Raw genomic sequence first — 44708 nt, 5'->3', positions numbered from 1 at the left:
GCCTCCGGGTGCCTTCCCGGGCGCAGCCGGCTCGCCCCGGGGGCCCGGGGGCCCGGGGGCCCGGGGGCCCGGGGGCCCGGGGGCCCGGGGGCCCGGGGGCCCGGGGGCCCGGGGGTGGGCCGCGTACGACTTCCCCCGCGAGGACTCAGCGGCACCACCTCTCCGGACAGCCCGCCGGCTCCCCCACACCCCGAACGTGGCTGTAATTGACCCGCGACTGCGGGTGAGGACACATGGCCGGAGCGGGACACCCGTGGGAGCCCTGGCGTCACATCCGCCCCCGAAGGGATGGACGGGACGAAGGGCAAGGCACAGGTTCCCGACACCCCGGGAGCGGGCGCCGGCGGAGGCGAGGGGGTGGTGCGGGAGCTTTTTGGGGATGCTCTGGAGCACCGGGCGTGAAAACAGCTCGCGGTGAACTGCCCGCACGCCCCGGAACATGACGGGAGGACCCCCGGCACTCCCCGGCACTCCACCCGGTATCGGGGCAAAGCTCTGGCCCTGTCCCTCGGAAGGGCAGGGGCGCGGGGCCGAAGACACGCCTGTGCGCACGCCGTTCACCACCGGCCCTGTCCCGCACGCCGACCACTGCCCCTGTGCGCTGGTACGGCTGATTCTGTACTCCGGACGCGCCGCTCGGCTGAGTCCGCTTCCGGCCAGGTCTATGCCGTATCGGTTCTTCACCTAGTGCCGGATGTCCCACCTGTGTACGCCTGAGACGGCTTGTTGTCGCCCGATGTCCATCCGGCGGAAATCCCATGGCCGTTGGCATGTGGCACACAGTTGCCCGGAGGGAATGCCGTACGGCAGAACCCGAGGTGGTCCGGCCTCGCGGTACGGGGGACCACTGTCGACGCACCACCTGCTCGAACAATCGCCCGAGCAGGCGTATCACAGAGGAAGGCTCGCGATGGACGGGTACTTCACCAACCGGCGCCACCAGCAGCTGCGCGGCCGTGTAAGGGACTTCGCCGAAAGGGAGGTGCGACCGATGATCCCCGCCATGGAGGCATCGAGATCCGCGCACCGCGAGCTGTCCCGGCTGATAGCCCGACAGGGCTGGCTCGGTGCGACGATCAGTCGCGATCACGGGGGTATGGGGGCGGGGCATCTCGCCAAGACGATCATCATTGAGGAACTGTCCAGGGTCAGCGGGGCCATGGGCGCCATGGTTCAGGCGTCCCAGTTGGGCGCCGCCAAGATCGTCCACTTCGGCAGTGAGGAGCAGAAGAAGACCTGGCTGCCGCTGATCGCGGCCGGCGGCTGCCTGCCGACCATCGCCGTGACCGAGCCCGAGTCCGGCGGCCATGTGCTGGGCATGGCCGCCACCGCCGTCCGGGACGGCGACGAGTACGTCCTCAACGGGCGGAAGGTGTACGTCGGCAACAGCCACGTCGGCGACCTGCACGGCGTGGTGGTCCGCACCGGACCCGGCTCCGGAGGGCTGACGGCGTTCCTGGTCGAGTCCGACCGGCCCGGCTTCAGCACCGGGGAGCAGCTTCCCGCCATGGGGCTGCACGGCTTCAGCTTCGGCGAGCTGTACTTCCGCGACTGCCGGGTCCCGGCGTCCAACCGGCTCGGCGCGGAGGGCGACGGCCTTGCCGTGGCGTACTCCTCCAGCGTGCTGTACGGGCGGGCCAATCTCACCGCCGTGTCGCTCGGCATCCACCAGGCGATCCTGGACGAGACGACCCGCTTCTGCGCCCAGCGGCACCGCTACGGCAAGCCGCTGCACGATCTGCCCTCGATCAAGCTGAAGCTGGGGAAGCTCCAGTCACGTCTGATGACCGCGCGGCTGGCCGCGTACCACGCCGTCCATCTGCTCGATCAGGGCCTGCCCTGTGACGCGGAGCTGATGAACGCCAAACTGATCAATGTGGAGTCGGCGATCGACTCCGCGCGCAGCGCCATGGAGATCCACGCGGCGGCCGGGCTCTTCACCGACCGGCCCATCGAGCGCTATCTGCGCGACGCGCTGCACATGTTCGCCCCCGCGGGCACCTCCGACATTCAGCTGCTGCGCCTCGCGGAGGTGGCTCTCGGTACGGCGAAGGGAGAATGGTCGCAGCGGCTGTCCGAGGCCGTGCGGCTGGAGCCGGCGCTCTGACGGGACGGGCGCGGACGGCCGCAGGGCACCGGCCGCGCCCGCATACGCGGAAGACATCCCGGGGAGCACCCGGACCCGGGCGGCGCCAGGCGACCGCCCCGACAGGCTCCGACGGCCGAGCCTCGCTCTCGTCCTCGTCCTCGTCCTCAGATGGTCCCGTCCTCACGCCGGTGGATCTGTTCGATCAGCTCGGCCGCCAGGGACTTGATGGTCTCCAAACCCGCGCGCCCCCAGGGCCTCGGTTCGGTGTCCACGACACAGATCGTGCCCAGCGCGATACCGGTGCGGTCGATCAGCGGGGCGCCGAGATAGGAGCGGATGCCGATCTCGTCCACGACGGGGTTCCCGGCGAACCTCGGGTAGTCGCAGACGTCCTCCAGCACCAGCGCCTTCCGCCGGACCACCACATGGGGACAGTAGCCGTGGTCCCGGGCCATGAAACGGCTGACCTCGCCGCCCGCCGCGGCAGCCGCCGACAGGTCGCCGCCGTTGTGCGCGCCGGACGGTGTGTGCAGCCCGGCGAAGTACTGCCGGTTCTCGTCAATGAAGTTGACCATGGAGTAGGGCGCTCCGGTCACCTCGGCGAGATGGTCCGCGAACTGGTCGAAGGCGGGGTCGGGACGGTCCCCGAAGCCGAGCTGCCGCAGCCGGCGCACCCGTACCGGCGCCTCCCGGTCGATGGGGGTCAGCAGCAGATGACCGGTGGGGTGGTATGTCATGACGGTGCTCCATAGCTCGGTGCCGGGGCCGGCGCCGCGGGGGTGGTGAGAAGGTGCCGCACAAGGGTGACCAGGGTCCCGATCCCCGAGCTGGCGATCCGGGCGTCACACATCACGACCGGCACCTGGGGCCGCAGATCGAGTGCGCTGCGCACCTCGTCGGCGTCGTAGCGGTAGGCACCGTCGAACTCGTTGACGGCGACGACGAAGCCGATGCCGCGCCCTTCGAAGAAGTCCACGGCGGAGAAGGAGTCCTGGAGCCGGCGGGTGTCGGCGAGGACGACCGCGCCGAGGGCGCCGTCCGACAGTTCGTCCCACATGAACCAGAACCGCTGCTGGCCGGGCGTTCCGAAGAGATAGAGCACATGGCGGTCGTCGAGGGTGATCCGGCCGAAGTCCATGGCGACGGTGGTCGTGGTCTTGGACTCCACCCCGTACAGATGGTCGGTCGCCATGCTGACCTGGGACAGCAGCTCCTCCGTGCTGAGCGGTTCGATCTCGCTGACCGCGCCGACGAAGGTGGTCTTGCCGACGCCGAAGCCCCCGGCGACCAGAATCTTCAGCGCGGTGGGGAAACCGGCTCCGGCAGGCGCGGGGCCGCCGGCCCCGATGCGCTGGTGGTGCGGACGCCCCGGGTCGGGGGTGAGGAGATCCGGTCGGTCGGCGTGGGCGGGGCGACGGTCGGCCTGAGAACTGCCGAGGTCGGAGCCGTCGCCTTCAGAGCCGTCGTCGTAGGCCATCGAGCACTGCCTCCAGCAGGGAACGGTCGGTCGGGGTGTGGTGGCAGCGGGGCGCCCGCGCGGTGATCGCGCCGCAGTCCACCAGGTCGGAGAGGAGGACTTTGGTGACCACCGCGGGCAGCCCCAGATGGGCGGAGATCTCGGCGACCGAGATCGGGCCGCCGCAGAGGCCGAGCGCCAGGGCGTGGTCGGGGCCGAGGCCCTCGCCGGGGACGGCCCCGGTGGCCATCACCAGCGAGAGCAGGTCCAGTGCCGCCGTGGGGCGGGTACGGCCGCCGCTCACCGTGTACGGCCGTACCAGCCGGCCGGCCTCGTCGTCGAGCAGCGGCCGGTCCTGCGGGGTGGGCACCGTCAGCGGCCCGCAATGCTCGGCGCCCCGGTCGACTGTCTGGCCGGAGTGGTGAGGTACGGCCGGACGCTCTTGACCAGCATCGCCATCTCATAGCCGAGTACGGCCGCGTCGGCCTCGCGGTCGGCGAGTACGGCCAGACAGGTGCCGGAGCCCGCGGTGGAGACGAACAGCAGGGTGGAGTCGAGCTCCACCACCACCTGGCGGACCACCCCGCTGTCCCCGAAGCGCGCTCCGGCGCTGCGGCCGAGGGAGTAGAGCCCGGAGGCCAGCGCCGCGAGGTGATCGGCGCTGTCGGAGTCCAGGCCGTGCACGGACTTCACCAGACCGTCGGAGGAGAGCAGGACCGCGTTGCGGGTGTAGGGCACGCGCTGGACCAGACCGCTGAGCAGCCAGTCGAGGTCCGATGGCTGGCCGTTCGGCGCATCACTCGCCATGGTGGATCTACTCCTTGGAGGTGTGGTCGTAACACTGGGGTTCGGGGTGGTGCGGCGCAGGGGCGGCCGACGGGGCCGGCGGGGGCTGTTCCTCCGCGCGTTCGATGCCTCGCTGGAAGGCCGCCATCAGGCCCGGGTCGTGCACCACGTGGTCCTCGGCACCGCGCTGCGGCGGGCCGGTCCTGAGCTGAGGCGCGATGTGCTGCTGGCTGCGGCGTCTGGGCAGTGGGGGGCGGCCCTGGCTGCCCTGCACGGCGCCGATGGGCACGACCGGGAGGCTCGGCCGCGCGGCGGCGGGCTGTCCGTCGCCACGGGGCCGGTGATGGGCACCGGGGCGGGCCGCGGCCGGGTTGGGGCGGTCGATGTGCTCGGCGCGCACGGGGAGAGGGGCGAGGGTGCGGGGGGTGGTGTGCACCGGCGGGGGCTGTTGCCCGGACCGGGGCTGTGACGGCGGACGGGCCTGGGTCTGCTGCTGGGGCCGGGGCTGGGGATTGGCCTTGGCCTGCGGCTCGGTCTGCGGCTGGGTATGCGGCTGGGCGCGGCGCGGTGGGGGTTGCTGATGCGGTGGCCGCTGTTGCGGTGGTTGGCTCTGTGGCTGAAGCTCGGGCCGGGGGCGGCCGCGGGGGATCTCGGGCGACGGCGCGGGGGCCGGCCGGGTGGTGAGGGCGGGCTGTGGCGCGCGGTGGTGGCACGCCGACTCGTCGTCCGCGTTGGTGTCGATGTGCTGGAGCCCGGTGGACTCGGCGCCCAGCAGCCCCTGCGGCACCACCAGGATGGCCTGGATGCCGCCGTAGATATTGGACTGGAGCCGGACCGCGATGCCGTGTCTTCGGGCCAGGGCGGAGACGACGAAGAGGCCGATGCGCCCGTCCTGGAGCAGCCGGGCGACATTCACCTGATCGGGGTCGGCCAGAAGGGCGTTCATCCGGTTCTGCTCGTCCATGGGCATGCCGAGGCCGCGGTCCTCGACCTCGATGGCGATCCCGGCGGTGACGTGCTGGGCGCGCAGCAGGACCTGGGTGTTGGGGGCGGAGAAGGCGGAGGCGTTCTCGACCAGTTCGGCGAGGAGATGGATCACGTCGGCGACGGCGTGGCCGCGCAGGGTGCCGTCGATGGGCGGCACCAGCTTGACCCTCGGGTACTGCTCGACCTCGGCGATGGCGGAGCGGAGCACCTCGGTCATGGTGACCGGGTTGGACCACTGCCGGCGGGAGATCGCACCGCCGAGCACGGCGAGGTTCTCCGCGTGGCGGCGGATGCGGGTGGCCAGGTGGTCGACGTGGAAGAGGCCCTTGAGCAGCTCGGGGTCCTCCACCTCGTTCTCCAGCTCGTCGAGGAGCTGGATCTCCCGCTGGACCAGTGACTGGAGCCGCCGGGCGAGGTTGACGAAGACCTCCAGCTTCTGTTCGTTGCCGACGCTGCTGGAGAGCTTGGACGCCTGGACCACGGCGGCCACCGCGGTCTCGTGCGACCGGCCCAGCTCGATCGCGAGCCGGTCCAGCTCGTCGCCGCAGGGCGGGGGCGGCTGCGGGGTGCGGGCGGGGGGCGGTCCCTCTCCGCGCCGGAGCCGTTCGACGACGGTGCGCAGGTCCGCCTGGCGGCGTTCGGTGGAGCGGCGCAGCGAGGCACAGCGGTGGAGCAGGGAGCCGGCCATGCGGTCGGCGCCCGTGGCGGCGGCGGCGACCGACGCCATGGCGAGGGCCGCGGTGGTGGTCAGTACGGCCCACAGGGCGGCGGACGGCCGGGGGGCCGCGGTGTGCACGGTGAAGCTCACGGCGGTCGCGCCGCTGAGCGCCGCGACGAGGGCGGGCAGCACCGCCGTACGGAACAGGCGCGGGCGAATGCGGTGTTCCGGCGAGGGCGGCAGGGGACGCGGTCTGCCCGCCGGGGAGGCGTGGCGGGTGCCTGACAGGCCGTGGCGCCCGCCGTCACGGCGGTCCGGCCGCGTGGCGGGTGCGCGTAATGGAGACATCGGCGTCCTTGGTACGTGGGGGTCCCAGGATTCGGCGTACTGCGTGGGGATTGGCTGTGCCGGGTGTGTGGTCCGCACGGACAACGGTGTACCGGCACAGGCGAGATGAGCCCACCGTTGATCGCTGGCCACACACGGTAGTCGTCCAACGAGCGGGGAAGGTGAGGAGTTGACAAAGTTCCCCGCTATTCACCCCGCTCTGGTATGAGGCACCGCACTCCGGTACGAAAAAGGATGAGTCGATCCCATGAGCGAATAGGCGGGATGAGGGAGGGAGCGGGCGCGGGGTGGGGGCGGGGTCGGGGCCGGGCGTACGCGGCACGGCACGGCGCGTACCGGCACCCGGCCCCGGGTGGAGGGCAGGGGGCGGGACGCGTGTGCCGGAGGTCGTGGGACGGCGGGCGGGCGGGCGCTGGTCCGGGCGCAGAGCGGCTACGGACACGCGACCGGGAGTCCCAGGGCGGCGGACAGCCGGGAGCAGCTGGCCCCCCGGCCCCGGGTGGAGGGCAGGGGGCGGGACGCGTGTGCCCGGAGGTCGTGGGACGGCGGGCGGGCGCTGGTCCGGGCGCAGAGCGGGCTACGGGACACGCGGACCGGGAATCCCAGGGCGGTGGACAGCCGGGAGCAGTCCGGCCCCCCGGCCCCGGGTGGAGGGCAGGGGGCGGGACGCGTGTGCCCGGAGGTCGTGGGACGGCGGGCGGGCGCTGGTCCGGGCGCAGAGCGGCTACGGACACGCGACCGGGAGCCCCAGGGCGGCGGACAGCCGGGAGCAGCTGGCCCCCCGGCCCCGGGTGGAGGGCAGGAGGAGCGGTCGGGCGCCGGGAGGGGAGTTGGGCTCCGGGGGCGTCGGCGGGCGGGGCAGTCGGGTCAGGCGGTGGGTGCCACTTCCGGACTGCCGGGGCCGGCGCCCGCGCCTCCGCCCGGCTCGGCGGCCGTCTCCGCCCGGGGCACGGCGGAGCCCTGGGTGCCGGCCGGTGTCAGCGCGCTCCCCCCGGCGGGCACCGCCTCGCGCGGGGCCGCCGCCCCGGCCCCCGGGGACACGGCGGCCACCGGGCGCCACCACGGCTCGGCGGGGACGGCCGGTCCGGTGGGTTCGAAGGGCTCGCCGGGGCGCGGCAGCGCGACCCGCGCGCCCGCTTCCCCGGCCGCCGTGAGCGTGCCCTCCGCCGGCTCGGACCAGGGGTGCGGGGCGAGGTTGAACGTCGCCCAGTGGATGGGGAGCATCACCCCGGCGGGGCCGCCCTGGAGGTCCAGGTGGGCGCGCATGCCCTCGGCGGGGGTCATGTGGATGTCCGGCCAGTACTCGGAGTAGGCGCCGATCTGGATCATGGTGGCGTCGAAGGGGCCGTGCTCGGCGCCGATGTCCCGGAAGCCGGGGAAGTATCCCGTGTCCCCGCTGTGGTAGATCCGGTGCTCGGGGCCCGCGACCGCCCAGGAGGCCCAGAGCGTGTGCTGCTGGTTGCGCAGGCCGCGCCCGCAGAAGTGGCGCGCGGGGGTGGCGGTCAGCCGGAGGCCGCCCACCTCCGCCGTCTCGTTCCAGTCGAGCTCGTGGAGCCGCTCGGGGGACACCCCCCACCGTTCGAGATGGGCGCCGACGCCGAGCGGGACGGCGAAGACCGTGCCGCTGGAGACCAGGGCCCTGATGGTGGGCAGATCCAGGTGGTCGTAGTGGTCGTGGGAGATCACCACCACATCCACGGGCCCGAGCCCGGCGAGCGGGGCGGGCACGGGGTGGAGCCGCTTGGGCCCGGCGAAGGAGAAAGGAGAGCAGCGGTCGCCCCAGACGGGGTCGAACAGCACCCTCCGCCCGTCGATCTCGGCGAGCACGGTGGAGTGCCCCATCCAGGTGAGCCGCAGTCCGGACGCGGGGGGCTCGGCCAGATCGGTGAGGGTGGCGGGGTGCAGGGGCACCGGGCCGGTGGGTGCCCGGCGGGCCCGGGCCTCCTTCTGGAAGTAGATCCTGGCGAACTCGGCCATGGAGGCGCCGGACGGCCGGGTCCTGGCACCGACGGGGTTCTGGAAGACGCCGTCCGCGTAGTTGGGCGAGCGCCGGATGCGCTCCAGCCGGGCTCCGGCGGGGTCGGCGCCGAAGGCCGCGGGCCGGAGTGAGCGCAGCCGGGATCTCAGCGGGTGGGGGGAGCCAGCGCCGGTCACGGCACCTCCAGGTGTCGGGTCTTCTCATTATGTGCGTGGTGGGTGGCAGTGCGGCGAGGAAATCCGCCGCACGGGAATCCCGCCGTCCGGCCGGGGCTCCCGCCCGGGGCCCGCGCGCCGGGCGGGCGGGGCCGCCCGGGCGTCACGGTCAGGAGAACGCGCGGAGCGGTGCGGGTGTTCCTCGGATTCCCTTGTTTCCGGGGGGGGCGGGGTCATGCGGCCGGAATCGGCCATGGGGTTCCCGAGGGCGGGGGCCGGGAGCCGGGAGCCGGGAGGCCGGGGCAGGGGCTGGGAGCGGAGGAGGGGCCCGCCGGCGTGTCGGGCGTCCGAGGAGGGGGCCTGTGCGACAGGTCCCCGCACGGTGCGGGCCACGGTCGGGGGCCGGCCCCGAACCCCCGCGCCTCCAACGCCGTCGGGGCTGGAACTGAGGACCGGCGGCCCCGGACCCGTGGCCCCGGACCCGCGACCCCGGCGGAAGCGGATGGAGGGCTCCGGGAAGGGAGCCCCGGAACGTATTGACGATCATGTTGACAAGGGGGCACCCGCTCCGAATACTGAACCGCTATTCAGTTGTCTTGATTCAGCCGTCCCGTGTCCCCCTCTGGAGGCAGCATGTCCGGGCCCCCCGCCGGCTCCCCCGCGCCCGCCGGCACCGCTCCCCTGCTGTCGCTGGACTGGACGGACCATGTCACCGGGGTCCGGGGCCATCTGGTGGTGGACCGGCTGGTGCGCGGGGTCTCCAGCGGTGGTCTGCGGATGCGTGCGGGGTGCACATCCGCCGAAGTGGCCGGGCTCGCCCGGGGCATGACCCTGAAGGAGGCGCTGCACTACAACCCCGGCGGGAAGTACATACCGCTGGGCGGCGCGAAGGGCGGGATCGACTGCGACCCCCGCGATCCGCGCGCCTACGGAGTCCTGGTCCGCTACCTCCGCGCGATGCGCCCCTACATCGAGACCGTCTGGACGCTGGGCGAGGACCTCGGCCTGACCCAGGACACCGTGGACCGGGCCGCCGCCGAGGCCGGGCTCGTCTCCTGCGTCCAGGCCGTCTATCCACTGCTGGACGACGAGGCCGCGGCGCGGCGCCGGCTGGCCGACGCCTTCGCCACCGAGGTCGACGGCCTCGGCCTGGACGAGCTGGCCGGTGGCTGCGGGGTCGCCGAGTCGGTGCTCACCGCGCTGGACCGGGCCGGGGTCGCCCACCGCGGCACCCGCGTCTCCCTCCAGGGGCTCGGCACCATGGGCGGCGCGACGGCCAGGTTCCTCTCCCGCGCCGGGCTGCTGATCGTCGCCGTCGCCGACATCAAGGGCACCGTCGCCAATCCCGAGGGCCTGGACGTCGAGGCGCTGCTCGCCGCGCGGGACGCCTTCGGGACGGTCGACCGGGCCGTCCTGCGGCCCGGGGACCGGGAGCTGCCCGGTGACGCGTGGCTCTCGGCCGACGCCGATGTGCTGGTGCCCGCCGCGGTCTCGTACGCCGTCGACACCGCCAACCAGGCCCGGGTCCGGGCCCGCTGGATCGTGGAGGCGGCGAACATGCCCGTACTGCCGGAGGCGGAGGAGGCGCTCGCCCGGCGCGGGGTGACCGTGCTGCCGGACGTGGTGGTCAACTCCGGTACGAACGCGTGGTGGTGGTGGACCCTGTTCGGGGACATCGGGGCGGACGCCGAGGAGGCGCTCGCCCATGTGCGCCGCTCGATGCGCGCGCTGGTGACGCTGATGCTGGCACGGGCCGAGTCGGACGGCGTCACCCCGCGCGCGGCGGCGCACGCCATCGCCGCCGGCCGGCTGCCGGTGATCGCCGACCGCTTCGGCTGGTACGGGCCGCCGTGAACCTGTCCCCCGCGAAGATCCGCTGTGTAGGGTGACGGAGTGGCAAGAGTCCGGTTGAGCGTGGCGGAGCGGCGTGCGGAACTTCTCGGCGCGGCCGTGGAGCAGATCGAGCGGCGCGGGGTGGCGGCGCTGCGGATCGCCGATGTGGCCGCGGCGCTGGGAGTGAGCAACGCGCTGGTCCTGTACCACTTCTCGACCAAGGAGAAGCTGGTCGCGGCGGCCTTCACCCATGCCGCCGACGCGGACCTCGCCCATCTGCGCAAACTGCTGGGCCGCCGCACCACCGCGGTGCGCAGGCTCCGCGCCGCGGTCCGCTGGTACGCGCCGACGGGCACGGCCAAGGGCTGGCGGCTGTGGATCGAGGGCTGGGCGGTCGCCCTGCGCGAGCCCGCGCTGCGGGAGGTCGCCCGCGATCTCGACCAGCAGTGGAAGGCGGCTCTGACCGAGGTGATCACCGAGGGTGCCGCCGCAGGTGAGTTCCCCTGCCCCGATCCCGCGTCGGCGGCCTGGCGGCTCACCGCCTTCCTCGACGGGCTGGCCGTGCAGATGACCTCGTACGCCGGTTCGCTCTCCCGCGCCGCGATGCTGGAGTGGACCGATGAGGCGCTCGCCCGGGAACTGGGGCTCGACCGCGAGGCGCTGACCGCCGCCATCCGCTGAACCCGCGGATGGCGGCTCCCGGCCGGGCCGGAGCGGCGGCAGCGGGTCAGAGCGGGAGCAGATCCGGCCGCTTCGCCGCCACGTGGTCGCCGGAGCTGACACCGCGCAGTCTGCGCCCGATCCAGGGCACCAGGTACTCGCGCGCCCACTGGATGTCGTCGCGCCGCACTTCCAGGGTGCCCCTCGGCGGGAGCACCGGCCAGGCCTGGTCGGGGTCGGCGGGCACCGGGAGCCCCAGCACCTGCCCGGCGCGCAGGGCGACCCTCGTGTGCCCCTCCGGGGAGAGGTGCAGCCGGTCGCTGTCCCAGGCCCGCCGGTCCTGCACCGACCTGAGGGACCACAGGTCGAGCACCGGACAGCCGTAGCGGTCGGCGATGGACCGCACGTGCGCGGTGTAGGTGGCGACCTTGCCGCGCAGATGGCGCAGCACGGGTACGTCACGGGTGTCGAAGCCGGTGGTCACCATCACGGTGCCGACGGCGCCGGTGAGGTCGGCGACCGCGCGCTCGAAGCGCTCGGCCACGTCGTCCGGGTCGCTGCCCGGCCGGATGATGTCATTGCCCCCGGCGCAGAACGACACCAGGTCCGGGGCGAGTTGTCTGGCCCTCGGCACCTGCTCCGCGACGATCTGGTCGAGGAGACGGCCGCGTACCGCCAGGTTGGCGTAGCGAAAGGTGTGTTCGGGCCTGCGGTCGGCGAGCAGCACCGCGAAGCGGTCCGCCCAGCCGACGAAGGACCCGTCCGGTCCGGGGTCTCCGACTCCCTCGGTGAAGCTGTCACCGATAGCCGCGTACGACCCGATTCCGCCCTGGTTGTCTGTGCTCGAATCGTCTGCCACAAGAACTCATCTTGAACCCGTGGATGTGACCTACGCGACCGTAAGGAGGGGTTGACGGCGGGTGATCTTTACCACCGGGGAATATCACGCGGTGGGGAATAGCGCCGAATCCCCCCGCACCGTCGGGCGGTACGGGGGGATTCGAGCGTTCTGGGCGGTTTGCCGTTCGCCTCAGAGGGAGACGCCGTGCTGGCGGAGATACGCCACCGGGTCGATGTCCGAGCCGTAGGAGGCGGTGGTGCGGATCTCGAAGTGCAGGTGCGGGCCGCTGGAGTTGCCGGTGGAGCCCGAGAGGCCGAGCTGGGTGCCGCCGCTCACGCTCTGCCCCGCGGAGACGGAGAGGGAGGAGAGGTGGGCGTACTGCCCGTAGGTGCCGTCGGTGTGCTGGACGATGACCTCGTTGCCGTACGCGCCGCTCCAGCCGGCGGAGACGACGGTGCCCGGACCGACGGAGCGGACGGAGGTGCCGGTGGGCGCCGCGAAGTCGACACCGGTGTGGTAGCCGCTGGACCACATCGAGCCGGTCGCGCGGTAGGAGGTGGTGACACCGCCGGACGCGACCGGGCTGGTGTAGCCGGAGGAGGAGCCCTGGGCCTCCCCGGCGGGCTGCTCCGGGGCCGGCTGCTCGGCGGCGGGGGCGGGCTCCGGCTCCGGCTGGGGGGCCGCGGCACCGGCCGGGCCCTTGCCGCCGGAGCCGGTGCCCGGGGTCTTCTCCGGGGCGGCGGCCGGGCCGGACTCCCGGCCTCCGGAGCGGTCGGCGCGCGCCTCGGACGCGCCGCCGATGGCGAGTTCGAGACCCGGGTGGATCATCGAGGGATCGTCGCCGATGGTGTCGCGGTTCTTCTCGTACAGCCCCTGCCAGCCGCCGTCGACCCGGTGCTCGTCGGCGATCGCGGTCAGATGGTCGCCGGCGACGACGCGGTACGTGGCGGAGGCGGGGGCCGCCGGGGCCTGAGCCTGGGTCTGGGTCTGGGCCTGGGCGGCCTTCACCGGGGCCACGGCGGGGGCGGCGGCCGGGGCCGACCGCTCGGCCGCGTGGGCGCCGGTCGCCCCCATCAGCGGGAGGGCCAAGGCGGCCCCGCCGGTGCCGGCGGCGACGAAACCACGGGTGAGCGGGTTGTTCCTGGGGCGGCGGTGCTTACCCTTTGCGGGCATGGCGCATTCCTCTCCGGCGCCTGCGAGGTGAGCTGTCGGGTTCGGGCTGGAGATGCCCGGCCGCGCTCTGCGCGGCTTCACCCCGAGCCGTCCGGCGAGCCGGAACGGCGTACTGCCTGGGTCCCCCGCTCCTGCCACGAATCGACGTCCGATGGGAGTCCGGCCGGCGGCAGGATTAGGCGGTCCGCCCGGATGGCCGTGACCGTAGATGAGCCGAGCGGACCGGAACAAGCTGCTCCGCTTCACGGCCGGGGGTCCTGCGGCCCCGCTCCCGGGGATTCCGGTCACCCTGCGTGGAGCGCGCTCCCCCAACTCCCGCCCCGGCGTCGGCGTTGTCCTCCGCCGCACCGGCACGGACCGTCACCACTATGATCCTGCTCACCGACCGCACCCCATCTCCGCCGCAGCCGGGGCAGGTTATGGCGAAACAGCTAAATGGGCCATAACGACCCAGATGTGCTGATTAGAGACGGTGGAGCCGGAAGACCGCGGCGTCGAGGTCACCCGAGAGCCCGGTGTGCAGCCCGTGGTGCAGCAGCACCGCCCCCCGGTGCACGGCGCCGGTGTCCCGGCACTCGTACCGGCCGGCCGGATCGAGGCCGCGCAGCCGGAGCCTCGGCGGCCGTTCGCCGTAGTGCTGCGACGGGAGCCAGGCGAGGACGGCGGTCTCGTCGCCGCGCAGATACTGCACCGCGCTCAGTCCGCCGCCGGGCGGGCGGAGCCGGTGGAGGTCGCCGTGCTGCACCAGTGGCCGTATCTCCTTGTAGAGAGCGATCCAGCCGCGCGCCTCGGCGAGTTCCTCCTCGCTCCACTCGGTGAGGTCGCCGCCGATGCCCAGCACCCCGGCCATGGCACTGACGAAGCGGAAGCGGAGCGAGCTGCGCCGGCCGTTGAGCTGGGTGTTCGGACTGTCGGTGACCCAGGCGGCCATCACCCGCGCCGGATGGAGCTGGCTCAGGCCGTGCTGGATGGCGAGCCGGTCCAGCGGATCGGTGTTGTCGGAGGTCCACACCTGATCCGTACGGGAGAGAATCCCGAGGTCGATCCGGCCGCCGCCGCCCGAGCAGGACTCGAAGTCCACCCCGGGGTGGGCGGCCCGCAGCCGGTCCAGGAGTCCGTACAGCCCCTGGACGTGCTCCACCCACAGCCGCTGCGGATAGGGGTCGCCCGGCCAGCCGGGGTCGGTGAAGCAGCGGTTGAAGTCCCACTTCACGTAGTCGATCGGCGCGCTGTCGAGCAGCGCGTGCAGCCGCTCCCACAGATGCTCCCGGACATCGCGGCGGGCGACATTGAGGACGAGCTGATGGCGGTACTCGGTACGGGTCCGGCCGGGCCGGTGCTGCACCCAGTCGGGGTGGGCGCGGTGGAGATCGCTGTCGGGGTTGACCATCTCCGGCTCGACCCAGATCCCGAAGCGCATCCCCCGCGCGCGCACCTCGTCGGCGAGCGGCTTGAGACCGCCGGGGAAGCGGTCGGGGTTGGGGGTCCAGTCGCCGAGCCCGGCGCGGTCGCTGGTGCGCCGCCCGAACCAGGCGTCGTCGACCACGAAGAGCTCGACCCCGAGGGCGGCGGCCCGCCGGGCGAGGGCGCGCTGCTGCGGCTCGGAGATGTCGAAGCCGGTGGCCTCCCAGGAGTTGTAGAGGACGGGCCGCTCGGCCGCCGCGTCCGGGATCACCCGGGCGAGCTGCCAGCGGTGCCAGGCCCTGCTGGCCCCGCCGAAGCCCTCCCGGCTCCAGAGCCCGGCGAAGACGGGCGAGACATAGGACTCGCCGGGGGCGAGCCGCACCAGTCCGGAGTCGTCGTGGCCCGCGCCCCCGGTGATCTGGACCAGTCCGTCGGGCAGCCGGTGGACGGCGATCCGCCAGGAGCCGGACCAGCCGAGCGCACAGCCGTACACCTCGCCGTGCTCCTCGGTCGCCGCGCCGCCGGCGTCCAGGGCGACCCAGGGCAGATGCTGGTGTCCGGTGTGGCCCCGGCGGCTCCCGATGATGTGCTCGCCGTACGTCAGCGGGGAGCGCACCAGCCGGGACTCGGCCGCCCAGCGGCCGTGGAGCTGGCTCAGCCGCCAGGTGTCGCGCGGGGGCAGGGTCCAGGTGGCGGCGTCGGCGCGGAGCAGCTCCAGGGCGGGTCCCGTGCCCTCGTGCGCGGCGGTGGTCCAGCGCTCGACGACATCGCTGTCGTCGCGCATCCGGTGGTGCAGGGTGAGTCCGAGGCCGTGCACGGGGTCGGTGAAGCGCAGCCGCAGTTCGTCGCCGTCCACCGTGGCGCCGGCGAAGGCCCACTCGGTGCCGCGCACCTCGGGGGTGCGGACGCTGAGCGCGGGGCGGACGAAGCGGGGGCCGCCCTCGACCGGGTACTCCTCATGGCCGTCGAGCGGGGATTCGAAGGGGCGGTGGGGCGGTGGGGCCTCGGCGGCGAGCGCCTCGGCGTCCGCGCCGGTGATCCGGGGGCCCCAGTGGAGGTGGAGCAGCGCGTCGTCGTCCGACAGCCGAAACGCATAGCTGCTCGACGCCCCGGAGAGCACCCAGACACGGCCCCTGCCGACACTTTCGATCATCCCGACCCCCGGATTGCAACAGATCCGAACAGGCCCGCACATCATCCGACGGTTTCCCCCGTCGGTGCAATGCCCCCGTAACAGCCGGAATAAATGATTGCCCGAGGAATCGATGTCGTATCGTCAAGAACACGCCATCGTCGGCGACGAGCGCCGGCGTCCGTGACCTCAGGAGCCTCCGTGACGCAGCAGTTGCCACAGGTCCCGTCGACCGAGCCCGAGCTGGCCGGGGTGCGCAATTTCCGGGATGTCGGCGGGCTGCCGACCGTGGACGGCGGCCGGGTGCGGTACGGCAGGCTCTACCGCAGCGGTCACCTCGCCAACGCCACCGCGGAGGATGTGTCGTTCCTGGCCGGCCTGGGGCTGCGCACGATCTTCGACTTCCGGAACTCGGCGGACCTGCTGCTGGACGGGCACGACGCCGAGGTGCCCGGAGTGCTCCATGTGAACATGCCGCTGAGCGACCCCGCCGACGGCACCGAGTTCTGGCGGATGGTCCGGGACGGCGATCTCGTCCAGCTGCGCGCGGTCCTGGGCGACGGCCGGGCCTCGGCCCGGATGACCGATTCGTACCGCACGATGATCCGGGAACGGACCGGGGAGCACCGCCGGCTGCTGCTCGCGCTCGCCGACGACAGCCTGCCCGCGCTGATGCACTGCGCGGCGGGCAAGGACCGGGCGGGGCTCTCCATAGCGGTGTCGCTGCTCGCGGTCGGCGTGGAGCGGGAGGCGATCGAGGCGGACTATCTCCAGTCCAACGATCCGCGGCGGCGCTACCTGGTGCGGCGCGGCGACAGTTCGCCCGAGGGGATGTCGGCGGAGGTGATGGAGCTGCTGAGCCCGCTCTTCGACGCGCGCGCGGAGTATCTGCGGGCCGCGCTGGAGACGATCGAGGAGACCTGGGGCTCCACCGAGCGCTATCTCGGCGAGGGGCTGGGGCTCGGCGCCCCGGTCCGCGAGCGGCTGCGGGAGCGGCTCGTCACCACCGGGGTCTGAGCGCCGGGGCGGGGGGCGGGGGTTCGAGCGCGGGGTTCCGGAGGGCGGGGCCGTGGTTCGAGCGCCGGGCTCCGGAGGGCGGGGCCGGGCGCCCGGGCCGCCCGGGGCGGGGGCGGCCACGCTCGCGGCTGCTACTTGCCCATCTCGAAGAGCAGGTACAGGAACCCGGCGAAGACATGGCCGGCGATCAGATAGGCGAAGAGGCGGATCACCGCGCCCCTGGGGAACTTGCTCTCCTGGCTGCTCTTGGGCTTCTCGGGCACGGGCGCCGCGGTGTTCTCGGACATGTCGGTCCTCGCTTTCAGGCGTGCGGGTGGAGATCGGGGCTCTGGAGCAGGGTGTGGACGAAGAGCATCTCGGCTCCGTCGCGGGTGGCCGCGGCGAGGCGGTGCGGGGTGAGCGAGTCGTAGTGCGCGCTGTCCCCGGGGCCCAGCTCGTGGACGGTCTCGCCGAGGGTGAGCCTCAGCCGTCCGTCGAGGACGTAGAGCCACTCCTCGCCCGGGTGGGTCCGGACCAGATCGCCCTGGGCCCCGTAGGGGACGACCAGGCGCAGCGACTGCATGGCCCGGCCGGGGGCGCCCACCTGGTGGTAGGTCCAGCCGTCGGCCTGCGACGGCTCACCGCTGCCGGCCCGGATGACCGGGTCCCGCTCCGGCGCCGGCTCGCCGAGCAGCTCGGAGACTGCCGTACCGTAGATCCTGGCGAGCGAGAGCAGCATCGGCAGCGAGGGCTGCCGCCGACCGGTCTCCAGCCGGGAGAGATGGGCCGGTGAGAGGCCCGCGCGATGGGCGGCGCTCTCCAGGGTCAGGCCGCGGAGACGGCGCAGATCGCGCAGCCGGGGTGCCACGTCGGACAGCTCGGCGGCGATGTCTCCCGTGGGAGACCGAAGGTCCGGGGGATGGCCCCCGGGAGGGGTCCGCATGCTCTGCATGACTCCATTGCGCCAGGAAAATGCCTCTGTGGCAAGTTTCTTGCCCCAGAGGCAAATCTCTCCGTCGAGACTGGCGAAAGCGCAGGTCAGAGCGGCAGGAGCCGGAGGCCGAACAGAACAGGCCCCGGGCCGGTCTCAGCGGTGGGCGACCGCCTGACCGACCAGGGTCCGGCCGAAGTCCCAGATCAGACCGCCGCCCGCGTGGGCCTCCTCCATCACCGCCGTGAAGGCCGTCAGAAAGCGGTCCACCTCCGGCTCCCCGATGGTCAGCGGCGGAATCAGCTTGATCACTTCCAGCCGGTCGCCGGAGACCTGGGTGAGGATGCGGTGCCGGGTCAGCAGGGGCACCACCACCATCTGGGCGAAGAGCCCCTTGCGGGCGGCCTGGAGCATCGCCCAGCGGGTCCGCAGCCGGAGCGAGTCCGGCCGGCCGAACTCGATCCCGGTCATCAGCCCCCGGCCGCGCACCTCGCGCAGGAACTCATAGCGGCCCACCAGCTCCGCGAGCCGGGTGCGCAGCAGCTCACCGGTGGCGCGGGCGTTCGCCACAAGTCCCTCGTCCTCGATCACGGAGAGCACCGCGAGACCGGCGGCCATGGCCTGGGCGTTGGCACCGAAGCTCGCCGAGTGGATCAGCACCCGGTCCATGGACGAGTAGACCTCACGGAAGATCCACTCACGGCCCAGGGTGGCACCGACCGGCACATAGCCGCCGGAGAGCGCCTTCGCGACACAGATCAGATCGGGTTCCACCCCGGGCTCGCGCCGGTGGGCCCAGAAGTCACCGGTCCGGCCGAGGCCGGTCTGCACCTCGTCGGCGATCAGGAGCGCCCGGTGCCGGCGGAGCAGCTCCTGGGCGGAGCCGAGGTATCCGGGCGGGCTCTCCAGCACGCCCTTGCCCTGGATCGGCTCCACGATCAGGGCCGCCACATCGCCGCGCCGCAGCTCCCGCTCCAGCGCGCCGAGGTCGCCGAGCGGGACGGCGGTGTCGGGCAGCAGCGGCGCGAAGCCGTCCCGGAAGCAGGACTCGCCGTTGACGGAGAGGGAGCCGGTGGTGAGTCCGTGGAAGGCGTGGTCGCAGTGGAGCACCCTGGGTCGGCCGGTGGCGCGGCGGGCGAACTTCAGGGCGGTCTCCACCGCCTCCGTACCGCTGTTGGAGAAGAACACCCGGTCGAGGTGGGGGCTGTGGGCGAGGAGCCGCTCGGCGAGCAGACCGGGCAGCGGCGGGCAGTCGAAGCGGGTGAGGTCGGCGAGGGAGGCGTCGAGGGCGTCGTGCACGGCCTTCCGTACGACGGGGTGGTGGCGGCCGAGGCCCATCACCCCGAAACCGGAGAGCATGTCCAGGTAGTCGTTGCCCTCGGCGTCCCAGAAGTGGGCGCCCTCGGCCCTGACATAGACCTTGTCGAAGCCGATGGTGCGGAGCATGCGCGGGAGCTGGTGGTTGAGGTGGCGGGTGTGCAGCTCATAGCCCTCGCCGCCGCGCTCGGCGAGCAGCCGTGCCAGATCGAAGCCCGGAGCCGGTGGAGGCGCGGGGGGACCCGGCGGGTCCGGGGGCTGCCCGGTCATCTGTCATCTCTCCCTGGGGGCGGGTCGGGGACGGGCCGGATACGGAACGGTGGCGTGGCGGGCCGCCGGTGCGCGCCGGCGGCCCGGCCTGTCGCGCACCGGCCGGTGTCAGCTCACCCCCGGCCGCCCGCGACGGTCTCCCGGGCCGCCCGCAGCGACTCCTTCAGCGAGCCCATGGTGGCGAGGACCGCGGTCGGCTCATAGCCGCAGTGCGCCATGCAGTTGGCACAGCGCGGGTCCTTGCCCCGGCCGTACTTGCTCCAGTCGGTCTCCTCGACGAGCCGGCGGTACGTGGGGACATAGCCGTCGTTCATCAGATAGCAGGGGCGCTGCCAGCCGAAGAGCGAGTAGTTGGGGATCGCCCACGCCGTGCACGGGAAGTCCGCCTTGCCCTCCAGGAAGTCGAGGAAGAGCGGGGAGTGGTTGAGCCGCCAGCGCCGCCGGTTGCCGCCGGAGAAGGACTTCCTGAACAGCTCCCGGGTCTGTTCCACGCCCAGGAAGTGCTCCTGGTCGGGGGCCTTCTCGTAGGCGTAGGCGGGCGAGATCATCATCTCGTCCACCTGGAGATCGTCGTTGAGGTAGTTCAGCACCTCGATCACGGTCTGCGGGGTGTCGGTGTTGAAGAAGGTCGAATTGGTGGTGACCCGGAAGCCGCGCCTCTTCGCCTCCTTGATGGCCTCCACCGCCTCGTCGAACACCCCTTCCTTGGCCACGGATTCGTCGTGGCGCTCGCGCAGCCCGTCGATGTGGACGGCGAAGGCGAAGTACCGGGACGGGGTGAACTTCTCGATCTTCTTGCGGAGCAGCATGGCGTTGGTGCAGAGAAAGACATACTTCTTCCGCTCCACCAGTTGCCGCACGATCTCGTCGATCTGGGGGTGCATCAGCGGCTCGCCGCCCGCGATGGAGACCATGGGCGCCCCGGATTCCAGCACCGCCCCGACGGCCTGGGCGACCGGCATCCGCTGCTTCAGCACACCCGCCGGATGCTGGATCTTTCCACAGCCCTCGCACGCGAGATTGCAGGCGAAGAGCGGTTCCAGTTCGACGATGAGGGGGAACTTCTCCCGCCTGCGGATTTTCTGTTGGAAGAGGTAGGTCCCGACCCGGATGGTTTGGCGGAGCGGCATGGCCATCTAGCTCACCTCCTGGGGAGCAGCAAAGAACGGTGCCATTCATGGAACGCGGGAAGGACGGCACGGAGAACACGGAAGGCCGATATTCCACCGCGCACCGTGCCGATGCGGACCAGTTCATGCGCCGGGGCGTCCACGACCACCCGGACGGCGGCAACGGGGCGGGGTCCCGAGCGCAGCGCCGCCGCCAGGGTGACCGCCGACTCCATGTCGGCCCCGATCGCCCCGGCGGCGTGGAGCCGGCCGCGCTCGGGACCCCGTACGACATGGTCGGACCCGGTCAGCGGGCCGATGTGGACCCGGTGGCCCGGCAGGGACCGGGAGACCGCGGCCGCCAGCACCTCGCTGCCGGTGCAGGGGGTGGAACCGGTTCCGTGGCGGGTCTCGGCGGCGATCACCACATCCCCGGGGCGCATCCCCGGGGCGAGCCCGGCGCAGAAGCCCGAGGCGATCACCGCGGCGTGCCGCAGCGCCCCGGCCGCGAGCGCCTCGCGCACGGCGCGCTCCGCGCTCGACGGGCCCATGCCGGTGCGCAGCACGGTCACCGCGCCGGGCGAGCGGGCCCGGCCTCGGGCGCCGCCGCGCAGGGCCAGCTTCTCGATGCCCAGGGCACAGGCGATCAGCAGCGGCACCCCGGGGCCGGGCGGTCCCGGCTCCGGTGCGCGCCCCGGAGCCGGGGCGGCGCCGCTCATCAGCCGCCCTGACGGCAGGCGACGGCGGCGGGGGTCCCGTGCACATAGCGCCCGAGCGCGGTGAGCGGGAAGACCTGGCGGTAGAGGTGGTAGTTGATGGAGAAGTCCCAGGGGAAGCCGGTACCGGTGAAGTACGGCTCGTCCCACGAGCCGTCCGGCAGCTGGGTCAGGGCGAGCCGGCGGACGCCCCGTTCGACGGCGGTGGAGTCCCGCTCCCCCGCGGCGAGGAGCGCGAGGAGCGCCCACGCGGTCTGGGAGGCGGTGGAGGCACCCTGTCCGATCCAGCTCTCCTCGCGGTAGGAGCGCAGGTCCTCACCCCATCCGCCGTCGTCGTTCTGCACCGATTCGAGCCAGCGGACCGCGCGCCGGATCGCCGGGTGCGAGGCGGGGAGCCCGGCGGCGGCCAGGGCCGGGACCACCGCCCCGGTGCCGTAGACATGGTTGACGCCCCAGCGGCCGAACCAGGCGCCGCTGGGCTCCTGGTGGGCGAGCAGCCAGTCGATGCCGCGCCGGGCCCGGGGGTGGTGGGCGCGGCCCTCGTGCGCGAGCATCTCCACGACATGCGCGGTGACATCGGCCGAGGGCGGGTCGATCACCTCCCCGAAGTCGCAGAACGGCAGCCGGTTGGCGAGCGAGCTGGTGTTGTCGGCGTCGAAGGCGCCCCAGGCGCCGTCCCTGGACTGCATGCCCAGAGTCCACCGCCCGGCGCGGGCGACGGCCGCGTCGACCCGGGCGGGGTCGGGGTGGCGGACCCGCCGCAGGGCGAGGACCACCTCGGCGGTGTCGTCGATGTCGGGGTAGTTGTCGTTGTGGAACTCGAACGCCCAGCCGCCGGGGGCGAGACGGGGCCGGCGCACGGCCCAGTCCCCGGGGCGCCCGATCTGCTCGCCGAGCATCCAGTCGGCGGCCTTCACCAGCGCCGGGTGGTCGGCGGGCAGCCCGGCGTCGGCGAGGGCGACGGTGGCGAGACAGGTGTCCCAGACGGGTGACTGACAGGCCTCGACCATCCGTGCCCCGTCCTCGCGCCAGACGGCGAACCGGTCCAGGGAGGCGAGGCCGGCCCGCATCACGGGATGGCCGGTGTCGTAGCCGCAGAGGTGCAGGGCGATGAGGGAGTACACGGCGGGCGGCTGGATTCCGCCCCAGCAGCCGTCGTTCTCCTGGCGCTCGACGATCCAGCGCGTGGCGGCCTTCAGCGCGGCGCCGCGCAGGGAGCGCGGGGCGACCCGGCGGTAGCGGCGCAGCACCCGGTCGGCGCGCTGGAAGAAGCCGTCCCAGCTCAGCGCGGGGGCGAGCGGGGCCGGAGGGTTGGGGACGCGGGGGTCGGTGTGCAGCTCGTCGATGGCGAAGGGAGCGGGCCGCACCGGTCGCTTCGCCGAGACGACGGTCAGCGGCACGATGGTCTGCCGGGCCCAGCAGCCGAAGTCGTAGATGTTCAGCGGGAACCAGGAGGGCAGGAAGAGCAGTTCGGGCGGGAGTTCGGGCAGGTCGTCCCAGCGCCACCAGCCGAAGAGGGCGAGCCAGATCCGGGTGAAGACCCGGCTCGCGGCGATTCCGCCGTGCTCCCGCACCCAGGCGGAGGCCCGTTCCATGTGCGGGTCGCCGGGGAGGTCGCCGGCGAGCCGGAGGGCGACATAGGCCTCGACGGTGGCGGAGAGGTCCCCGGGGCCGCCGAAGAAGGTGGCCCAGGAGCCGTCCTCGCCCTGCCCGCCGCGGATGAAGCGGGCGCTGGCCGCGGTGGTGCGGGCGTCCTGGATGCCGAGGAACTCGCGCAGCAGCAGATCCTCGGCGTCCATCGTGACATTGGTCTCCAGGGTGCCCTTCCACCAGCCCTGGGAGTCCTGCCGGCCGAGCAGATGATCGATGGAGCGGGCGGCGGCGCGGCGGGCGGCCGTGTCCGTGTCCCCGTCGGCGAGGTCCGGAAGGCCGGTGGGGTCGGCGGGATCGGCGACGCCGGTCCGGCCGGGGGGACCGGTCCGGCCGGGGGGACCGGTCCGGCCGGCGGTCCCCCCGGGTGCCCCGAGAACCCCGGGAGCGCCGAGGGCCGTGCCGTCGTCGAGGGCGAGATCCACCGGGTCCGCGAAGTCCACAGGGCCCGCCGGGGCCACCGGAGCGGCGGGCTCCGCCGGTGCACCGGGATCGAGGTCGGTCGTCGTCTCACCGGCGGTGGCCGCCCGGACCCCCACGGGCCCGCCGCTTCCATCGGTCGTCGCTGTCATGGCTTCCCCTTTTACCGTGCAGTGGTGCGCGATGCGCTGCTGTGCCGGGGGTGCCGTCGGCCGGTGCCCGGGTTGACCCGGGCACCGGCCGCCGACTGCGATTCATATGGAGGACGGGAGAGGCGGCGTCGCAGGGGCGGGCGCGGGGGTGGGTGTCACCTCTTCCACCAGGATCATCCTTCCGGTCACCTCTGCTCCCTGATCGACTCTTCGGTGCCGTGCCCGCGCGGTGCCGCGCGGGCGGTCACCGCTGGCGCACGACGACGAAGTCCGCGAGGGCGACCAACTGGGCCCTGACCCGGTCGGGCATCCTGACCGCGTCCAGCGCGGCGATGGCCACGGCGTGCTGCCTGCGGGCCTCCTGGGAGGTCCACTCCCGGCCGCCGGCCTCCTCGATCAGCGCCGCCCTCATGGCGAACTCCTCCTCGGAGAAGCTCTCGACATCATTGCTCTTGGCATCGGCGGCGAGCAGCTCGCCGAGGCGCCGGGAGGCCTCTCCGCCCTCGGCGAGGGCGGCCACCACGGGCAGCGACTTCTTGCGCTGGCGCAGATCGCTCCAGGTCTGCTTGCCGGTGGAGTCCGGGTCGCCCCAGATGCCGAGCAGATCGTCGATGGCCTGGAACGCGAGGCCGAGGTGGTAGCCGTACTCCTCCAGGGCGTCGGCCGTGCGGTCGTCCGCGCCACCGAGGACGGCGCCGATGGAGACGGCGCAGGCGAGCAGGGCACCGGTCTTGTTGCCCTCCATCTCCAGGCACTCCTCGACGGTGACCCGCTCACGGTGCTCGTAACTGATGTCCTGGGCCTGGCCGTCGATCAGCTTACGGGTGGCGGCGGTCAGCCGGCGGGTGGCGCGCCCGGCCTCCACGGTCCCCAGTTCCAGCAGGACTTCGTTGGCGAGCGCGAAGAGGGCGTCACCGACGAGGATGGCCTGCGCGGGGCCGTGGACCTTCCAGACCGTGTCACGGTGGCGGCGCTGCTCGTCGCCGTCCATCAGATCGTCGTGGAGCAGGGAGAAGTTGTGCACCAGCTCCACGGCGACGGCGCCGGGGACCCCGGTCTCGGGACCGGCCCCGGCGGCCTCGGCGGAGAGCAGCGCGAGCGCGGGGCGCACCGCCTTGCCGCCGTCGCCGTCGGCCGGGTTCCCCTCGGCGTCGATCCAGCCGAAGTGGTAGGCGGCGACGACGTCCATGGGCGGGGCCAGCCGCTCGACCGCGGCGCGCAGCTCCGGCGCGGACAAGGCCCGGCCGCGCTCCAGCAGCGCGGCGATGTCCACGTCCGCTGCGATGTCGTCAGCCGGGTTCGCCGAAGGCACAGTCGGCACGGTCTCTCCTCTTGTTCCGGTACGCGGACTCACGCCGCCTCCTTGAGCGGATGTTCGTGGGGGCGGCCGAGCGCGCGGAGGGCGGCGGTGGCGGCGGTGAAACCGCTGCGCACGGCGCCCTCCATGGTCGCGGGCCAGCCGGTGGCGGTCCACGCGCCCGCCAGATACAGGCCGGGCGCCCGGGTCTCCGTCCCGGGGCGCAGCCGGCCGACACCCGGAGCGGGCGCGAAGGTCGCGGTGCGCTCCCGGGTCACGAAGAAGTCGAGCACCCCGGCCTTCCGGGCGGGCGGCAGCAGCCGCTCCAGCTCGGGGAGGTAGCGGGCGCGCAGCTCGGCGACGGGCGCGTCGATCTCGTCCTCGGCGGCGGACTGGGAGAGCGCCAGATACTGGCCGCGCTCCAGGCCGGATGCCTCGGTGCGGTCGAACACCCACTGGACGGGGCTGCCGAGCGCGGTGAAGAAGGGGCGGCGCAGCACCGGGCGGTCGTAGATCACATGAATGTTGAGGATGGGCGCGGTGCCGATGTCGAGCAGCCGGTCGGGGTCGGTGAGCGCGCCGTCGGGCAGCAGGGCGTGGGCCTCGCGCTGGGCGACGGCGAGGACGACGGTGTCGGCCTCCAGCGCCTCGCCGTCGGTGGCGACGCTCCACCGCCCTTCACCGGTACGGGACACCTCCCGCACCCGGGTGGCCGTGCGGACGCTCACTCCGGCGCCCTCCAGCGCCTTGCGGGCGAGGGTGTCGTGCAGCTCGCCGAGCGGGACCCGGGCCCAGCCGATGTCGGCGGCGCCGGGGTCGGAGAGCAGACCGGTCTTGAAGACCATCGCGGCGAGCGCCATCGACGCGTGGGGCGCGGTGGCGTTGAGGGTGGCCACGCCGACGAGGTCCCACAGGGCCTCGGTGGCGCGCCGGGACTGGCCGTGGCGGCCGAGCCAGGTGGCGAAGTCGATGCCGTCGAGGGCGGGGTCCTCGGGATCGAGCCGGGAGAGGGCGAGCGCGGCGCGGACCACTTGGGCGCGCTCCACGAGCGAGAGGTGGGGGTAGCGGGCGAGGGCGGCCGCGAGGTGCAGCGGTACGGGGAGTGCGGTGCGGCGCAGCCGGCCCAGGCGCGGGCGGCCGGGGCGGCCGATGTCGAGGACCGGGATGTCCAACCGGTCCTGGACCGGGGCGAGGTGGGCGCCGCCGACGCGCTCCAGGAACCAGCGGTAGGCGGTGCAGCAGCGGAGGTAGACGTGCTGGCCGTTGTCGACGGTGAGGTCGCCGCGCTGGAAGGAGAAGGCGAGTCCGCCGAGGCGGGGACGGCCCTCGACGAGGGTGACCCCGACGCCCGCGTCGGCGAGTCGCAGGGCGGCGGTGACCCCGGCGAGCCCGCCGCCGATCACGACCGCGTGCCGCGACCGCGTGGTGTGGTCCGTCATTGCTGCTCCCCTCGGGCCGTGCGGGCGGGCCGCCGGGATCGGGTGTGTTGGTGGGCACGGGCGGGGGTGGGGGTGGGGTTCATTGGGGGTGGGAGTGGGGGCGAGGGTGGGGGTGGCTGGGTGCGGCCGGTGGTCCCGCGCGGGCTCTCCGGGCGGAGGGCCGTCCTCAAACGCCGGACGGGCTGGGATGCCCCGGCCCGGGCAGAGTCGGGTGCAGCGCCCCGGGCAGGGTCGGCTGCCGCACAGCTCGGGCTCTCCGGGGCACGGTCCGTCCTCAAACGCCGGACGGGCTGGGGTGTCCCGGCCCGGGCGGGCTGAGAGGGCGTGACCCGGGCGGGGTCGGGTGCCGTCACCCGGGTGGGGTGCGGAGAGAGGGTGCCCGGAGCGGGGCAGGCGGTCGTGCGGTCCGGGCCCCCCGCGCGAGGGTCCGTCCTCAAACGCCGGACGGGCTGGGATGTCCCGGCCCGGGCAGCGCCCCGGGTGGGCTGGGGTGCCGCTCCCCGGGCAGGCTGAGGGGGCGTGACCCGGGCGGGGTCGGGTGACGGGTCACGGGTGGGGGTCATGTGCGGCCCCGGGGGGACTGGCGGGTGATGTGGCGGGCGTCCAGGCCCGACAGGCCGCGCACCGCCACGTACGCCTTCTCGTGGCCGGGCAGCGACACCCGGCCGCGCAGCACCGCCTCCGGGTCGCGCTCGATGCGGTCGAGGAGCCGGCGGTAGATCCCGGCCATCGCGGCGACACACGCCCCGCTGCGCCGGTCCAGCATCGGCAGCAGCCGGTACCCCTCGGCGAAGAGGGCGCGCGCCCGCCGCACCTCGAAGTGGACGAGGCCGGTGAAGTCCGCGCCCGCCGGCGGCGTCATCGCGTGGAACCCCGCCGAGCAGCCGAACTTCGCCAGGTCGTCGGCGGGCAGATAGGTCCGCCCGTTGGCCGCGTCCTCGCGGACGTCCCGCAGGATGTTGGTGAGTTGGAGGGCGAGCCCCAGCGTGTCCGCGTACTCCGCGGCCCGCTCGGCCCCGGGCGCCCCCTCCTGGGTGCCGAAGACACCGAGGGAGAGCCGCCCGATGGCCCCCGCGACACACCGGCAGTACGCCCGGAGGTCCTCCCAGGTCTCATAGGTCTCGCCGCGCACATCCATCAGCACGCCATCGATCAGCTCGTCGAGCCCGGCCAGCGGCAGCGGGAAACGGCGCGCCGTGTCGGCGAGGGCGACCGCGACCGGGTCGGTGTCGTCCTCGGCGACCTCCTCGCGGCGGACGCGCTCCAGCAGCCCGCGGGTGGCCTCCAGCCGGGCCAGCTTCTCGGCGGGCGCGAGGACCCCGTCACCGATGTCGTCCACGCGCCGCGAGAACGCGTACAGCGCGGACATGGCCTGGCGCTTCTCGGCCGGCAGCAGCCGGATGCCGTAGGCGAAGTTACGCGCCTGCTGTCCCGTGACGGCCTCGCAGTAGCTGTAGGCGGCCTGCACCGGTGCCGGCGTAGGGGTCGTTCGCTCCATGGTCCGGCTCACCTCTCTTCACGCGCTCTTCGCAGGACTGCCGCCGCTTCACGCAGCACTCGGGTCCGTGCGGGTCTGGGTGGTCCGGGCAGTACGTCGTATCCGGCGGACCTGATCGCGGCGAGGGCCGCGTACCCCCCGCCGACGAATCCGGCGAGCAGCAGTCGCAGCCTGCCGTGGACGCTGCCCACCAGCGGTGCGCCCTCGTCCAGCAGTCCGCGGGCGCGGTCCGCCTGGTAGGCAACGAGGGCGCGGACGGAAGCGTTCCCGGTCGGCGCCGTGAGGTCGGTCTCGCCGACGTGGAAGCGCCGCAGATCCTCGGCGGGCAGATAGACGCGCCCGGCGGCGAGGTCCTCGCTCACGTCCTGGAGGTGCTCGATGATCTGGAGCGCGGTGCACACGGCGTCGGAGCGGCGCAGCCGCTCGGGGCTCATGGCCCCGGAGACCTGGAGGACCAGGTTCCCCACCGGGTTGGCGGAGAGTTCGCAGTACGCGAGCAGCTCCTCGTACGTCTCGTAGCGGCGCACCTCCTGATCGCGCCGGTTGGCCTCGATCAGGGCGAGGAACGGCTCGATGGTGAGCGAGCGGGCGCGCACGGTCGGCGCGAGGGCGCGCAGCAGCGGGTGGCGCGGCTCCCCGGGCCCGCCCTCGGGGTCCCCGGCGGCGGGCAGCCCGAAGACGCGCCGCAGATCGGCCTCGAAGGCGTCGAGCAGGACGGTGCGGTCCTCGGCGCGGGCCTCGTCGACGCCCAGCCACCGGGCGTCCGCGCCGCCCGGCGCGAGATCGCCGTCGCCGATGTCGTCGACGAGGCGCGCGTAGCCGTACAGGGCCATGATGTGGTCGCGCGAGGCGCGCGGCAGGAAGAACGGGGCCACGGGGAAGTTCTCGGCGGTGGCCTTGTCGAGGGTGTGGCGCGCGCCGGTGGCCGCCGGGACGCGCGCGGGTGTCTGCCGGGTCCCGGTCATGCGTGGCTGCCGGGTGCGGGGACGGCGAACGTCTCGCGGGGCTGGAGATATCCGATCATTGCCGTCACGTCTCCCGTTCTACACTGCTGATCCAATCCATCCTATTTCGGACACGCCGCCGGTCGTCCCGACTGCGGGGGGTCCGCTCGCCGACCGCGGCACAGGGGCCGTATCGCCCCACTTGCCGCGTTTCTACGCCGGTCCAGCTTACGTTGTACAACGCCCGGTTATGCGTCGGGGCGTCTTGGGCCTTGCGAGAGCGCCGCACTGGCGTTCAACCTTCCTTCGTGGCACCGGGCTTGACCTCCGCCGGCACGTTCCGGAGCCGGGCGGGCGGGGGCGGGCCGGTGCGGCCGTCATGGGAGAGGACGCGGTGAGGCCCCCGCCCGGATGTCAGAGCGGGGGCCTCGATCGGGGCCGGAGCGCGCTCCGGTCCCTGGGGTCTCGTCGCGGTCGCTACTTGCCGGTTTCCTTCTCGTACGCCTTGAGGACCTCGTCGGTGGGGCCGTCCATCAGCAGCTCCCCCTTCTCCAGCCAGAGCACCCGGTCGCAGGTGTCCCTGATCGACTTGTTGCTGTGGCTGACCAGGAAGACCGTGCCGGCCTCCTTGCGCAGCTCACGGATGCGCTGCTCGGAGCGGATCTGGAACTTGCGGTCACCGGTGGCCAGCGCCTCGTCGATCATCAGGACGTCGTGGTCCTTGGCCGCCGCGATGGAGAACCGCAGCCGCGCTCCCATGCCGGAGGAGTAGGTGCGCATCGGCAGGGTGATGAAGTCGCCCTTCTCGTTGATCCCGGAGAAGTCGACGATGGACTGGTAGCGCTCCCGGATCTGCTCGCGCGACATGCCCATGGCCAGCCCGCCGAGGATCACATTGCGCTCCCCGGTCAGATCGCCCATCAGCGCGGCGTTGACGCCCAGCAGCGAGGGCTGGCCGTCGGTGTAGACATGGCCGCGCTCGGTGGGCAGCAGTCCGGCTATGGCCCGCAGCAGGGTCGACTTGCCGGAGCCGTTGGTGCCGATCAGCCCGATGGCCTCGCCGCGGTAGGCCGTGAAGGAGACCCCGCGCACCGCGTGGACCTCGCGCACACCGCGCTGCTGCTCGCCCTTCTTGCGCCGCAGAATCCGGCTGAGCGCCGCGGTCGCGCTGCCCCGGCCCCCACCGGCGCCATGGACCCGGTAGACGATGTGGACATCGTCGGCGATGACGGTGGGGATGCGTTCGGTGGTGTTCTCAGCCACGGCCATACCGCTCTTCAGCCTTCCAGAAGTACACAAAACCGAGGACGCCGAAGACGACCGCCCAGCCCAGTGCCAGGGCCCAGACGTGGTTCGGCAGGTTCTCGGAACCGTAGCCGTCGATCAGCGCGAAGCGGATCAGGTCCATGTAGACCGCCGCGGGGTTCCACTGGAGCACATCGGCGATCCAGGCCGGCTTGTCCTTGAGCATGATCGGGATGGAGAACATCACACCGGACGCGTACATCCAGGTCCGCATGATGAACGGCATCAGCTGGGCCAGGTCCGGCGTCTTGCTGCCGAGCCGGGCCATGATCAGTGCCAGACCGGTGTTGAAGGCGAACTGGAGCACCAGCGCGGGGAGCACCAGCAGCCAGGACAGCGAGGGGTAGCTGCCGAAGGCCATCACGATCGCCAGCAGCACCACCATCGAGAACAGCAGCTGCTGGAGCTGCTGGAGCGCGAAGGAGATGGGCAGCGAGGCGCGCGGGAAGTGGAGGGCCCGGACCAGTCCCAGGTTGCCCGAGATGGCCCGTACACCCGCCATCACCGAGCTCTGGGTGAAGGTGAAGACGAAGACACCGGTCACCAGGAACGGAACGAAGACATCATTGGACATGTCATCCTTCGTCCCGAGGATGAGTCCGAAGATCAGGTAGTAGACCAGCGCGTTGAGCAGCGGGGTCACCACCTGCCAGAGCTGGCCCAGCTTGGCCTTGCTGTACTGGGCCGTCAGCTTGGCCTGCGAGAAGGCCAGGATGAAGTGGCGCCGGCCCCAGAGCTGCCGGATGTAGTCGGCCAGTCCCGGGCGGGCGCCGCTGACCGAAAGACCGTGCTTGGCGGCGAGCTGCGCCGGGGACAGACCGTCGTCGGCCGATGGCCGGGCGGTCATCGTGATCGCACCGTCATGGGTTGTGTCACTCACAAGGGGATACTTTCGTCTTCGAGATGCGCGGCAGTGGGGGCGCGGCCCCGGACATCGCCGGAAACCCGGAGTGCGCCCGGAGCTCTCAAGGCCCAAGCTTGTCAGATCACCGGAGGACGGCCCAGTCGGGTGAGCCGCCGCACGGTGCGCCACTTCATCGGCCGCCGGGGTCCGCACGGTGTGCGGCGGCCCTCCCGTGCCGCCGGCGCTGCCGGCGGGGGGCGGCGGGCCAGGGTGAGGAGCACCCGGACGCCGGGGCAGCGGGGCACCAGCGGGGCGGGCGGATTGCGGCGCGCGGGCCGGACCCGGTCGCGGGCGGCCGTCCGGTGGTGGACCGCGTGCCGGAACGGGGCCGTCGTGGGACGGGACAGCGGCAGGTCCGAGCGGTGGCCGGGCATCCGGCCCGCGTCCGGCGCCCGCCGGGCGAGGCCGGTCCCCTCGTGGGCGCGGAGGAACTCTCCGGACGGCGGTCCGGCCTCGGCGATCACCGGGGTCCGGGTCCGTGCGGCGCCGGGGAAGGCCGTCACCCGTGAGGAGCGCGTCGGGTCGGCGGCGCGCAGCCTCGGGAGACGGCGGGGCCGGGCGCGGCCGGTGGCCTCGCCGGCGATCCGGAACGGGAGGACTCCCGGCTCCGGGTCGGCGGCGAGGGCCTCGCGCGCCGGCTCCGCGGGGCCGGCGGGGTCCGGCGGCAGTCCGTCGCCGTCCGGGACGAGCGGGGCGCCGGAGCCGGCCGGTCCGGACGCCCCGGTACCGGCGGTGCGCCCGCCGGGGGTGCCCGGGTTCCCGGGCGGCCCGACGGTGCGCGCGCCGGGCGGGAGGCCGCCGGAGCCGGTCACCGGGGTGCCGGCGCCGACGACGGACGCCCCGGCCCGGCCGCCCCTCCGCGCGGCGGCCGGGCCGAGCAGGGCGCGGGGATCATCGGGGCGGTCGCCCTTGGTGATGATCACCGCGCCCAGGGTGAGGGACGCGGTCACTTCAGCCTGCTGGAGGCGAGGATCGACACCAGGTGCAGCAGTGTCTGGACGACCGCGATACCGGCGAGGACCGCGATCCCGAGCCGGGTGAAGAACAGATCGCCCGAGACGGTGTCGAGCACCGCCATCACCAGGATGAACAGGCTCGCCTCGATCCCGCCGACGAGCCGGTGGAACTTGAGCGCGGCGGCGGCACGGCGGGCGAGCGCCAGGCCGGAGGAGCGGGGCACGGAGGCCTCGTCCTTGACCGCGGGCAGCCCGCTGCGCTGCCGGGCGACGTCGACCAGGTCGGTCTCCGCCTTGATCAGGATCGCGCCGAGGGCGGCGAGGGTGCCCAGGAAGGCCCACAGCCACTCGGGGCGGCCGGCGCCGAGGGCGTCGGCGCCGCGGACGCCGAAGCCGATCAGCAGCGCCGCCTCGCAGAGGTAGTGACCGATCCGGTCGAGATAGACCCCGGTGATCGAGGTCTGTCCGCGCCAGCGGGCGACCTCTCCGTCCACGCAGTCCAGCAGCAGATAGACCTGGAACAGCACGACCGCGAGGATCGCGCCGGTCAGCCCGGGGATCAGCAGGGCGGCGCCGCCGGCGACACCCACCACGATCATGAGGTAGGTGAGCTGGTTGGGCGTGATCCTGGTGTTGACCAGATACGGGTCGACGTGGAGCGAGATCTCCCGCATGTACAGGCGCCCGGCCCAGTGCTCGCCGCTGCGCCGGTCCTTCACTCCCTCCGGGTGAACGACCGGGCGGAGTTCAGCTACGGATGGTCTTGGCATAGTCGGCGTACGCGTCCCTGATCTGGTCGGTGGAGAGGTCGAGGTGCTCAAGGATGGTGAAGCGGCCCGGCCGGGTCTGCGGGGCGTACTCCACCGCTGCCACGAACTCGTCGGGGGAGAAACCGATTTCGTCGGGGAGCACCGGCAGTCCGTGCCGGCGCAGCACATCGGCGTAGAGACCGGACTCGTCGGCCGCTCCGCGCAGATGCATCGCGAAGGCCGCCCCCATGCCGACCTGTTCACCGTGGCTGGCGGCGCGCTGCGGGTACAGCAGGTCGAAGGCGTGGCTGATCTCGTGGCAGGCGCCGGACGACGGGCGGGTGTCCCCGCTGATCGACATGGCGATGCCGGTGATGACCAGGGACTCGGCGAGGACGGTGAGGAAGTCGTCATCGGCGATGCCGCCGGGGTGGCGCAGCACGGACTCCCCCGCCGCGCGGGCCATGGCGGCGGCGAGTCCGTCGACGGGCTCGTCGATGACCCGGTGGGAGAGTTCCCAGTCGGCGATGGCGGAGAGGTTGGAGATCGTGTCGCCGATGCCGGAGCGGATGAACCGGGCCGGGGCGTCGCGGATGACATCGAGGTCGATGACCATGGCGATGGGCGTGGGGACGCCGTAGGAGCCGCGGCCGTTGTCGTTGTCGAGGGTGGCGACCGGTGAGCAGATGCCGTCGTGGGCGAGGTTGGTGGCGACCGAGACCATCGGCAGCCCGAGGCGGGCCGCCGCGTACTTGGTCACGTCGATGATCTTGCCACCGCCGAGGCCGACCACCGCGTCGTACCGCTGGCCCTTGATGGCGTCGGCGAGCCGGACGGCGGAGTCGATGGTGCCGTCGGCGACCTCGTACCAGTCGGCGCCGGGCAGCACCGGCGCCAGCTTCTCGCGCAGCGTCCGGCCGGAGCCGCCGCTCATCGCGACGGCGAGCTTGCCGGACGCCGAGATCCGCTGGTCGGCGAGGAGGCCGGCCAGATCGTCCAGCGCGCCCCGGCGGATGTCGACGACGACCGGCGACGGGATGAGCCGGGTCAGTACTGGCACGCGATCTCACGGCCCTTCGCGAGGTCGTCGTGGTTGTCGATCTCCACCCAGGTGACCTCGCCGATGGGGGCCACGTCCACGGTGAAGCCGCGGTTGACCAGCTCCTGGTAGCCGTCCTCGTAGTAGAGGTCGGGGTCGCGCTCGAAGGTGGCCTTGAGCGCGTCGGCCAGTTCCTCGGCGGCCTCGGGCTCGATGAGGGTGACACCGATGTACTCGCCGGTGGCCCCGGCGGGGTCCATGAGCTTGGTGATCCGGCGCACTCCGAGGCCGTCCTCGGTGATCACCTTCATCTCCTCGTCGGCGAGCTGCTTCACCGTGTCGAGGGCGAGGATGATCTTCTTGCCCTCGCCGCGGGCGGCGAGCAGGGTGCGCTCGACGGAGACCGGGTGGACGGTGTCGCCGTTGGCGAGGATGACTCCGCGCTTGAGGACGTCACGGGCGCACCACAGGGAGTAGGCGTTGTTCCACTCCTCCGCCTTGTCGTTCTCCACCAGGGTGAGCTTGAGGCCGTAGGTGGCCTCCAGCTCGGCCTGGCGTGCGTAGACGGCCTCCTTGCGGTAGCCGACGACGATCGCGACCTCGGTGAGGCCGATCTCGGCGAAGTTGGCGAGGGTCAGATCGAGGACGGTCTTCGCGACTCCGTCCTTCTCAGGGCCTACGGGCACGAGGGCCTTCGGGAGCGTGTCGGTGTAGGGGCGAAGACGCCGTCCGGCACCGGCGGCCAGGACAAGGCCGATCATGCGGGTTCTCCTTCGTCATGTACGGCGGGTGCGGAGGAGGACACCCAGAAGCGGATGCTCTCCACCAGCACCACGAGAGCGACGATGACGGCCAGGGCCGTCAGCGCGGTGGTGAAATCGGTGGCGGCCATCAGGGCGGCCAGCAGGGCGACGGCCGTGATCCGGCCCTCGTGTCCGCCGATCACCCGCACCAGCCACTGCGGGGGCGCACCCGTTCCCCCCCGGATGCGGTAGACCGTGTCGTAGTGATGGTAGGCGACGGCCGAGACCAGCCCGAAAGCCGCCGGGAGGGCGCCGGGGGTGTCCGCGCGGACCGCGAGGGCCAGTACGGCTCCGTACTCGGCGGCCCGGAACACCGGCGGGACGAGCCAGTCGAGCGCTCCCTTGAGGGGGCGGGCGACGGCGAGGCCCGAGGTGATCACGTACACCGCGGCGGCGAGCACGGGCCAGGGCGACCCGTACTCGGCGAGGGCGGCGGTCGCCACGAGCGCGCCGCCGCCGATGAGGGCGATGACGGGCGGGGCCATGGCGGGCAGCGGCCGGACCAGCGGGCGCCCGGCGCGGGCGACGGCCTGCGCGAGGGGCCCGGAGTCGGCGAGGTCGGCCAGCGCCCCGGCGGCCCGGTCGGTCCGCCGCGCCCTGCGGGTCAGCGAGCGGAGCAGCCGGCCGGCCGTGGTGTAGCAGGCGGCGAAACCGCAGCCGACGAGGAGTGCCCAGAAGACGATCCTCGGAGTGGTGAGGGCGGTCAGCACGGCGATCATGGCCCAGCGCTCGCCGATGGGGAGCACGATCATCCGGCGCACCCAGACCGTCCAGCCGACGCTGTCGAGCTTGTCGGAGAGGGCGGCGGTGGGGCTGGTGTTGGAGACCGCGTCGTGGTTGGCCTCGTTGAAGGAGAAGTCCACGACATGGCGGCAGGTCTGGAGGACCATCGCGCCGAGCGCCAGGGCCCAGACGTCGTCACCGCCCCGGGCGGCGCCCAGGGCGAGGCCCGCGTAGTAGGCGTACTCCTTGGCGCGGTCGAAGGTGGCGTCCAGCCAGGCGCCCAGCGTGGAGTACTGGAGGGAGTAGCGGGCGAGCTGCCCGTCGGCGCAGTCCAGGACGAAGGAGAGGAGCAGCAGCACGCCGGCCGCGACGAAGCCGCCCCGGGTCCCGGTGGCCGCGGCTCCGGCCGCGATCAGCGCGGTGATCAGGGACGCGGTGGTGACCTGGTTGGGGGTGAAGCCCCGGCGGGCGCACCAGCGGGCGAGATGGCGCGAGTAGGGGCTGACGCAGTGGGTGGTGAAGAAGCCGTCCCGGGCCTTGACCGAGGAGCGCAGCCGTACGGCCTCGTCGTCGACGGCGGCGACGGACTGCCGGGCCTCGTTGCGGGCCTGGGGGTCGCCGGGCACGGTGGCGACGAGCGAGCCCAGCTCGGGCCGGTGCACGGCGGTGCCCTGCTCGCCGAGGGCACCGGCGAGCGCGTCGGGCACCACGGTGTCGTTGCCGGCCGTGGCGTCGAGCGCCCGGGCGAGGGCGGCCCGGGCCTCGGGCCGGGCGGTCACCGCGCCGGGGACGGCCGCAGCGGGGAAGCGGGGGTCGGTCAGCGCGAGCCGGAGCGAGTGGACGTGTCCGACGAAGCGCGCGTCGACGACGGCGACCCGGTCGGCGGCCGGTACGGCGGCGATCAGCTCGGCCGTGCGGCCGGCTCCCGGGGAGACCCGTACGTCGAAGCCCAGCGACCGCAGATCGGCCTCAAGCGACGATCCGGGCACGGGCGGACCGGTGAGGATGGCGGTCGACAGGCGAACTCACTCCTTGGAACCGAGAGGTGTGGGAGCGCGACGGCGCGGCCCGTCGCACGGGCGGCAGCACATCGGCTGAGGCTTCGGCAGAGGCTATCGGATGCCCTCAGAGGGGAGTTCACTGGCCGTTTACGCCCCGATCGGGCACCGATCACCGTGACAGCGCCCCGAGAGAGGGCCCGGCCGGAGATCATCATCGTCGATCGGTGCCCGGCCCACCAAACCGCCCCGGGCCGGGCCCGGGCTCCCGGCCCGGGGGCCGGATCGCGCCGGATGGGCGAGCGGTGCCCGGGAACCCGGGCCCGGCGGATTCCGGAAGGCAGGCTCTAGGGTGGCGGTCATGACTTGGCTGATCACAGGTGGAGCGGGGTACATCGGCGCGCATGTGACGCGGGCGATGGCGGAGGCCGGCGAGCGGGTCGTCGTGCTGGACGACATGTCGTCGGGGGTCGCCGAGCGGCTGCCCGAGGGGATGGCGGTGGTACGGGGGACGGTGCTGGACCGGGAGCTGCTGGACCGTGTCCTCGCGGAGCACGAGGTCACCGGCGTGGTGCATCTCGCGGCGAAGAAGCAGGTCGGGGAGTCGGTGGAGCAGCCGCTGCGCTACTACCGGGAGAATGTGCACGGGCTGACCGTGCTGCTGGACGCGGTCGTCGCCGCGGGGGTGCGCAGCTTCCTCTTCTCGTCGTCGGCGGCGGTGTACGGGGTGCCCGAGCTGGACGTGATCCCGGAGACGGCGCCCTGTGTGCCGATCAACCCCTACGGCGAGACCAAGCTGGCCGGCGAGTGGCTGGTGCGGTCGGCGGGCCGGGCCCACTCCCTGTCCACGGCCTGTCTGCGCTACTTCAACGTGGCGGGCACGGCCGCGCCCGAGCTGGCGGACACCGGGGTGTTCAACATCATTCCGATGTTCTTCGACCGGATCACCCGGGGCGAGGAGCCGAGGATCTTCGGTGACGACTATCCGACCCCGGACGGCACCTGTGTCCGCGACTACATCCATGTCGCGGATCTCGCCGACGCGCATCTCACGGTGGCCCGCAGGCTCGCCGGCCAGGACGGCCCCGGGGACCTCACGGTGAACATCGGCCGGGGCGGCGGGGTCTCGGTGCGCGAGCTGGCGACCCTGGTGGGCGAGGTCACCGGGCGCCCGGTGGAGCCGGTGGTCGAGCCGCGCCGCCCGGGGGACGCGGCGCGGGCGGTCGCGTCGGTGGACCTGATCGCGAAGGAGCTCGGCTGGTCGGCCTCGCGGGGGGTCCGCGAGATGGTCGAGTCGGCCTGGCGGGGGTGGTGCCTGCGCCACCCCGGCGCCGGCGCGCGCTGATCCCCGAACCGCCCTGCGCGATGATCGCACCACGCCTGACCTGCGGATCGTTTCCGCAGGTCAGGCGATATGACAACGGTGTTCAGTGCCGTGTTGCCCATACCCCCCTCCCGTAGTTCACTGAGGTCGCGGAACAGATCGATTTCCGATGACTTCCGACGAGCTGGAGGAGTTCTCGATGGGGGCTGGGCACGATCACGGACACACGCACGGCGGGCCGCCGCCGACCGGTACCGCCGCCGCGGCCTACCGGGGGCGGCTGCGCATAGCGCTGACCATCACACTGAGCGTGATGGTCCTGGAGATAGCCGGCGGGGTCGTCACGGGCTCCCTGGCACTGGTCGCCGACGCGGCCCATATGGCGACGGACGGCATCGGCCTCGCCATGGCGCTGCTCGCGATCCACTTCGCGAACCGGCCGCCCAGCACCAACCGCACCTTCGGCTTCGCCCGGGCGGAGATCCTCGCGGCGCTCGCCAACTGTCTCCTGCTGCTGGGCGTCGGCGGCTATGTGCTGTACGAGGCGGTGCAGCGGTTCATCACCCCGACCGAGACCGAGGGCGGGCTGACGATCGTCTTCGCCCTCGTGGGCCTGATCGCCAATGTGATCTCGCTCTCGCTGCTGATGCGCGGGCAGAAGGACAGCCTGAATGTGCGCGGCGCCTATCTGGAGGTGCTCAACGACGCGCTCGGCTCGGTCGCCGTCCTGATCTCGGCGACGATCATCCTCACCACCGGCTGGCAGGCGGCCGACCCGATCGCCTCGCTGGTCATCGGCCTGATGATCGTGCCGCGCACGGTGAAGCTGCTGAGGGAGACGCTGAACGTGCTCCTGGAGGCGGCTCCCAAGAACGTCGACATGGCCGAGGTGCGGACCCACATCCTGGAGCTGGAGGGAGTGGAGGACGTCCACGATCTGCACGCGTGGACGATCACCTCGGGGATGCCGGTACTTTCCGCTCATGTGGTGGTGAGCCAGAATGTGCTGAACTCCGTCGGCCACGAGAGGATGCTGCACGATCTGCAGGGCTGCCTGGGCTCCCACTTCGACGTGGAGCACTGCACCTTCCAGCTGGAACCCGTCGGCCACGCGGAACACGAGGCCAGCCTCTGCCACTGAGACCGTGGCGGCGGCGCCGGCGGAGTTGCGGATCGGACAAGCAGCTTTTGTACGGCAGACTGGGCAGGGCCCCTCAGGGCGAGGACCACAGCGAAGGATGGTTATGCCGAGCTCACCGACCTCATCGGCCACCGCCAGCGGCGTGTCGAACGGTGCACCACAAGCGATTCTGCTCGAACTGGTCGACGAAGACGGCACCACCATCGGCACCGCGGAGAAGCTCACCGCCCACCAGGCCCCGGGGCAGCTGCACCGGGCGTTCTCGGTGTTCCTCTTCGACGAGCGGGGGCGGCTGCTGCTCCAGCGCCGCGCGCTGGAGAAGTACCACTCCCCCGGTGTCTGGTCGAACACCTGCTGCGGCCACCCCTACCCCGGTGAGGCGCCCTTCGCCGCCGCCGCCCGGCGGACGTACGAGGAGCTGGGTCTTTCGCCCTCGCTGCTCGCGGAGGCGGGCACGGTCCGCTACAACCACCCGGACCCCGCGTCGGGCCTGGTGGAGCAGGAGTACAACCACCTCTTCGTCGGGCTGGTGCAGGCTCCGCTGCGGCCCGATCCGGAGGAGGTCGGCGAGACCGCCTTCGTGACCCCCGACGAGCTGGCCGAGCGGCACGGCTCGGCCCCGTTCTCGGCGTGGTTCATGACGGTGCTGGACGCCGCCCGCCCGGCGATCAGGGAGCTGACGGGACCGGCCGGAGGCTGGTGACGCGCACCGGGGGCGCCACGGGGCTCAGCCGGGCCCCGCGGCACCCCCGGCCCGCGGCCCGGGCAGCAGCGGCAGCTCGGCCCAGACGACCTTCCCGCCCCCCGCCGTGTGCTCGACGTCGTGGGCGCCGCCCGCGCCCCGGGTGATCTCCCGGACGAGGAGCAGCCCCCGGCCGCCGGTCTGCCGCCAGTCCGACTCCAGGGCCCGGGGCCGGCAGGGGTGGTCGTCCTCCACCGAGACGCGGACGGTGCCGGTGCGGACGGCGACTTCGAGGGCCAGCTCCGGCGAGAGCGGGGCGGCGTGTCTCACGGCGTTGGTGACCAGCTCCGAGACGATCAGCAGCAGGCCCTCGACGGTCTCGTCCCCGGCCGGTACGCCCTGGCGGCGCAGCAGGTCCCGGACCGCGTGCCGGGCCCGGGGCACCGAGACCTCGACGGCCGGAGCGGTGAATCTCCACACTCCCTCGTACGACAGTGGCCGGGCGGGCACTCTCCCGCGGCTCTCCATGGCTCCGGCACCCACCCTCGTTCGACTGCCACTGACCTCTGGGTGACGAGTGTTGGCAGTGTCCCGCTCCGGTCCGGGTCAGTGAGCAGAAGTCGGCACCAATCGACATCTTCTGACCGGGTGCGTAGGACAGGGGCAGGACTCCGCGACTGGTCCTGATCTTCTGATGGCCCTATCCGCTGATGGCCGTTCCACGCGCCGCCGGGGCCGGGACGCCCTCGGCCGCCGGGGTCAGGAGCGGTGGCCCGGCGGGGCGGCTCCGGGGTCCGCCGGCCCGGCCGGCTCGGCGACCAGACCGACGATCCGGCGCCCGCCGAGGCCGATGGCGATCAGTCCGAGACCGTCGAAGAGCAGCGCCAGCGAGAAGAAGAGCCCGAGGACATAGCGGCTGCTCTCCGGCCAGTTCCCCAGCACCAGGATGCCCAGCAGCACCCCGAACGCGCCCTGGAAGAGCATCCAGCCGAACTGCGGCCCGCGCACCACCAGGGAGCCCACCAGCCGGAAGAGCCCGCCCGTGAGGAAGAGCAGCGCGGCGAAGAGGGTGAGGGCCTCCGCCGAACCCTCGGGGTGGCGGATGACGACGACGCCCGCGGCGATGTTCAGGGCGGCCACCACCACGGCCAGCCAGAAGAAGTCGCTGCCGCGCGACTGGACGGCGTGGACCAGGCCCACCACCCCGCCGACCAGCAGCAGCCAGCCGAAGAGCAGCATCGAGGTGAGGGTGGCGACCCCGGTGTAGATCAGGCCCACGAGCCCGGCGATCACCAGGATCACACCGAGGGCGGCCAGCAGGCCGAAACCCCGCTTCAGCGCTCTGGGCTCCTGCGTGGGACCGGCCATCGCTTCCTCCTCGCCAGCTCCCCCGCGTACCCCCGCTCCCGATCGTAGGTCCGGCGGCGCCGGATAGCATCCGGCGCATGGAGCAGCCGCAGCCGGTACCTCGCCTGACACACACCGTGACGGACGGTGTCGCCACCGTGGTCATCAGCAATCCCGCCAAGCGGAACGCGATGACCGCCGAGATGTGGGGCGCGCTGCCCGCGCTGCTGGGAGCGCTCGCCGCGGACCCCGCCGTACGGGCCCTGGTGCTCACCGGCGACGGGCCGGTGTTCTGCGCCGGGGCGGACATCTCCTCGCTCGGCCGGCCCGGGGCGGACGGTCTGCTCCCGCAGGATCTCGCGGTCCGTGCCGAGGAGGCGCTCGCGGCGTTCCCCCGGCCGACGGTGGCGGCCGTGCGCGGCTACTGCGTGGGCGGCGGCTGTCAGCTCGCCGCCGCGTGCGATCTGCGGTTCGCGGAGGAGGGCGCGCGGTTCGGTGTGACCCCGGCGAAGCTCGGGATCGTCTATCCGGGCTCCTCCACCCGGCGCCTGGTCGCGCTGACCGGCCCCTCCGCGGCCAAGTATCTGCTGTTCTCCGGGGAGTTGATCGACACCGGGCGGGCGCTGCGCACCGGTCTGGTGGACGAGGTGCTCCCCGCCGGCGAACTGGACGCCCGGGTCGCGGCGTTCACCGCTGTCCTGGTGGCGCGCTCGGGGCTGACCCAGACGGCGGCCAAGGAGTTCGCGTCGGGGCGGCGGGACCGGGACGAGCACTGGGACCGGCAGGCGGCCGGGCAGGGGGCGCCGGGCGGCGACACCGCCGAGGGCATCGCCGCCTTTCTGGAGCGGCGCGCCCCGCGCTTCACCTGGCGGGGGTGAGAAAGGGCGGGGGCGGCGGGCGGGGCGTCCCGCCGCCCGGGCGCCCGTTCCCGGCCGTCTCCCGGGGAATACCCTTCCGGGGACAGCCGAGCCGTTGGAAAGGTGCTGGACCATGATCTCCGAGCCGCTGGACCCCATGGCGCGGGCGGGCCGCCGCTGCCACGACACGCTCAACGCGATGCACGCGACGAGCTACTTCTCGCCCGACCTGGGGAAGGAACTGGCCGGGATCGGGATATCCGACGCCGTCGCACCGCTGATCCTCACCCGGGCCGCGCCGCTGGGACCGGTCGGGCCCGGGGCGGTCGCGGCCGTCTTCTACAACTACAACCCCGCCCGGATCGCGCGGTATCTGCCCGCCGCGTGGGAGACCGCGTCCCCCCAGGAGGTGCTCCGGGCCCGGCTGCGGGCGGTGGACACCACGCTGCGGCGGCTGCTCGGCGACGAGGTCCTCGCCTCCGACGGACTCGCGGAGGCGGCGGAGCTGGCGCTGCGTGCCGCCGAGGGGTGCCGTCCGCACGCCCGCCCGCTGTACGCGGCCCACGCGGAGCTGCCGGTGCCCGGCGAGCCGCACCTCGCGTACTGGCACGCCGCCACGCTGCTCCGGGAACACCGGGGCGACGGGCATGTCGCCGCGCTGCTCGCCCTGGGGCTGGACCCGCTGGAGGCCCTGGTGAGCCACACCGCGACGGGCCGGGGGCTGCCGCCCCGGCTGCTCCTGGCCACCCGGGGCTGGGAGCGGTCCGACTGGGAGGCGGCCCAGGAGCGGCTGCGCGACCGCGGACTGCTGCACCCGGAGGGCGAGCTGACCCGGGACGGCGTCCGTCTCCGGGAGGAGCTGGAGGAGTTGACGGACCGGCTGGGCCGGGAGCCGTACGACCACCTGGGCGCGGAGGGCGTGGCCCGGCTGACGGAGCTGGGCAGGGGGTTCCTGCACCGGGCGGCGGCGGCCGGGGCCTTCCCCGACGAGGTCGCCGCCCGGGCCTGAGAACCGGCCGGGAGGCGGGGGCGCCGAAGCGGGAGCGGGGGCGATCCGGCCCGGGGGCGGTGCGGGGGGACCGGGGTGCGCGACATCGCCCGCGCTCACCCGGCACAATGCAGTCTCCAGCACAGCCAGCAGGAGAAGGCGAGTCGGGGAATCGTGACGACGTCCATCGAAGGCAGGATCGCCGGGGAACTCGGCGTACGGGAGCGGCAGGTCAGGGCGGCCGTCGAGCTGCTCGACGGCGGATCGACGGTGCCGTTCATCGCGCGCTACCGCAAAGAGGCGACCGAGACGCTCGACGACGCGCAGTTGCGCGCGCTGGAGGAGCGGCTGCGCTATCTGCGGGAACTGGAGGAGCGGCGGACCGCGATCCTGGAGTCGGTGCGCGAGCAGGGCAGGCTGGACGACGCGCTGGAGGCGCGGATTCGGGCCGCCGACACCAAGGCGCGGCTGGAGGACATCTATCTGCCCTTCAAGCCCAAGCGGCGCACCAAGGCCCAGATCGCCCGGGAGGCGGGGCTCGAACCGCTGGCCGAGGGGCTCCTCGGCGATCCGTCGGTGGAGCCGCTCGTCGCGGCGGCGGCCTTCGTGGGTCCGGACCGGGGGGTGGCCGATCCGGCCGCGGCCCTGGAGGGGGCGAGGGCGATCCTCACCGAGCGGTTCTCGGAGGACGCCGATCTGATCGGCGAACTGCGCGAGCGGATGTGGACCCGGGGCCGGCTCTCGGCGAGGGTCCGGGACGGCAAGGAGGAGGCGGGCGCGAAGTTCGCCGACTACTTCTCCTTCGCCGAGCCGTTCACCGCGCTCCCCTCCCACCGGGTGCTGGCCATGCTCCGGGGCGAGAAGGAGGATGTGCTCGATCTGGCGCTGGAGCCCGAGGAGGCACCCGCCGAGGGCCCCACCGCCTACGAGTCCATGGTGGCCCGGCGCTTCGGCGTGGCCGCGCGGGGGCGCCCGGCCGATCCCTGGCTCGCGGACACCGTCCGCTGGGCCTGGCGGACCCGGATTCTGGTGCACCTGGGGATCGATCTGCGGATGCGGCTGCGCACCGCGGCGGAGGACGAGGCGGTACGGGTCTTCGCGTCCAACCTCCGGGATCTGCTGCTCGCCGCGCCGGCCGGCACCCGGGCCACCCTGGGCCTGGACCCCGGTTTCCGTACGGGGGTGAAGGTGGCGGTCGTCGACGCGACGGGCAAGGTCGTCGCCACGGACACCATCCATCCCCATGTCCCGGCGAACCGGTGGGACGAGGCGCTGACGAGGCTGGCCCGGCTCGCCCGGGAGCACTCGGTCGACCTGGTCGCCATCGGCAACGGCACGGCGTCGCGCGAGACCGACCGGCTCGCCGCCGAGCTGATCACCCGCCACCCTGAGCTGAACCTCACCAAGGTGATGGTCTCGGAGGCGGGCGCTTCGGTGTACTCGGCGTCCGCGTTCGCCTCGCAGGAGCTGCCCGGTCTCGATGTGTCGCTGCGGGGCGCCGTCTCCATCGCCCGCAGGCTCCAGGACCCGCTGGCGGAGCTGGTGAAGATCGACCCCAAGTCGATCGGCGTCGGCCAGTACCAGCACGATCTGGCGGAGGTGAAGCTCTCGCGCTCGCTCGACGCGGTCGTCGAGGACTGTGTGAACGGCGTGGGGGTGGATGTGAACACCGCGTCCGCGCCACTGCTCTCCCGGGTCTCCGGCATCGGCGCCGGGCTCGCCGAGAACATCGTCGCCCACCGGGACGCCCATGGTCCCTTCCGCTCCCGGCGGGCGCTGAAGGATGTGTCGCGGCTCGGCCCGAAGGCGTACGAGCAGTGCGCGGGCTTTCTCCGCATCCGCGACGGCGACGACCCGCTGGACGCGTCCAGCGTGCACCCGGAGTCGTACCCCGTGGTGCGGCGGATGGCGAAGGCCACGGGGGGCGGTGTCGCGTCGCTGGTGGGGAACACCGGGGTGCTGCGGTCGCTGAGGCCCGGGGACTTCGTGGACGAGAGCTTCGGGCTGCCGACGGTGACCGACATCCTGCGGGAGCTGGAGAAGCCGGGGCGCGACCCGAGGCCCGCCTTCCGGACGGCCACCTTCAAGGAGGGGGTCGAGAAGATCGGCGATCTGGCCTCCGGGATGGTGCTCGAAGGGGTGGTGACCAATGTCGCGGCCTTCGGGGCCTTTGTGGATGTGGGGGTCCACCAGGACGGGCTGGTGCATGTGTCGGCCATGTCCAGGAGCTTTGTGAAGGACCCGCGGGATGTGGTGAAGCCGGGGGATGTGGTGAGGGTGAAGGTGCTGGAGGTGGACATCCCGCGGAAGCGGATTTCGCTGACGCTGCGGCTGGAGGATGAGGTGGCGGGGGCGCCGAAGCGGGAGCGGGAGCGCGAGCGCGGGGGGCGTCCGCAGCAGAGGGTCCGGGGTGGGGGTGGGGGTGGCGCCCGGCAGGCCCCTCCGCAGGGAGGCGGCGCGATGGCGGACGCCCTCCGCCGCGCGGGCCTGACCAACCCCCGCCCCTGAGCCCACGAAAGCCTCCACCCAGCCCACCCGGCGCTTGAGGACGGACCCTGGTCCACAGGACCCCGCACCCTGCGGGCCACGGTCGGGGGGGGGCCCCCGCCCCCCCCCCCCCGGCGGGCGGGGGGGTGGGGAGCAGGGGTCGTTG

General features: G+C 73.2%; 38 protein-coding genes and 1 riboswitch. Of the genes, 10 read left to right on the top strand and 28 right to left on the bottom strand.

The window, feature by feature from the left end; translation table 11 throughout:
- Window positions 1-910: 910 nt before the first annotated feature.
- Window positions 911-2107: an acyl-CoA dehydrogenase family protein gene (locus tag ABT122_RS26335; protein ID WP_351557128.1), complete on the top strand. Its 1197-nt coding sequence runs from the start codon at window positions 911-913 to the stop codon at window positions 2105-2107.
- A gap of 146 nt (window positions 2108-2253) precedes the next feature.
- Here the strand turns inward: ABT122_RS26335 and ABT122_RS26330 are convergent, their stop codons facing one another.
- From ABT122_RS26330 to ABT122_RS26305, 6 genes are all read right to left on the bottom strand, one after another.
- Window positions 2254-2826 (bottom strand): GAF domain-containing protein, encoded by a 573-nt coding sequence (locus ABT122_RS26330; RefSeq protein WP_351557125.1) that lies wholly within the window; start codon window positions 2824-2826, stop codon window positions 2254-2256.
- Window positions 2823-3566 carry a GTP-binding protein gene (locus tag ABT122_RS26325; protein ID WP_351557122.1) on the bottom strand — a complete coding sequence of 248 codons (744 nt, stop codon included), beginning with the start codon at window positions 3564-3566 and terminating at the stop codon, window positions 2823-2825. Before ABT122_RS26325 ends, ABT122_RS26330 begins: the two co-directional genes overlap by 4 nt.
- Window positions 3544-3915 carry a DUF742 domain-containing protein gene (locus ABT122_RS26320; protein WP_351557120.1) on the bottom strand — a complete coding sequence of 124 codons (372 nt, stop codon included), beginning with the start codon at window positions 3913-3915 and terminating at the stop codon, window positions 3544-3546. Before ABT122_RS26320 ends, ABT122_RS26325 begins: the two co-directional genes overlap by 23 nt.
- Window positions 3916-3917: 2 nt before the next feature.
- Window positions 3918-4352, bottom strand: coding sequence for a roadblock/LC7 domain-containing protein (locus tag ABT122_RS26315; RefSeq protein WP_351557117.1), 435 nt, complete (start codon window positions 4350-4352; stop codon window positions 3918-3920).
- Between the two features lie 7 nt (window positions 4353-4359).
- Window positions 4360-6168: a sensor histidine kinase gene (locus tag ABT122_RS26310; RefSeq protein WP_451069042.1), complete on the bottom strand. Its 1809-nt coding sequence runs from the start codon at window positions 6166-6168 to the stop codon at window positions 4360-4362.
- A 1023-nt stretch (window positions 6169-7191) separates the two neighbouring features.
- The gene (locus tag ABT122_RS26305; RefSeq protein WP_351557112.1) at window positions 7192-8478 is read right to left on the bottom strand and encodes an MBL fold metallo-hydrolase; all 1287 of its coding nucleotides are present in this window, start codon (window positions 8476-8478) and stop codon (window positions 7192-7194) included.
- Window positions 8479-9090: 612 nt separating this feature from the next.
- Between ABT122_RS26305 and ABT122_RS26300 the strand changes: the two genes are divergently transcribed.
- Complete coding sequence (locus tag ABT122_RS26300; protein ID WP_351557110.1) at window positions 9091-10311, top strand: Glu/Leu/Phe/Val dehydrogenase dimerization domain-containing protein; 1221 nt, start codon at window positions 9091-9093, stop codon at window positions 10309-10311.
- A 39-nt stretch (window positions 10312-10350) separates the two neighbouring features.
- On the top strand, window positions 10351-10971 hold the full coding sequence (locus tag ABT122_RS26295; protein ID WP_351557107.1) for a TetR/AcrR family transcriptional regulator: 621 nt from the start codon (window positions 10351-10353) through the stop codon (window positions 10969-10971).
- A gap of 46 nt (window positions 10972-11017) precedes the next feature.
- Here the strand turns inward: ABT122_RS26295 and ABT122_RS26290 are convergent, their stop codons facing one another.
- From ABT122_RS26290 to ABT122_RS26280, 3 genes are all read right to left on the bottom strand, one after another.
- Window positions 11018-11809 carry an SGNH/GDSL hydrolase family protein gene (locus tag ABT122_RS26290; RefSeq protein WP_351557104.1) on the bottom strand — a complete coding sequence of 264 codons (792 nt, stop codon included), beginning with the start codon at window positions 11807-11809 and terminating at the stop codon, window positions 11018-11020.
- Between the two features lie 171 nt (window positions 11810-11980).
- Window positions 11981-12964, bottom strand: coding sequence for a M23 family metallopeptidase (locus ABT122_RS26285; RefSeq protein ID WP_351557101.1), 984 nt, complete (start codon window positions 12962-12964; stop codon window positions 11981-11983).
- 4 nt (window positions 12965-12968) lie between these two features.
- A riboswitch (cyclic di-AMP (ydaO/yuaA leader) is annotated at window positions 12969-13121 on the bottom strand.
- Window positions 13122-13427: 306 nt separating this feature from the next.
- Entirely contained in the window at window positions 13428-15521 is a 2094-nt protein-coding gene (locus ABT122_RS26280; protein ID WP_351557098.1) for an alpha-galactosidase, read from the bottom strand.
- A 180-nt stretch (window positions 15522-15701) separates the two neighbouring features.
- Between ABT122_RS26280 and ABT122_RS26275 the strand changes: the two genes are divergently transcribed.
- Window positions 15702-16517, top strand: a complete 816-nt coding sequence (locus ABT122_RS26275) for a tyrosine-protein phosphatase (protein WP_351557095.1) — start codon at window positions 15702-15704, stop codon at window positions 16515-16517.
- 131 nt (window positions 16518-16648) lie between these two features.
- Here the strand turns inward: ABT122_RS26275 and ABT122_RS26270 are convergent, their stop codons facing one another.
- From ABT122_RS26270 to ABT122_RS26190, 17 genes are all read right to left on the bottom strand, one after another.
- Window positions 16649-16804, bottom strand: coding sequence for a DUF6126 family protein (locus ABT122_RS26270; protein ID WP_351557092.1), 156 nt, complete (start codon window positions 16802-16804; stop codon window positions 16649-16651).
- Between the two features lie 14 nt (window positions 16805-16818).
- Window positions 16819-17439, bottom strand: a complete 621-nt coding sequence (locus ABT122_RS26265; protein ID WP_351557089.1) for a helix-turn-helix domain-containing protein — start codon at window positions 17437-17439, stop codon at window positions 16819-16821.
- Between the two features lie 144 nt (window positions 17440-17583).
- On the bottom strand, window positions 17584-19014 hold the full coding sequence (locus ABT122_RS26260) for an aspartate aminotransferase family protein (protein WP_351557086.1): 1431 nt from the start codon (window positions 19012-19014) through the stop codon (window positions 17584-17586).
- Between the two features lie 113 nt (window positions 19015-19127).
- Complete coding sequence (hpnH, locus tag ABT122_RS26255) at window positions 19128-20150, bottom strand: adenosyl-hopene transferase HpnH (RefSeq protein ID WP_351557083.1); 1023 nt, start codon at window positions 20148-20150, stop codon at window positions 19128-19130.
- A gap of 5 nt (window positions 20151-20155) precedes the next feature.
- Entirely contained in the window at window positions 20156-20842 is a 687-nt protein-coding gene (locus ABT122_RS26250; RefSeq protein ID WP_351557080.1) for a phosphorylase family protein, read from the bottom strand.
- Window positions 20842-23061 (bottom strand): squalene--hopene cyclase, encoded by a 2220-nt coding sequence (shc, locus tag ABT122_RS26245; RefSeq protein ID WP_351557077.1) that lies wholly within the window; start codon window positions 23059-23061, stop codon window positions 20842-20844. The genes ABT122_RS26250 and shc overlap by 1 nt, the downstream gene beginning before the upstream one ends.
- A 244-nt stretch (window positions 23062-23305) precedes the next feature.
- A complete protein-coding gene (locus ABT122_RS26240) occupies window positions 23306-24415 on the bottom strand; it encodes a polyprenyl synthetase family protein (protein WP_351557074.1) in 1110 nt (369 codons plus the stop codon).
- Window positions 24412-25797, bottom strand: coding sequence for a hydroxysqualene dehydroxylase HpnE (gene hpnE / locus ABT122_RS26235; RefSeq protein WP_351557071.1), 1386 nt, complete (start codon window positions 25795-25797; stop codon window positions 24412-24414). Before hpnE ends, ABT122_RS26240 begins: the two co-directional genes overlap by 4 nt.
- 559 nt (window positions 25798-26356) lie before the next feature.
- Window positions 26357-27295, bottom strand: coding sequence for a presqualene diphosphate synthase HpnD (hpnD, locus tag ABT122_RS26230; protein WP_351557068.1), 939 nt, complete (start codon window positions 27293-27295; stop codon window positions 26357-26359).
- 8 nt (window positions 27296-27303) lie between these two features.
- Window positions 27304-28260 carry a squalene synthase HpnC gene (gene hpnC, locus ABT122_RS26225; protein ID WP_351557065.1) on the bottom strand — a complete coding sequence of 319 codons (957 nt, stop codon included), beginning with the start codon at window positions 28258-28260 and terminating at the stop codon, window positions 27304-27306.
- Between the two features lie 456 nt (window positions 28261-28716).
- Window positions 28717-29508 carry an ABC transporter ATP-binding protein gene (locus ABT122_RS26220; RefSeq protein WP_351557062.1) on the bottom strand — a complete coding sequence of 264 codons (792 nt, stop codon included), beginning with the start codon at window positions 29506-29508 and terminating at the stop codon, window positions 28717-28719.
- Window positions 29495-30424, bottom strand: a complete 930-nt coding sequence (locus ABT122_RS26215; RefSeq protein WP_351557060.1) for an ABC transporter permease — start codon at window positions 30422-30424, stop codon at window positions 29495-29497. The genes ABT122_RS26220 and ABT122_RS26215 overlap by 14 nt, the downstream gene beginning before the upstream one ends.
- Window positions 30425-30525: 101 nt before the next feature.
- Window positions 30526-31398: a glycosyltransferase family 2 protein gene (locus ABT122_RS26210; RefSeq protein WP_351557058.1), complete on the bottom strand. Its 873-nt coding sequence runs from the start codon at window positions 31396-31398 to the stop codon at window positions 30526-30528.
- Complete coding sequence (locus ABT122_RS26205; RefSeq protein WP_351557056.1) at window positions 31395-32174, bottom strand: CDP-alcohol phosphatidyltransferase family protein; 780 nt, start codon at window positions 32172-32174, stop codon at window positions 31395-31397. The genes ABT122_RS26210 and ABT122_RS26205 overlap by 4 nt, the downstream gene beginning before the upstream one ends.
- A complete protein-coding gene (locus tag ABT122_RS26200; protein WP_351557053.1) occupies window positions 32152-33213 on the bottom strand; it encodes an iron-containing alcohol dehydrogenase family protein in 1062 nt (353 codons plus the stop codon). The genes ABT122_RS26205 and ABT122_RS26200 overlap by 23 nt, the downstream gene beginning before the upstream one ends.
- Window positions 33201-33953 (bottom strand): phosphocholine cytidylyltransferase family protein, encoded by a 753-nt coding sequence (locus tag ABT122_RS26195; RefSeq protein ID WP_351557050.1) that lies wholly within the window; start codon window positions 33951-33953, stop codon window positions 33201-33203. The genes ABT122_RS26200 and ABT122_RS26195 overlap by 13 nt, the downstream gene beginning before the upstream one ends.
- On the bottom strand, window positions 33950-35737 hold the full coding sequence (locus ABT122_RS26190) for a DUF5941 domain-containing protein (protein WP_351557134.1): 1788 nt from the start codon (window positions 35735-35737) through the stop codon (window positions 33950-33952). Before ABT122_RS26190 ends, ABT122_RS26195 begins: the two co-directional genes overlap by 4 nt.
- 340 nt (window positions 35738-36077) lie before the next feature.
- On the opposite strand from ABT122_RS26190, the gene galE reads away from it, so the two are divergent.
- The 3 genes from galE (at window position 36078) to idi (ending at window position 38884) form a co-directional block, all read left to right on the top strand.
- Window positions 36078-37061, top strand: a complete 984-nt coding sequence (gene galE / locus ABT122_RS26185) for a UDP-glucose 4-epimerase GalE (RefSeq protein WP_351557047.1) — start codon at window positions 36078-36080, stop codon at window positions 37059-37061.
- Window positions 37062-37239: 178 nt separating this feature from the next.
- The gene (locus tag ABT122_RS26180) at window positions 37240-38181 is read left to right on the top strand and encodes a cation diffusion facilitator family transporter (protein ID WP_351557131.1); all 942 of its coding nucleotides are present in this window, start codon (window positions 37240-37242) and stop codon (window positions 38179-38181) included.
- 97 nt (window positions 38182-38278) lie between these two features.
- Complete coding sequence (gene idi, locus ABT122_RS26175) at window positions 38279-38884, top strand: isopentenyl-diphosphate Delta-isomerase (protein WP_451069033.1); 606 nt, start codon at window positions 38279-38281, stop codon at window positions 38882-38884.
- A 24-nt stretch (window positions 38885-38908) separates the two neighbouring features.
- Here idi and ABT122_RS26170 read toward each other — a convergent pair whose 3' ends face one another.
- Window positions 38909-39391 (bottom strand): ATP-binding protein, encoded by a 483-nt coding sequence (locus tag ABT122_RS26170; RefSeq protein WP_351557042.1) that lies wholly within the window; start codon window positions 39389-39391, stop codon window positions 38909-38911.
- A gap of 231 nt (window positions 39392-39622) precedes the next feature.
- Window positions 39623-40231 (bottom strand): HdeD family acid-resistance protein, encoded by a 609-nt coding sequence (locus ABT122_RS26165; protein WP_351557039.1) that lies wholly within the window; start codon window positions 40229-40231, stop codon window positions 39623-39625.
- A 77-nt stretch (window positions 40232-40308) separates the two neighbouring features.
- On the opposite strand from ABT122_RS26165, the gene ABT122_RS26160 reads away from it, so the two are divergent.
- From ABT122_RS26160 to ABT122_RS26150, 3 genes are all read left to right on the top strand, one after another.
- On the top strand, window positions 40309-41088 hold the full coding sequence (locus tag ABT122_RS26160) for an enoyl-CoA hydratase/isomerase family protein (protein WP_351557036.1): 780 nt from the start codon (window positions 40309-40311) through the stop codon (window positions 41086-41088).
- Between the two features lie 112 nt (window positions 41089-41200).
- The gene (locus ABT122_RS26155) at window positions 41201-42076 is read left to right on the top strand and encodes an SCO6745 family protein (RefSeq protein ID WP_351557033.1); all 876 of its coding nucleotides are present in this window, start codon (window positions 41201-41203) and stop codon (window positions 42074-42076) included.
- A gap of 153 nt (window positions 42077-42229) precedes the next feature.
- Window positions 42230-44563, top strand: coding sequence for a Tex family protein (locus tag ABT122_RS26150; protein ID WP_351557030.1), 2334 nt, complete (start codon window positions 42230-42232; stop codon window positions 44561-44563).
- Window positions 44564-44708: the final 145 nt, after the last annotated feature.

This window comes from Streptomyces sp. NPDC001985 (assembly GCF_040296845.1).
In the GTDB taxonomy this organism is placed as follows: domain Bacteria; phylum Actinomycetota; class Actinomycetes; order Streptomycetales; family Streptomycetaceae; genus Streptomyces.
The sequence above is the reverse complement of the archived record's forward strand: the minus strand, read 5'-3'. Positions and strand labels throughout refer to the sequence as shown.

Bases quoted from the DNA above. Each gene is read 5' to 3' on its own strand.
- ABT122_RS26325 (WP_351557122.1), bottom strand. From the start codon at position 3,566: ATGGCCTACGACGACGGCTCTGAAGGCGACGGCTCCGACCTCGGCAGT.
- ABT122_RS26195 (WP_351557050.1), bottom strand. From the start codon at position 33,953: ATGATCGGCCTTGTCCTGGCCGCCGGTGCCGGACGGCGTCTTCGCCCC.
- ABT122_RS26300 (WP_351557110.1), top strand. From the start codon at position 9,091: ATGTCCGGGCCCCCCGCCGGCTCCCCCGCGCCCGCCGGCACCGCTCCC.
- ABT122_RS26170 (WP_351557042.1), bottom strand. From the start codon at position 39,391: ATGGAGAGCCGCGGGAGAGTGCCCGCCCGGCCACTGTCGTACGAGGGA.
- ABT122_RS26315 (WP_351557117.1), bottom strand. From the start codon at position 4,352: ATGGCGAGTGATGCGCCGAACGGCCAGCCATCGGACCTCGACTGGCTG.
- ABT122_RS26160 (WP_351557036.1), top strand. From the start codon at position 40,309: ATGGAGCAGCCGCAGCCGGTACCTCGCCTGACACACACCGTGACGGAC.
- galE (WP_351557047.1), top strand. From the start codon at position 36,078: ATGACTTGGCTGATCACAGGTGGAGCGGGGTACATCGGCGCGCATGTG.
- ABT122_RS26260 (WP_351557086.1), bottom strand. From the start codon at position 19,014: ATGACCGGGCAGCCCCCGGACCCGCCGGGTCCCCCCGCGCCTCCACCG.
- ABT122_RS26265 (WP_351557089.1), bottom strand. From the start codon at position 17,439: ATGCGGACCCCTCCCGGGGGCCATCCCCCGGACCTTCGGTCTCCCACG.
- hpnD (WP_351557068.1), bottom strand. From the start codon at position 27,295: ATGGAGCGAACGACCCCTACGCCGGCACCGGTGCAGGCCGCCTACAGC.
- ABT122_RS26220 (WP_351557062.1), bottom strand. From the start codon at position 29,508: ATGGCCGTGGCTGAGAACACCACCGAACGCATCCCCACCGTCATCGCC.
- ABT122_RS26165 (WP_351557039.1), bottom strand. From the start codon at position 40,231: ATGGCCGGTCCCACGCAGGAGCCCAGAGCGCTGAAGCGGGGTTTCGGC.
- ABT122_RS26250 (WP_351557080.1), bottom strand. From the start codon at position 20,842: ATGAGCGGCGCCGCCCCGGCTCCGGGGCGCGCACCGGAGCCGGGACCG.
- ABT122_RS26285 (WP_351557101.1), bottom strand. From the start codon at position 12,964: ATGCCCGCAAAGGGTAAGCACCGCCGCCCCAGGAACAACCCGCTCACC.
- ABT122_RS26270 (WP_351557092.1), bottom strand. From the start codon at position 16,804: ATGTCCGAGAACACCGCGGCGCCCGTGCCCGAGAAGCCCAAGAGCAGC.
- hpnH (WP_351557083.1), bottom strand. From the start codon at position 20,150: ATGGCCATGCCGCTCCGCCAAACCATCCGGGTCGGGACCTACCTCTTC.
- ABT122_RS26180 (WP_351557131.1), top strand. From the start codon at position 37,240: ATGGGGGCTGGGCACGATCACGGACACACGCACGGCGGGCCGCCGCCG.
- idi (WP_451069033.1), top strand. From the start codon at position 38,279: ATGGTTATGCCGAGCTCACCGACCTCATCGGCCACCGCCAGCGGCGTG.
- ABT122_RS26280 (WP_351557098.1), bottom strand. From the start codon at position 15,521: ATGATCGAAAGTGTCGGCAGGGGCCGTGTCTGGGTGCTCTCCGGGGCG.
- ABT122_RS26205 (WP_351557056.1), bottom strand. From the start codon at position 32,174: ATGCCAAGACCATCCGTAGCTGAACTCCGCCCGGTCGTTCACCCGGAG.
- ABT122_RS26330 (WP_351557125.1), bottom strand. From the start codon at position 2,826: ATGACATACCACCCCACCGGTCATCTGCTGCTGACCCCCATCGACCGG.
- shc (WP_351557077.1), bottom strand. From the start codon at position 23,061: ATGACAGCGACGACCGATGGAAGCGGCGGGCCCGTGGGGGTCCGGGCG.
- ABT122_RS26335 (WP_351557128.1), top strand. From the start codon at position 911: ATGGACGGGTACTTCACCAACCGGCGCCACCAGCAGCTGCGCGGCCGT.
- ABT122_RS26155 (WP_351557033.1), top strand. From the start codon at position 41,201: ATGATCTCCGAGCCGCTGGACCCCATGGCGCGGGCGGGCCGCCGCTGC.
- hpnE (WP_351557071.1), bottom strand. From the start codon at position 25,797: ATGACGGACCACACCACGCGGTCGCGGCACGCGGTCGTGATCGGCGGC.
- hpnC (WP_351557065.1), bottom strand. From the start codon at position 28,260: ATGACCGGGACCCGGCAGACACCCGCGCGCGTCCCGGCGGCCACCGGC.